A 50,925-nucleotide genomic window follows, 5' to 3' on the forward strand; every position below is an offset into this window, starting at 1 on the left:
ACTTCGCGGGTGGGGTCTGACGAGACCCGCGCGTAGATGACCGCTCGCATGCCGGTGATCGTACACGTGTTACGTACAGTCTCTGGGGACAGTGCTGTTTAGGGGGGTGTGTCTGCGGGGTGCTTCTTCGGCCCGCGCGTCACGCTAGTCCGCTGGTGGGAGCTGGTTTCAGCTAGCGCGTCGCTCGGCGTCGTCGGCGTCGTACAACTGGCTGATCTGGGCGAGGGTTGCGGCGGCCCAGGACCGTAGGCCCGGTGACCGGTCTGGGTTGTCGCGGATCTCGACGAGCCGTGCGGCGTAGTAGCTCATGTTGGGGTCGTCGTCGGCGACGGCTTGGTTCTCGCCGTTGAGTAGCCGGCCGATTGTGCCTTTGGGCCACTTCAGTGCGGCTTCGAGGCTTGTGAGGGTGCGTTCGCTGTATCCGCCTGGTTCGCCGCCTTCGATCTTTCTGATGGTGGCGTCGGTGGGTCCACCTGCGGCGTTGACTTCCTTCTGGGTGAGTCCGAGTTGGCGGCGGCGTCGGGCGACGTGTTCGCCGAGGCGTCGCCAGTCGGGCTGTTCTGTCACGTCGATCATCATGCCTGACAGCTTTTGACAGGTCCACTTGGACACCCAGCGTGATCGAACCGTCGCTCATGCATGGACGTGAGTATGTACCCATCGGTACCGGAAATCCAGACTCCTCCCGCAACAACTGACCAACAACCCAGCCCCACCTGTCTCTTGCTTTCTTGCGCAAGTTAGCGCAAGCTTGCGCTATGCCGACCCCGATCCCGCCGCAGGTCAGCCTCCGCGCCCTCCGCGAGGCCCTAGGCAAGACCCTGGAGCAGGTCGCCGCCGACATCCGCGAGCAGGGCGTCCCAATCTCGGTCGCCGGCCTCAACAACGCCGAACTCGGCCACCGCAACGCCTCCGACCGGGTCATGGACGCCTGGTGCCGTTCCCTCGGCATCAAACGCATGCACGTCCGCCAAGGCCCCGAGCTACGCGACTGGCTCACCATCGACACCCACGACGACCGGTCCGCGGCATGACTCCCCGCAAGTTCGTCACCGTGCCCGACGGCCGCCGCTGGCCCGGCCGGTGGCCCCAGTCCATGCCCGCCACCGGCGAAGGTCCGTTCATCGCCGCACTCGCCGCAACCCTCGGCGGAGCATGCGAAGTCGCCCTGCCCGTTGGCCGCGCCGACGTCGCCACCGGAGACACCGTGTTCGAGGTCGAACCAGTCAAGTCGTGGCGGAAGGGTGTCCGGCAAGTCCTCGCCTACGCCGGCCAGACCGGTCAACAGCCCGCAGTCGCCCTGTTCGGCCCGGCTGACTACGTGCCGATCTACCTGTTCCTCCGGGACCGGCTCCCGGCTGTCCGGCTGTGGGTGTGGCGGTGCCGCTGGAAGCCGGTCACAAGCCGAACCACAGCTAGCGGCGCCCACTACACCCGATACGACATCCCACCGGTGGTAGGTGAGGCCCACACCGAAGGCGAGGCTGCGCCCATCCCGGCTCGGCTCGCCCGCTATGAGGCGCTGGTGCCCGCCCACACCACGGATCCGGCCGAGCGGGCGAAGTGCCGTGACCGGCTGCTGCGCGCGGACATGGCCCGGCGGGGTAGCGAGTCGGCTGCGAAGCGTCGGAGCGCCGCCTGATGCACCCTCGCGCGATCACCACCCCCGCTGGCACCGCTGTGCCGCTGAAGTCAGGCGGCTGGGCCGTCGACAACAGCGCCGCGTTCCCGGCCTGGGTGCCTGACCGCGCTTCCGCTGCGGCATGCCTCGGTGTGCCGCCCCGATCGTCTGCCGGCGTAGGAACCGTACGCCCGGCGCCGGCAGACCCCAACGTCCCGGCCGCCGTGGACGTCCCGTCCCCAACAGGGCGCGTGATCCCGCAATCAGCGGCGGCCGGGGCACGGGGGAAGGCAGGTACCCCGATCCACACCCCCGGAAGCGGTGTGCCTGTCTTCCCCGCAGACCACCCGCCCGTGCATGCGGGTGAGGCCGCCGGCCGGCTTGCCGCCGCACCCCCGTTTGCGGCAGGCGAAGCCCTGACTGGTGCCGGCGCACCGGCCTGGGCAGCCGACAGCTTCCACACCCGGTAACGAGTGATGCCCGCCGGGGGTCGGATCCCGGCGGGCACCTGGCAACTCAAGGAGTCCCTTTGACTGACATCCAGACTATCCGACCGGCTGATGCGCCGCCCCGTGAGGGTGACCGGCCGACGCAGGCCGACCCGCCGGTTGAGCCGCCGCCGCCGACGTTCCCGAACGGGCCGCGCGGTCCCCGGTTCCTGCCGTGCTGGACCGACGACCAAGCGTGGACCGGCGAGTTGGTGGCCGAGATCGCGTTCTACGGGATGCGGCTTCCGGCCACCGAACCGGTTAAGGCGGTGCCCGCATGACCGACGCCGCGACTGCCCAGTATTGGGCACGGACCGTCGCCCCTGCTGCCCACGCGCAGGCGCACCCGAAGCCGGTGCAGGGCTGTCCTGGCTGCCCGCCCGTCCACGCGTGCGTGTGGTGCGGGCTTCCCCCGGCCGACTGCCCGGACCTGACCGGGCACCGAGACCTGTGGGCGGCCGGTGAGACGTCGTGGCGGCGCGACCCGGACCACGCCCACTTCTGGTCGGAGTCCGAATCCGAGCAGATGCCGGACCGGTTGGCGGTGGCTGCCTGATGTACACGCTCTACGACGAGTTCGCCGGGGTCGGTGGGTCTAGCCTCGGTGCGTCTCGCGTCCCCGGGGTTGAGGTCATCTTCGCCGCGAACCACTGGGACAAGGCGATCGAAACCCACCAGGCGAACTTTCCCGAGGCGGGTCACCACTGTGGTGACGTCATGTCTCTCGACATGGACAAGGCGCCGCGCGCCGACATTTTCTGGGCATCCCCGGCGTGCCCACCCTGGACAGACGCACGCGGCAAGAAACGCGACTTCGACCAGCAGACCATCCAACAGGGTGTCCTGTTCGGCGAAGACCCACTCGACCCGTCGATCAAACGGGCACGTGCCCTCATGGAAGAAGTCGTCCGCTACCTGCGGGCCAAAACCCGGCAGGGCAAGCCTGTCCTCGTCGGCGTGGTCGAGAACGTCATCCAGTGCCGGCTGTGGGCCGAGTGGGACCGCTGGATCTGGCAGATCGAAAGCGAGGGCTACACCACCCGGGTCATCGCGTTCAACTCGATGCACGCCCGTGCGCCCCGGTCTGCGCGTGCCCCGCAGTCCAGGGACCGCCTGTACGTCGCCTACTGGCACAACAGTCTCGGTCGCCGCCCGGATTTCGACAAGTGGCTGAGGCCGACCGCGTGGTGCCCGATCTGCGCCGAGCAGGTGCGGGCGATGCAGGTGTTCAAGAAGCCTGGTGTGGACATGGGCCGCTACCGGGCGCAGTACGTGTACCGGTGCCCTCGGGTGTCGTGCCGTCACCAGCCGGTTGAACCGGACGTTGTGCCGGCCCTGTCGGTGATCGATCCGGGTTTGCCCGGGGTGGCGATCAAAGACCGGCCGGATCCGCTGGCTGAGGCGACGGTGGACCGGATCAAGGCGGGGATGCGCCGCTACTGGCTGCCGATGCTCACCCCGGCGGGCGGAACGTGGCGGGACGATCCGGTGCCGCTGCATTTGCCGATGCCGGCCAGGACCACGCGGGAGTCGGATGGTGTGGCGGTTCCTCCGCTGCTGCCTGCCGGAACCCGTGCGGCGTCGCTGCCGGTCCAGGCGGCGGTTGCCGATCCGGCCGGGCTTCTTCCGTTCCTGACTCCGCTGCGGGGCGGAGGCGACAAGGGCCGTGCCCGAGCCGTGCAGGAGCCGCTGACCACGGTAACCGCATCCGGGAACCATCACGGGTTGGCGTTGCCGCCGCTGGTGATGCGGAACAACACCCCACGCGGGGATGCCGGCTATCTGTCGACGCCGGTGACGGAGCCGTTGAGGTCGGTGACCACGGCGGGGCATCAGTCGCTGATCTCGTGGAGTTCGTCGCTGCTGGTGCCGTACTACGGCAACACGGAGACGGCGATTCCGGCTGCCGGGCCGGTGGGTGCGTTGACGGCCCGAGCCCGATACGGGGTGGCGCACGCAGATCGGGCGATCGGTGTGGACGATCTGCGGCTGCTTGACGGCCTGGTGGATGACCTGATCGGCGATGTCCGGTTCCGGATGTTGACGACGCGGGAGATCGGCGACGCGATGGCGATCGACCGGTCGTACCGGGTCCTGGCGACGACGAAGAAGGACATCACCCGGCTGTATGGGAACGCTGTCACCCCGCCGGTGGCCGAGTTGATCGTGTCGGCGCTGGTTGAGGCGATTTCCGGTGAGCAGTTGGAGGTGGCCGCATGATCCGCCGCGACACGTCAGCCGATCAGGTGCCAGACACCGCCGCCTTCCACATGACCGACGGCAGCCGTCTGGAGATGTGGGACCGGGCCGGCGGCTGGATCCTCGGCACGCTCATCACCGTCGGCGGCGTGCTGATTCTCGCCGGTCTGGTCCGCCTGTACGGGGGTGCCCTGTGAAGTCGTCTCGGGAGTGGCCGTTCGGCCGGCGCGGCACCCTCCTCTACTGGGGTGCCGTTGTGGCTGCGGCCGGTGCGGTGGCTGTGGTGGTGTCCTGCGCGCAGGGCGGGTGGTCGTGGTGATCGCCGTGTTCGAGCAGCTTCTGCCAGCCTCGCGACGGCGGGTTGAGACTGCGCTGCAGATGCCCCGCCGCAGGACGGTGTGGCGGGTGCGTGTCCAGATACCGACCCACGTGTCGGTTGAGACGGTTCGGCGGCGGATGCCGACTTCGCTGGCGATGCGGGTGTCGCTGCTGGATGAGCCGCGCCCTGACGGTTGGACCGATGTGGTGTGCCTGCACTGGGACGCCGCCGAGTTGGTGTTCGCGTCGGTTCGCCGGGTGTGGCCTGGTAGCCGGGTTGTCCTGGTCTCCGAGGAGCAGCCATGCGACCAGTGATTGTGCCGTGTCAGCACTGTGGCCGGATTGTCACCCGCGCCTCTGACGGCTGGGTGCATGTCGATGGCCGCACCGACTGCCTGGACGAGTGGTACCTGGCCGCCATCGGCACGGCCGCTGAGCCTGCCAGTCCCGAATAGGGCCGCTCTGCGTTTTGCGGGGGTGGCGCCGGCGTCCTGGCGTCACCCCCAACTTTTCGAGAAGGGGGACATTCATGAGTAGGAATGTTGAGGGGCGTGTGTTGCGGCGCCGAGATTGGACGGCGCTCAACCGGCAGCGGCTGTCGCAGGCCCGGCACGTCAACCCGGCCGACGGCCGACAGCTGGTCGCCGAGGTCGAGGCGTGGCTGCAGGCCGGTGGTGTCCGGTGACCGGCGTCGTAGAGCCGCAGGACTGGGTCACCGGCGGCGTGGCCGTCACTGCGGCCGTGTTGCTGTTCGGACTGCCGGCCGCTGCCGCGCTGTGGCACATGCTGGGGGTCCGGCTCGGTCTGGTCGGTGACGACCCGGCGTACAGGCCGGTGATGGCCAGCTACCGGGAGACCCGCTCCGCCGGCACCGGCAAGCCGGAACAGAAGCCGGACTTGGATGCGGATACGGGTGTGATCGCCGTCGTACCAGCAGCCCCGGAGTCGCGGGTCGACTACACCACAGCCGACCTGGATGGCCGTCCGGTGGAGGAGCAGGTGCGGCTGGTCAACGCCGGGCTGCCGCACCCGGCCGGGCAGGACGGGGACTGGCTGTCCGGTGCCCGGTCGCGGCCAACGCCGGTGACTGTCGCTGTTGGTGCGGCACATGCAGCGCTGCGATGGCGCACCGAGCAGGTGGCGCAGTTGACGTCGGACGGTGCCGCGTTTCTGGCGCGGGCCGCGCACCGGCGGGCATCAGTCCCCGTCGCCGCCGCTGGTGACGGGGAGTCGGGTCGGCACCGGAAGGACGACGAGCAGTGAGCATGTCGTGGTGGGAACGGGTGCGGCTGTGGGCGACCAGGCAAGGCCGGCTGGTTGACCTGGTCACCAGTCTCCGCGCGAGGTTGGCAGACGCTGCCGGCCACGCCGAAACGTTGCGGGAGCAACTGGACCGGGAGATCAACGCCCGGCGGGTAGAGGCCGCGCAGTTGCGGACCGAGTTGGCTGCGGCCGACCGAGACGCGCAGCTGCGGGAGGCCGAGCATCTGCAGGTGTTGGCGGCGGAACGCGGGTTCGGCAACGGGATGGCTGGCCGGTTGAACGCGTTGGATCGGGCTGCCGATGGCATGCCGCCTGAGGTGGCGGCGGTGATCCGCCAGTACACGCGCCCGTACGCGGTCAACGGCCGGGCGGTGGGCGTGTGAACGTGACGGTTGGCGCGGCCTTGTGGTGGTTCGGGCTGGACGGCAGCGACGTGCTTGTGTTGCTGCTGGTCGTGGCCGGGCTGCTCGTCTTGGTGGCTGCCGTTGTTGAGGGGTTGGTGGCTCGGCGGTGGCCTGGGCTGGGTTTGGGTTGGACGGACCCGGACGAGGTGCCGCCCCACTGGCTCCATCCTGAGGTGCCTGACCCGGAGGTGGAGTCGACGGTCGAGTTGCCGCCGGCTGCGCTGCCACGCCCGACGGGCACCTTGTGTGGGCCGGTCGTGCCGGACCCGTCGGAGACGATCGTCATGCACGTCGGCGGTGATCGGCCGTGTTGACGTTGATGGCCGCGCACCCAGCAGAGGCCTACGTGGTCGGGTCAGCGCTGGTGTTCGTGTCGGCCGGGGTGTTGCTGCGTCGGCTGCGGGTGTGGCGGGGGCACCGCAGTGTGGTGCGTGCCCGGCGTGCGGTGCGGTTCGATGCCGGGCCAGCACCGGTCCAGCCTGCTCGGCCTGATTCGGTGTGGCAGCAGCCCTGGTACATCGACCCGGACGTGACCCGGCTCGTCCGACGCGGGGACATGCCGACTGCGGTCATCCCACGGCTGCGGGACGGCCGCCGTGGATGACCTTGCCGTGCCGGCCCGCTGCGCACACCGGCCCACCGTTGGCGGCCGGGTTGTTCCCCACGTGTCCGTCACCGTCGCCGACGGGCGTCCTGTGCTCGGCGTCGTCCACCGCCGGAAGGCTGTCGCCTGCATCGTCAACAGCCTGTGCCAGATCTGCGGGCAGAAGCTGGGCAGGCCGGTGGTGGTGTTGGCGACCGCCGCCCAGGTTGAGGAGCGGTACAGCCCGGAGGCCGCACTGCATCCGGAGTGCGCCGCCTACTCGGTGCGGGCATGTCCGGTGGTTGCCGGGGAGCGGACTGTGTTGCGTGGCCCGGACCGGCACATCGGGCAGGGCTGCGATGTCGCGGGCTGTGGCTGCTCCGGCTGGGTGGACGCCGACAGCGGCGAGGGGGTGCGGGGTCGTCCGGTGGGGCCGTGGTTCGCGGTGTGGCTGGACAACTACGAGATCGGCATGGACGAGTCCGGCTCGCCGCAGTGGTTGGCGTGGCGGCGGTTCGAGCCGCGTCGAGTGCGCCCGGTCGGCGGCGGCCATGACTGACCCGTACGGAGAACGGTGTGTGCCGGTTGTCGACGAGCACGGCCAGGTGGTGGCGTCCGCTCGTGTGTCCGGCGAGCTCAGCCCGGAGACGCAGGCGACGTTGCAGGAGCTGGTGGCGGCAGCCCAACGCCGTGCCGCCGAGTTGGATGCCGCTGATCCGGGGGCATTCGAGCGGGACGAGGCTGCGGTGGAGCGGATCCGGGCCAAGGCCCGGCGAGCACGTGGCGAGCTGTGACCGGGTGTCAGGGCCGAGGGTTGCGCTTGGTTGGCGGCTTCCCGGTGCGGCCGGCAGGGATGCCTTCTGCCCGCGCAAGCGAGCGGATGTGGGTGCTGGTGAAGGGCACGATCCGGTACACGTCGCCGGGGCGGTGGCCTTGTCGGAGTGCGTTGAGGGCGGCGGCGATGACCTGCTGGTGGGCGGCGTTGCGTGCCGCGTCGAGTTCGCGGAAGCGGGTGGAGGCTTCGGCGAGTTCGGTCAGCGGGTCGTCTCGCTCGGTCATGGCGAAGAGGGTACCGGAAGTTGGTTGCGGAAGTCCCTTCCGGGATCGTAAGCTTGTTCCGTAAGTCAAATTCGGAAGATCATTTCGTAAGGGTGTGTTGTGTCTATGAGCTACACTGCCCCTACCCCTGGCCGCTACATGCGGAAGTCCGACGGAGCCCCAGTCACTGTCGGCGGATCCACCGGCACCAGCGGCAGGGAGACCGTCGCCGTGAAGGGCGTCGCGCAGGGTTCCCGCACCAGCCACGTCAGGCTGGAGAACTTCTGGCGCAAGTACCAGCCGTGGCCGGGCAACGCCCGGCGGTACTTGGTCCGGTTCGACCGGATCGGCCGCAATCACCACGTGCCCGCGCTCCACTCCGGGCCGGTGGCCAACGCCGACGAGTTGGCCGAGGAGATCAGCAGTTACGCCGACCGGTACCTGCTGTCCGGCGGCGCGGACGTCGTGATGATCGACGACCTGCAGAACGGCTACATCTCCTGCGGCGGCCGTCCCGGTGGCAGCTTCACGATCTCGGAACTCGCCCCGGCAGGCGGTGAGCAGCGGTGAGCCCGGAGCAGGTCGACCAGATGACCGCCGAGCAGATGCGGACCGCGCTCCACCACGTGGTTCGGCTGTGCAACAGCTACGCGGCTGGGCCGCCGCCGATCTTCCAAGGCCCTGGCCTGTCGGAACACGGGGTCGGCTACAACGCTGGCATGCAGGTCATGGCGCAGGCGGTGCTGTCGTACCTGGCCGGTGAGCCGAAAGAAGACCCCGACTGCTGCACCGAATGCGTTGCCGATTCGCGGGGTGGGTCGCGGTGACCGACTTCGACCTGCAGGCTGCCCGCCGTAACACCCCGAACTGGCCGCCAATGGACGGCGACATCTGGACCGACCGCAACGGCCGCGACTGGCTGACCAACATCACCGTGCTCCACGACGACCGTGCCGTCGTCGGATTCCACAGCGGCAACACCCACAGCATCCCGCGCTACACGCTGGAGATGCACGGCCCGCTCACCCTGAAGTTCGCCGGCCACGAACGGCAACGCTTCGACCAGTTGCCCGCCGACGCCCGGGAACGCCGCGCCGCCTACTTCGCCTCCGTCTGCTGGTTCTGCGGGCCGGAAGGTGCCACCGGTGACCTGTGCGACGACTGCGACCGGGACGAGGACGAACCGGAGGTGTCGGAGCCGCCCGGCCCGTACCCGTTCGACACGTCGTGGGTCGCCCAAGCGGCTGCGGGCTTGGACCTCAACGACGGCGAGCGTCCTGTTCGGCGCGGCTACGGCGGCGAGAACGCGTGGTGGCTGCAGTGACCGCCCCGATCGTGTTGACCGTGAAGCGGTATCAGTGCCCGCACTGCCACCGCTACACCCGGTCCAGCAAGACGGCCACCGTTCGACACATCGGCCGCTGCTGGCACAACCCTGCCGTCCGGAGCTGCAAGACGTGCACCCACTTCCGGCCCGCCTCCGATGCGTGTGGCTGTGAGCCGGGCTGCAACTGGGGCAACGGCGGCGAGGGCCTACCCGAGTCCTGTGCTGCCGGCGTCGACCTGAACGCCGATGGGGCCAAGCCCGGCCCGGTCGTCGGCTGCCCCGAGTGGACGCCCACCCCCAAGACTGAACGGAGCTGACCCATGACCCGAGCACTCCCCCAGCGTTACCGGCAAGCCCGCAACATCGACGACGGATACGAGGTCCGTATCAACTGTCTCGCCCACGACGGGGCCGAGGAATGGGCCACTGTCGTCTCCGCCCTGGAGATCCTGTCGCCCGTCCATTTCGTGACGTTGACTCTGGCTCCGGTCGACAAGTCGATGGGCTGCTGGTCGGAGGACGTGCACAACGTCCATCCGTCGGAGCCGTTGTGGTCGCGGCGACCGGCGAAGGCCAGCCGATGACCGTCCCGCCCGGTCACGTGCTTGACCTGACGCGGCTGCGGTCCGGCTGGTGGCAGGTGTCGTGTTCGTGCGGCTCCTACCGGTCGAAGCCGAAAGGCTTCCCTGGCCTGGCCGAGTCCGCCGGGGTCGCGCACGTACGGGCGAAGACGGGTGGTGCCCTGTGACCGACATCGGCGACTACGACCACATCGTTCGGAACGCCCGCACCCGCGACAGCCGCATCCAGGTGTGCGGCGGCTGCCTGCGTGACCTGAACGAGTGCCGCTGCCACAGCAAGACCAGCAACGACGCCGGGAGGCAGACCAGATGAACACGCGCGACTGGTCGTGGACCCGATGACCGTCACCGCCGAGAAGCCCACCGGTCCGGCCAACGCCGAAACCGACCCGAACACCGGCTCCCGCTACTACATCCACCCCATCACCGGGGAACGGTTCATCTCCGTCACCACCGTCCTCGGCTACATCGCCAAGTTCGGGCTACCCGACTGGGCCGGACGGCTCGCTGCCCAGGCCGCCGTCGATCGGCTCCCGTGGTTGAACCGCTGCTCCCGTAACCAGCCGTGCAACGCCACCCGCACCGACAACGCATGCGGGCAGTGCCCCGAATGCGCCGTCTATTGGCTGGCGAACCAGCACAACCAGGTCCGTGACGACGCCGGTGACCGTGGCCGCCGTATCCACGACGCCGCCGAGCAGATCGAACTGTTCGGCGAAGGCTTTCACGTCGATGACGACATCGCTCCCTACGTCGCCCGGTACCGGCGGTGGCGTGGCCTGTACCGGCCGCAGTTTGAGGCAGCCGAGATGACGGTGATCTCCCGAAAGTGGGGGTACGCCGGCACGCTCGACGGCATCCTGCGGTTCCCCGACGATTCGCCGTTGCCGCCGAAGTTGAAGCACCTCGCCGGGCTGGCAGTGGTGGACGACATCAAGTCCGGCAAGCACCTCGCCCACCCGGAGGGCTGGCAGGTCAACGCCTACGCGGGCGCCGACGCGGTGTTGCTGCCGGACGGGTCGGAGTTGCCGATGCCGCCGGTGCAGGCGGGTCTGATCCTGCACGTCCGGCCGGACAAGGTGCAGATGCGTGAGGTGCATCTGACTCCGGAGAACCACGCCAAGTTCGTCCACATGCTTCGTGTCGTTGAGGGCCTGACCTCCCCCCTCGGGACTGTCCTGTCCCGTCCCGTGAACCTCCCGAAGGAATCCTGATGCCGATCATTCAGCTCCAACAGCAGCAGACCGAGGTGGGCCGTATCCGGCTCGGTGTCCTCGTCCAGACGGCGAGCGGCAAGACCCGGCCCGGCAAGTTGGACCGGCTCCGGTTCACGTCCCCCCGGAAGGCACTGATCGAACGGATCGCCGACCTGTACGGCGGCGCCGTTGAGCCGTGGCAGCCGCCGAAGGGTGCCAGCCAGTGGCAGGTCATCACCAACACCAGCGAGGTGCCGGTGGTGGTTCCGCCGCAGGATCCGTCCGACAACCAGTGGTACGAGATGTGGTCGAAGGGCGGCTGTCTGCGGCGCTGCGACGGCCAGCAGGAGAAGATCACGAAGTCGGCGTGTCTGTGTGATCCGGAGGCGCGTGACTGCAAGATGCACACCCGGCTGCGGGTGATGCTGGAAGACGTTCCCGGCTTGGGCGCGTGGCGGGTCGACACCGGCTCCTACTACGCGGCCGTCGAGCTGCCCGGTGTCGCCCAGTTGTTGGCGATGGCACAGGGCGCGATCCCGGCCCGGCTCGTGCTGGACCAGCGGACGGTGACCCGGCAGGTCAACGGCGAGGCGAAGACGTTCAACTTCGCGGTGCCGACGCTGCATGTGGATGCGTTGACGCCGAAGCAGCTGATGTCCGGCCGGGTACAGGAGCTGATCGCGGCCCGGAACAACGCGGCGGTGGCTGGTGAGGTCCGTACGGCGATCGCCGCGACGGTGGACTACGGGTCACTGATCGACGCGGCGAAGACCCTGGACGCCCTGTACGGGCTTGCCGAGCAGGTGAAGGGTTCGCACGGCGGGGAGATCCCGGCGGATCTGCGGGTGCTGTTCGAGCAGAAGGCGGCGGCGATTCGGGCGGCCCAGCCTGCCGCCCCGGCGTCTGGCCCGGCAGCGCCGGTGGACGCGGTGGTGGTCGACGAGCTGGACAGCCTGTGGGGACAGATCCTGGCCGAGTCGCCGTGGGACGACAAGGCCGAGTTGGAGCGCAATTTCTGCCAACTGGTGGGCCGGTCGTCGGATGAGGCGTCGGCGGATGACATGCGCCGTTTTCTGGCCGCGATGGAGAAGGCAAAGAAGGCGCCGGTGCAGTCGTGACCGCGCCGTGGGAAGAGGTGTCTTTCGAACCGTGGACGCCCGTTGACGCCGAGAACGCGCTCCGCTGGGTGCTGCGCGCCATGCACGATGCTGCGCGGAAACTGGCCGAACTTCGTGACGCCGAGGTGGCCGCGAAGCACAGCTATGAGGGTGCCCGCCGGCTGGCGTTCTTCGACCAGGACTGCCCGAAGCCGGAGCGCGGCGGGTACACGGTCGCAGACAGGGAAGCGTGGATCGAACGGGCGACCGCTGTCGCGCGGCAGGAGTACGAGATCGCCACGGCCGCGAAGGAAGCAGCTCAGGATCATCTGCGGACGTTGAACTCGCAGTCGGTGGTGCTGTCGGCGTTGGCGAAGAACGTGCAGCAGACGTACGCGGTGGTAGGTGTGCGGTGAGCCTGTCACGTAGGACTCCGCTGGCTGCGATGTCGCCGAAGCGCCGTGCCCGCCTGGCTGCTGACGGCACCGTGCCGTGGTCGACGTTTGCCCCCGGATCGACGCTGGCCCGGAAGACGAAACCTCGGTCGAAGCCGTCGCGTCGGCCGGCTGACAGCAGCCCGGACGAGGCCACCGTACGGCTGGTGTGGGACCGAGACCAAGGCTGCTGTGTGCGCTGCGGATCTGCGCTGAGGCCGGCTGGTCGCGGGCTCGGCTGGTCGGTGCAGCATCGGGTGCTGCGGTCACATGGGGTCAACAACTCCCCCACCAACCTGATCCTGATGTGCGGGTCTGGTAGTTCGGGCTGCCACGGGCTGGTCCACTCCCGGCCGCGTATCTACCGGGATGCGGGCGGCTGGATTCTCCGCTCTACCGACAGCCCGGCCGGCATGCCGGTGTTGTACGCCGGCCGTGGCTGGGTGCTGTTGGACGAGTCGGGCGGCTACCAGCCGGCAGGGGTGGCGGCGTGAGTTCCCCCAATGCTGCAGACCCACCACGGTTGCCGACCACTCCATGCATACCGCCTCCGTCGAACTCATGGAACAACGGAAATGGATATTTTCGAATGAAAATAGATGGCAAGCGTGTGTATGTTCACCGCCAGGCTTACGTGGACGCCTACGGCCCAATAGCCCCTGGTCTGACACTTGACCACCTGTGCCGAAAGACGTGGTGCCGAAACCCGGACCACATGGAACCCGTTTCTGCCGTCCTAAATATCATGCGCAGCTTCGGACCGCCTGCGCTCAACGCCCGGAAAGACGTGTGTCCGAAGTGTGGTGGGCACTACGCGATCAGCTCGACGGGTCGCCGCCGATGCAAGCCGTGCAGGTTCAAGCAGCGCAAAGCCGTCGGCGAGACGCCAGGAACCGGCAGGCGCGCCGAGCACAACCGCGAAAAGACGCATTGCCCGTCGAATCACGCGTACGACGAAGCTAATACGAGGATTGTCCACAGGGGAGGCCGGATCGAAAGGCACTGCAGAGCATGCGATCGGGCGAGGGCAAAGGCCCGATACCTAGCGAGACGATCATGATTCGTCCCTGGCGAGTCATTATCACGGGTTCTCGGGAGTGGACCGACGCCGGTCTACTCCGGGACGTCCTCGACGGCTACGCCAGCAGCGCCGTCGGCCAGGGCGCGACCGGGCTGATGGTGATGCACGGCGGCTGCTACCCCGCCCGCGATCCGGAGACCGGTCGTATTCCGGCTAGGTCGGCGGACTGGTTGGCGCACCGGTGGGTGCACGACCTGCCGCATCCGCTGCCGGTCACCGAGAAGGTGTATCCGGCGGACTGGTCGGCGCCGTGCTGTCCGGAGTGTCAGCCGGGGCACCGACGGACCCGCCGTAACGGCAGCGACTACTGCCCGGCCGCCGGCAACTACCGCAACGGGGTGATCGTCGCCGACAACCCCGACCGTGGCGTTGGCTTCCAACTCGACGGTTCACCGGGCACCGCCGACTGCATTCGCCGTATGGAAGCGGCCGGGATCCCGGTGCAGCGCATCGTCCGCAACTCGGCAGGTGCCCGGTGAAACCGAAACGCAGCCGGGCCTGTGACGGCAAGGCCAAGCATCCGTCGAAGGACGACGCCTACGCCCACCGGCGGTCGCTGATCGCAGGTGGTGCATACGCGCCGATGCTGCGCGTCTACCGGTGCCGGTTTTCGCCGCCCGGCGCACCGCACTGGCATGTCGGCCACCCGACCGGCTCCCAGCAATCCAAATAGCACTCCCCCAACCCAACGCCCCAGGAGGCAACCCAATGACCAACGACGCAACCGACCCGGTCCACACCTGGTTCGGCCACACCTACTCCAACTACCTAGTGCTGCCCCGCACCCTCATGCAGTCCATGCCCGCCGACTGGCAGAAGCGGATGGTCGCCTGCCTCACCGAGATGGACGACGCGTTCGACCACATCGAGAAGGCCGAAGCCTACGTGGTGACGGCCGCCGTCGAGTCCACCTACTCCGACCTGTCGCAGGACGACATGGAGCTGCTGGGGGTCACGGTCGGCGACGGCGACGGCAACGAGGTGTACTACGACCGAGACGGGACCGAGCACGGCCCGCACGATCGGGTGCTGGCACCTCGTCGGGGCGGTGACCCGGTGCCGGGCTACAACCGGGGACGCACGTTCATCCAGCCGCGGCTGTCGGGCGGTGCCCGATGAGCGACCGGTACGCCTACTCCACCACCGACCCGGCCGCGCTCGCCGCCTGGCGGGACACGATGGCCGCCGAACACGCCCACCACCAGACGATGAAGGCCGCGATCGACGCAATGCCCGGCGTCAAAGGTGCCATCGTCCGCCAGGGCATCTTCCACGCCCGCGAACGGATCATCGCCCTGATCCCCGACGGCAGCGGCCAGGTGCCCGACGGGTGGCGGCTCCTGCGTGGCAACGGGGTGAGACTGGAGCCCCGCCGGGGAAAGCCGGGCGACAACGCCCGAGCCTGGTTGGAGGCGCATCAGCCGCCGGACGTCCGCGCCGTGCTGACCGGTCACGGTCTGCCCCGTTTCTCGACCCGCCCAGCCGGCGGCGGCCGGGTGTTGAACTCCGAGCCGATGATCTTCGAGTGGGACGGGACGCTGTGGGCCTGCTACAAGGGCAAGCCCGGAGACTTGCTCGACTCGTCGGCGACGTGCACATGGACGCCACGGCTCCTGTCCGAGTTCCACGCCGCGCTGGAGGCTGTTGAGGCGGCCGAGCAGCAGGCGAAGGCAGCAGCCTGATGGCCGAGATCAGCTACGAAAACAACACCGTCGTCAAGGTCACCATCGAGGGCCGCATCACCGCGAGCGACGAGCACGACATCACGATTACGACCGACGTCATGGGCGCGATCAGCATCGACCTGTTCGACCCAGCCGTCACGGTCGTCGTGGTCGCCCCGCCGGAGTGGCCGCCGATCGCGGGTGACGTGTGGGTAGACCCGAAGGGCAACCCGTACCTGTACGACCACGATCGCGACGAGCTACGGGACAGCGACGGCTTCACCGAGTCGCCCGCGTACGTGCTCAAGGCGGTCGGACAGTTGCGGCTGGTCCACCGCAAGCCCGCCGAGGGCGGTGACCGCTGATGTGGACGTGGATCTGGCTGCGTGTCGCCATCGCCGCCGTTCTCACCCCGGCCGTCAAGGGGATCGCCTCTCTCCTCGACGTCGCGATGCCGTGGTGGCTGGCGGCCGTGATCGCCTTGGTGTTGGTGTTCATCGGTCATCTGGTCATCGTCGTCGTTGATGGGGGGGCCGACTGATGGCCGCCTACCCCGACCTGTACGTGCAGGTCCACGCAGCCATCGACCGGGCCGAACGTGCCGTACCCGGCACCGTGCCGTACCCGTTCATCGCCGCCACCCGCGCCACCGCCACGAGGCACCGGCCCGTCCCCTACCACGACGGTGAACACCCCGACCTGGTCGAACAGTGCGGCTGGGAAAACGGCGACGACGTGTTCGTGCCGCACGCCAAAGACTCAGACGGCACCATCCACGCCACCCACCGCTGCGTTGAGGAATCCGACGACGACGGAACCACGTTTGGGCGCACCTGGGTCCCCTGGCCGTGCCCGTCATTCGCAGACATCGCCCGCAGCTTCGACCTCACCCCGACCGCCGAGGAGGCCAGCCGGTGAACGTCGCAGACATGCCGGTCCTGTCGATCCGCCGCCCATGGGCCGGACTCATCACCGCCGGCTTCAAAACGGTCGAGAACAGGTCGCGGAATACCCGCTACCGCGGCTGGTTCCTGATCCACGCCTCACAAACGTGGGAGTCGGACGGGCAGATCCGTGCCGAGGCCCTGCCCACGTACTCGTGCGACCCGGTCAACAACCCGACCGGAATCATCGGCGGCGCCCGGCTCGTAGACAGTTGCCCGGCGCAGTTCGAGAACAACGTCGCGGACTGCGGCTGCGGCCCGTGGGCTGTGCCCGGTCAATACCACTGGCGGGTGGCCGACGCCTGGCAGTTGCCGGCTGCGGTGCCGTGTCGTGGCCGGTTGGGCTGGTGGCGGCTGTCCCCCGATGGCGGGATCGCTGTCCAGGTGCAGGCGCAGGTTGACGCCCGCACCGTGCTCGCCGCGTCACTCGGAGGCAACCAGTGACCGCCGTCATCGACCTTCGCACCTGGACTGTCCTCATCCCAGCCCCCACCCAACTCTGGTCGTCCAACGACTCCCACAAGAAGGGCCACCGCGCCACCTCCGCCATGCGCAAGCAGTGGCGTGAGGCCGCGTACCAGCACGCCCAGATCCACCGGCTCCCCAAAGGGCTCGACCGCATCCGGCTCGGGTTCGTCTTCCACTTCCCCGACAACATCCGCCGCGACGCCCTCAACTACGCGGACACGGTCAAGCCGATCATCGACGGCTGGGGTCCGCCGTTCTTTCAGGCGCCGACGAAGAAGGACCCGAAGGGTAAGAGCGCCCCCGGCTGGGCGTTGATCCCGGACGACAGCCCCCAGTATTTGGAGTCCACGTCGCTGGCGATCGGCCCGCTGTGGCGTCACGTTCTCGCCGAGTTGGAGCCGCGTTGGGCGCAGCGTCTGCAGTCTCCGTACGGCGGGGTCACCGCCACCATCTTCGATCTGTCGGAGGTGGCCCGTGGATGACCTGTGCGAGCTGACGGAGCTGTCGAAGTCGGGCTGCGCGCACTGCCGCAACCTGCCAGACCCGTTCGCAGACACCACCCCTACCCGGCGCAGCACCGGCGACGGCGAAGGCCCCGGCCCGGCAATCCACGCCCGGTGGGCCGGCAAATGCGCCTGCGGCGAGACCTTCGCGGCCGGCGACTCCATTCGGGCCGACGGTGACGGCGGATGGCTCGCCGACTGCTGCGCCCACCTCACCAACCCAGACCACTGAAGGAGAACGACTCGTGCGCTCCTACGAAGAAGCCCTCGCCGCATCCCACAACAAGTCCGCGTTCTCCAACGGCAGCGAAGGCTACGCATGGATGGCCAACTGGTGCGACCAGTGCATCCACGACCGGTCCGTCCGGGTAGACGGCGTCGCCCCGGACCCGCGTAACGGCGGACTCGTCGGCTGCGCCCTGGTCGGCGTGTCGCTGATGAACCGCACCCCAGTCGAGTGGATCGACAAGCGAGACAACGGGCACCGGCTCGGCGACACCTACCACTGCACCGAGTTCCGCGACGAAACCGATGGGGACGGCGACCCCCCGCCGACTGGACCGGACCCGGTGTTGCCGGGGCAGGTGGACATGTTCGAAGTGTTCGCCGATCAGATCGCTGACCAGGCAGCAACGGTCGAGACGGTGCCGACATGACGTTCGTACTGCTCGTCGCAGGCATGGTCCTGACAACCATCGCTGTCCTGCTGATCGCGGCAGCGTTCAAGCAGGCCGGCCGCCCAGCGGAAAGCCGCCTGTGGCTGGCCGCCGCCTTCACGGTGCTCGCCGCCGGAGGACTGTACGCAGCCGTCGGCCTGCCGGCGCTGGGGCTGATCACCGGGCTGACCGCGCTGCCGCTGGCCGCCATGTGGCACAGCTACGGGCAGCGAACCGACTCACGACAGGAGGACATTCGATGACCGATGTAACCCTGCCCCGCCGGATCCAGCGGCGCCGAACCAAAGGCTGGCGCAAAAACGATCCGGAGTTGCTGCGGGCTGCGTTGGTGGATGAGCTCGCCGGCCGGGATCTGGTCTGCTACTGCCCGCTCACCGCTGTATGTCACGCAGACGTGCTGATCGAGTTCGCGGCGGAGGTGCAGCGGTGAGCCGGGGTATGCGGTACGCGTCACCACGCTGGTCCACCATCACCTCCGACGACTGGCGCGACAACGCCGCCTGCCGGGACACCGATCCAGAGGCATTCTTCCCGATCTCCAAAGACGACGCCGAGGCGACAAAGACCCTCTGCCGCCGCTGCGACGTCCAGCAGGAATGCCTGCGGTGGGCGCTCGAATCCGGAGAGGACTTCGGTATCTGGGGCGGCATGACCGCCGAGGAACGCCGCGAATACAAGCGCATCTACGGAACCAAGGTGATCCCCGCGTGAACGCCCAACTAGCCGTGACCCTCATCGCCTGGACCCACTTCGACGCTGACACTGCCTCACAGGTCATGGAAGGGTTCCACACGGACGCATCCGGCGGTCAGGCCCTCGCTGAAGCTGCCGGACGCACCTGCTACAGCAGCTTCCGCAAACCCAACCCGGCGACCGCCACCAACGCCGGCTACCTGCGACACATCCTGGACAGCGGGCACCTGTCGGTGCTAGAGCACGGCAGTGTCACCTTCTACCTGACCGGGATCTCCCGGTCGCTGACCCATGAGCTGATCCGGCACCGGCACTTCTCCTACTCCCAGCTGTCCCAGCGGTACGTGCCGGAGCGCGACGCGGCCATGGTCGAGCCGGCGGTGATCGCCGAGGATCCCGAGCTGCACCGGCAGTTCGTCGCCGCCGCCGAGGCGAGCGTGCGGGCCTACACCGAGCTGCTGGAGGGTCTGGAGAAGCGGTTCGTCGACGAACCCAACCCGACGCTGCGCCGCAAGCAGGCCCGGCAGGCGGCTCGGGCGGTGCTGCCGAACGCCACCGAAACCCGGATCGTGGTCACCGGCAACTACCGGGCCTGGCGGCACTTCATCGGGATGCGGGCCACCGAGCACGCCGACGTGGAGATCCGCGACCTGGCGGTGGAGTGCCTGCGGCAGCTGCAGCGGGTCGCGCCGAGCGTCTTCGCCGACTTCGAGATCCGCCGGTTGCCGGACGGCAGTGAGGTCGCCGCGAGCCCGTTGGGCGGTGAGGACTGATGCTGCTATCTGACAAGGGCATCGCCGCCGCGATCAAGCAGGGCCACCTCACGGTAGATCCGCTCGGGCCGGGCGCGGTCCAGCCTGCATCCGTGGACGTCCGGCTCGGCCCGAAGCTCCGGGTGTTCAACAACCACCTGTACACCCACATCGACCCCGTGACCCGGCAGGACGACCTGACGTCGCAGGTCGAGGTGCCCGACGGAGACCCGTTCGTTCTGCACCCCGGCGAGTTCGTGCTGGCCTCAACCTGGGAGACCGTCACCTTGGATGACACGGTGGCGGCCCGGTTGGAGGGCAAGTCCAGCCTCGGCCGGCTCGGGCTGCTCACCCACTCGACGGCCGGCTTCATCGACCCCGGCTTCTCCGGTCAGGTCACGCTCGAACTGTCCAACACGGCAACGCTGCCGATCCTGCTGCGGCCGGGTATGTGGATCGGTCAGCTGTGCATGTTCCGTCTCGACTCCCCCGCTGAGCTGCCGTACGGGCCTGCTCGCGGCTCGCACTACCACCGCCAGTCCGGGCCGACCGCGTCGCGGGCGTGGCAGTCCTGGACCAATCCTGAGGAGACCCCCCGATGACCATCCGTATCGACAACCCCCGGGCGTTCGCTGACGCCGTCACCGCCGTCGCGAAGGCGCTGCCGTCCCGGCCGTCGGTGCCGGTGCTGTCCGGCGCCCGGCTCACCCTCCTACCTGACGGCTCGTTGAAGGTCGCGGGCTTCGACTACGAGGTGTCGACCGTCGTCATCTGCCCGGACGTCACCAGCAACGGCGGCGACGGGCTCGACGTCCTCGTATCCGGGCGTCTGCTGGCGGAGATCGCCAAAGCCCTGCCGAACAAGCCGGTAGAGCTCACGCCCGCCGGCACCAAACTGGAGCTCGTCTGCGGGTCCGGCCGGTACACGCTGCCGACGATGCCGGTCGAGGACTACCCGACCCTGCCCGACATGCCCGCCCACGCGGGCAGCATCGACGCGTCGGTGTTCGCTGCCGCGGTCGCGCAGGTGGCGGTCGCGGCCGGGCGGGACGAGTCGTTGCCGATGATGACCGGGGTCCGGGTCGAGTTGGCCGGCGGCCGGATGGCGCTGTTGGCGACTGACCGGTACCGGCTCGCCGTCCGGGAGATCGACTGGCAGCCCACCCAGGCGGACGTCAACCTGTCCGCTTTGGTGCCAGCTTCCACGATGGCCGACGTCGCCAAGGCGCTCGGTGCGGCCGGCGGTACGGTGATGCTTGGCCTCGGCGACACCGACCGCGAAGGGGTGGCCGGGTTCGCCGGGGCCACCCGCGCCACCACCACACGGCTACTCGACGGCGCCAACTACCCGCCCGTCCGCTCCCTGTTCCCCGACAAGGTCAACGCCACCGTGGTCGTGGACACTGCCCGGCTGGTCGAGGTCGTCAAACGCGTCGCCCTGGTCGCCGAACGCACCACCCCGGTGCTGCTCACCTTCAACCCCGACGGGGTGCTGACGGTCGAGGCCGGCAGCAGCGAAGAAGCCCGCGCCTCCGAGGCGATGGAGGCCGCGTTCACGGGTGAGCCGCTGACCATCGGCTTCAACCCGCAGTACCTCATCGACGGCCTCCACGCGGTCGACGCCAAGCAGGCCCACTTCTCATTCGTCGACGCGTTCAAACCGGCGGTGCTCGCCCCGCTCGACGACAGCGGCGAACCGGACACCGGCTATCGCTACCTGATCATGCCCATCCGGGTCACCCGATAGCACCCCAACCTGAGGAGAAGACCATGGCAGGAGAACCACTCATCACGATCATCGGCAACGCCACCGGCGACGCTGAGCTCAGATTCACCCCGGCCGGAGTTGCGCTCGCTACGTTCACCGTGGCTTCCACCCCGCGAGTCAAGAAGGGCGACTCCTGGGCGGACGGTGAAACCACGTTCTTCCGGTGCAGCGTGTGGCGCGACGCTGCCGAGAACGTCGCGGAGACTGTAACGAAGGGGATGCGGCTGGTTGTGCACGGCCGGTTCAAGACCCGCCAGTACGAGAAGGACGGACAGACCCGCACGTCCGTGGAAATCGACGTCGATGAGGTCGCCCCATCGCTCCGCTACGCAACGGCACGGGTCAACAAGATGCAGCGCTCCGGCTCCGGCGGCGGGAGCCAGGGTAGTGGTGGCGGGTTCGACGACCCATGGTCCACCGCCACCCCGGCACCGGCTGGCCAGCCCGGTGGCGGCTTCGACGAAACCCCGCCGTTCTGATGCGCCGCCGAGCGTTGTTCGCCGTGGCCGCCACCATGGTTGCCGGGCCGCTGACCGCGGCCTGCAACCCGGAGCCGGCACCGCAGCCTGCCGAGGATGTGCCGGACTGCGACTTCGGCGACCTGCTGGAAGGCGACCCCGACTGCTACGGCAAACCGTCCACCAGTCGTAAGCCGACGCCGACGGCCCAGCCGAGGAAGACGACGGCCGGCGGGGCGAAGCCGGTCGGCAAGCCCACGCCTAGGCCGAAGAAGACCAGGCGTTAGCCCTGCGGCTCTGCTGTTTGTGGCGCGGCCCGCGTGTGTGGTGGGCCGCGCCACCCCCGTTCCCACCCATCCATCGACAGAACGGAATCCACCTGATGCTCACTGTTGACGTTCTCCTGCCGTGCGGTACCGACTCCGCTCGCAGGCGGCACATCGCGCACGGTGCCCGGTGCCGAACATGCTGGCCCGACACCGGCCTACCGCCGCTGCCGGAGGCGTGTCACTCAGATAGCGACATTGAGACGCTGCCGGCCAACTGGCTGGACCAGCTCATCGCAGAGCAGTTCGGCCCCGGTGAGGTGCCGGCATGAGCGGCTACCACCTCACCGTCATCCGCACCTTCGCCAACTCCGACTACGTGTGGACCCACACCGGGTACTCCGAATACCTGTCCGCAGCTGAGGCGCAGCGGAACCGCGAGCAGCGGCTGCGGGATGCTGGCCGGTCGTTCACGTCGGGTCCGGGATGGCTGGAACACGACGAGGATCGCGGCCATCCTGAACTGTTCGGCCGGATGCGGCTCGAATGGCGGCCAGCCGACAGCAGGCGGGACCGCTGATGCTGCGCAAAGGCCGCCGGATCGTCAACCCGCTTCCAGCACGCCGCCGACGGCTGACAGCAGACAGCCCCGCCCGCGTCCGCGAACGCGCCCAGCAACTCGCCGCCCAGGCGTCTGCCCCAGGAGCCGACCGGGCGGCGATCCTCGCCGCGCTCAAACCCGTCCGCACCTGTGTCCGAAAAGGAGCATCGCGGTGACCATCTCCGGTGAAACCCCACGAACCCGGCTTGCTGCCCGCCGCAGGCTCCGCGCAGAGGGGCACCCAGCCGACGCAGACACAGTTGATCAGCTTGCCGTCGAACTGGCGGCTGCAGTTGAGGCGGGGGCGGACCGGGCCGACGTACTCACGGTCCTCAAACGTGCACACCAGCTTGACGGGGAGACCCGGCGGTGACCGCCGACGAGACCCTGCTCGTCGCTAGCCTGCAAAGCAGCGTGCCCTGGCTGATCCGTGACCTCGCCCGGCTGCCCAACCGTGTCCGGCAGCGCCGCATCGACCTGTGGGCCGCCGACGGCGTCGAGCAGATCGCCTACCGAGGCGACATTCTGCAGTTTCGGGGCGGGCGGCCGGGTGAGACCGCGCAGGTGTGGACGGCGTTGGCCCGCGCGTTGGCGGCTGCAGCGTTTCAGCCCGGCGGTATCACCTTCCTGGGCCAGCATTGGTGTTCCGACCACAGCGTCTGTGACCGGGCGATGGAGGCCCTGGCGGCCGAGGCCGCGTTGGATGCGATCGGCCCCGTCCACGGGCCGGACCAGCCGCACACCTTCCACGGCCGCACCATCGCAACCGTCACAGTTGCGGGCGGTGTGCTGTGACCGGCGTTGACCTGGAACTGGCCCACGGCTACACCCTCGCCCAGGTGCAGCACCTGGCGAAAGCAGCCGTCAACCTCTCCGGCACCTACGCCTCCGACTACCTTGACCGGCTCCACGCAGCCCACAGCTCCATCATTGAGGCCCTCTACACCGCCGAGCACTGGCCAGCCCGCTACGACCTCATCCGCGCGGGAGCTACCGCTGTCGCCCGCCTCGTCGAAGCCGACCTCCGCAGTCGCGGATACCGGCGCGGCAGCGGATACAACGGGGCCGCCAGCGCACCAGGGTTCGCTCTCTACTGGTGGGACCTGTCCGCACCCGCACCCTCACCCGAAGACGCCGTCGTCGAGCGCACCGCCATCCGGCAGATCATCGGTCTGCTCACCCCCAAGCAGCTCGCCGCCGTCACCGCCTTGGCCGCCACCGGCAACCACGATGCCGCAGCGAAAGCGCTTGGCCGCGCCCCGATCACCGGGCGGGGATTTGTGTCGTGCCCTGGTTGGCCGCATCCGGGTTCGTTGCCGTCGCGGGTGTCGACAGCGATGGACAGGCTGGCCCGGTGGTCGCCGGAGTGGTTTGACGCGCGGACGTCGTTTTGGGATGCGCTCGCGGGCCGGCACCTGCACGACGGGCATGGGGTGGACGAGCTGAACCCGACCACTGGGCAGGTGACCGGGTAATGGGCTCAGCTTTCCTCGGGGTCGTCAGGCTCGTCTGGTGGGGTCCAGTCCTCCCACGGATCTCCCATCGCCTCGCACGCCTGGCTGTACCAGACAGCCGGGACCAGCATCGCCGCCGGAGCGCTGCGGCGCAGGACGACGGTGTGTTCACCGTCTCGTTCTGCGGCGTCGATCCGGCCGCTGAAGTTCTGGCGCACCTGCTGCGCGCTCATGATCCGCCGTCTGGCCATGGCGGCAGTGTACGTCCCGTTGTAAGCCCTGGCAGACCTACGGGGTGCTACAAGCATGGGGCAAGTCTCCTGTCAGCTTGGCTTGACATGTACAGCGTACGTTCTAGTGTAAGCTATGGCTTGCGGCCAACGTGACTACCTCCGTGCCGGCCGCGCAAAGACGCAGATCGGAACAACCGGCCGGACGCCCCCGGCGAAGCACCTCACCAGGACAGGAAGGAGCCGCTGATGGCCCGCAGCTACGCCAACACGTCCACATCGATCTGGCGGCCCGGTAGCACCTTCACCAGCCTCACCCCTAACGCCCAGTGGGTGTACTTCATGCTCAGCACCCAGCCGGACATCAGCGCCGCCGGAGCCTTGTCCCTCAACGTCAAAAGGTGGATGGGCCGCGCCCGACAGTGCACCCGCGAGCAGATCGTGAACGGCATCGTCGAGTTGGAAGTGGCAGGCATCGTCGCGTACGACACCGACACCGAGGAGCTACTTGTTTGCCCCTTCGTAGACGACGACCAGGGATACAACAACCGCAAGCGGCGTCCGGTGATTCAGCGCGCTGCCGGCGAGATCGAGTCAGCGAAGTTGCGGAAAGCGCTGGCCGAGGAATTTGCCCGGTTGGGCCTTCCCGTGGAGTGGCTGGGGTTCCCGACGGCCGAACAGTGTTCCCGGACGGACGCCGACGACGGCCGCAGGCAGGCCCACGTGGGCGGGGCCGCACGTCGGGACAACGCGGCCCCATCGCTGCCGCAGGATTCGACGTTTCCGCAGGTCGATAGCCTATCCGATAGCCTATCCCATAGGGCATCCGATGGACTATCCGATGGGCCATCGCTGTTTGACGGGGTTGCGGTATTACCACAACCCGCAACCCACAACCCGCAACCCGCTCCGCCTACGGCGGGGGCGGACCAGCCGCCCACTGCGAAGAAGCCACGACGCGCAACGACACGGACGAAACCCGACCCAGCGACGACCGAGAGTGCACAAACCGTCGTCGCTGCCTACGTGGACGGCGCAAAGGAACGTCAGCGGATCGTCACCCCCGACCTGGTCAAACAGGTAGGTGCCGCAGCGAAACGCATCCTCACCAGCGGCAGCGTTCCGCACGCCAAACTCGTTGACGCCGCCCGCGAAATGGGCCGCAACGGCTGGAAAGACCTGAACATGCAGCTGCTTCGCGGCGGAGACCCGCACCTCAACGCAAGCGGAGAACACCGAAACGGCCAGTTCAACCGCCACCAGCCGTACCTCGACCCCGAAGACTTGTCCCTCTACGACAGGCCACTGTGATGAACCTTCACCAGACCGCCCGCAGCATCCTCGCCCGCCGAGGACTGGCCGTCGATGACCTGCCCGCCCCCCAGCCGTTCAACCCCGGCCAGTTCCTCGCCGAACGCGCCCAGGAGGCCCTGAGCATGGTCATCCCGCCCAGGTTCGCCGACGCTGAACCCGACCACCCCCAAGTCCGGGAATGGGTCCGCCTGTTCACCGCCGCACCGGCCGCCGCGCCGTCGCTGCTTCTCCTCGGCCCGGTCGGTACCGGCAAAACCCACCAGGCGTACGGGGCACTCAAACAGGCTGTCCTTGCCGCCTGCGCCCAGTCGACACGGATCACCTGGGCTGTTACCAGCCACCCCGACTTCAACGCCGACATGCGGCCAGCCGCCAACGACACCCACCTGTCGCTGTTCGCCCACTACACCAGCGTTGACCTGCTCATGTTCGACGACCTTGGGGCAGGCAAAGCTACCGACTGGACCGCCGACACCCTGTATCGGCTGGTCGACCACCGGTGGGCCAACCAGAAACCAATGATCGTCACAACGAATCTTGCTCCGCCGCTGCTGCGGTCCACCGTCGGCGACCGGGTGGTGTCACGGCTCGCGGACGGCACCCGCGTGGACTTGCAGGGCCACGACCGGCGGAGGGACGGCAGCCGATGACCGCCACCATCAACGAACCCGCCGCGCAGGTGTCCGACGACAGCACCCCGCTGTGGGACCTTGGGGCGGAACGCCACGTCCTCGGGGCGATGATGCTCGACCGGTCGGTCATCGCCGAAGTGCAGGAACGGGTCAGCGACGCGAAGGTGTTCTACCGGCCGGCGCACGCCCGGATCTTCGACACGATCGTCGCGTTGCACGATGCCGGGCGGCCTACCGACCCGGTTGCGGTTGCCGCCGAGCTCGCCGAATCCGACGCGGGCAGCACTCTGCGCCGGGTCGGTGGCGTCCCGTACCTGCACACGCTGCAGTCGGAAGTGCCGGTCGCAGCGCAGGGCACCTACTACGCGGCGATCGTTGCCGACCGGGCTGTGCTGCGGAACCTGTACGAGGCTGCCGGGAAGATCCGGGAGACGATCATCGCCGGTGGTGGTGGTTCCAGCGCCGAGATGGTGGAACGCGCCCGGACGATGATCGCCGATCTTGCTGGCCGTGTTGCTGCCGCCGACGGGCCGGTGCGGTGGCGGGACCTGATCAGACCTGGGCTGGATCGGGCAGAAGAGATCGAGAAGCAGCCCGCCGACGCCTCATCCGGGATCCCAACCGGCTTCCCGGATCTTGACAAGGTCATGCATGGGTTGCAGACCGGCCGCGTGTACGTCATCGCAGGCGAGTCAGGGTCCGGGAAGTCGACTCTGGCCCAGGATTTCATTCGGTCGGCTGCGTTCCAGCATCAGCAGGGCTGCCTCGTGTTCAACATGGAGATGTCCGCGAACGAACTGTTCAACCGCACGGTGTGCGCCCACGCATCCGTCGACCACAGCCGGCTGACGTCGGGCACCATGACCGAGAACGACTGGTTCGCGATCGCCCGTGTCTGCGGTGAAACCGAAGACGCCCCGCTGTGGATCGACGACACCCCGAACCTGTCGGTCGCCGACATCCGGGTACGGGCACATAAACGGAAGCAGCAGGACGACATCAAGGTCGTTGTCGTCGACCTGATCGGTCTGGTGCGGCCTGGCCCGGAACCGCTTCGTGAACAGCAAGTCGCGGCGATCTCCCGCAGCCTGAAGGTGATGGCGAAGGAACTCGACGTCGCCGTCGTGATCGTTGCCCAGATCAACCGTGGACCGCAGCAACGCTCCGACAAGCGCCCGAACATCCACGACCTGCGCGAGTCGGCCCAGATTGGCCACGACGCAGACGCGGTGATCTTCGTCTTCCGGCCGGAGAAGCACGACCAGACGCAGCGCCGAGGCGAAGCCGACCTGATCATCGGCAAAAACCGGTTCGGCCCAGCCGACATAGATGTCGTGGTCTGCGCCCAACTGCACCTGTCCCGCTTCGTTTCCATGGCCATCCCCGCCTGAAAGGACCCCATCCGATGAGACTTACCCCCACCGCAACCAGCATCCCCGGCCGCATCGACTGGAAGTGCGACACCTGTTCCACCCTCACTACCACCGGCGCCCTGCACATCGACCTGCGGGAGGTCCAGGCCGCCCAGCGGCGCATCAAGGCGTGGGAGAACCGCGAGCGGGATGTAGATGCTCGCGCGGTCGACATCCGTGAGCTGCTGCTGATGCCTTCTGTGGCCCGGTGGAGGGTGGAGTGCAGCACCTGCGTCCACCGGTGTGTCGGCTGCTACAGCATCGACTTGCGGCGGTGCCAGTCGGCGTTCGCGCTGATTCGCTGGACGGCGCACCTGCACGACAAGCGGTGGCTGCCTGCGACGGACTGGATCCGGTTCATTCATCGGGTGGCTCGGGAGTCTGGTTCGCCGTCTGAGACGACGGGGGTGTGGTGACCGTGCTGGCTTGTCGTAGGTGGCATGCGACCGCGTTCTTCATCTGCCACGGCTGGACAGTCGAGCTCTCCCCGGACGGCACTCGCACAGCCACCCGCGCCGACGGCCTGACGCTGCCGATCGGCCGCCCCTGCCGGCACCCGGCCGACGAATGCCCACCCCACCACACGACCACCCGACAGGAGGTGCCGGCGTGAGCGTCCAAGCCAACAGCTACCGCAACGTCGCCGACGTCCTCGACCAGCTGCCCCGGCTGGTCGCCGACACCCGACGCATCTACAACCTGTCGGAGCGGCAGGCCGCCGCCCAGATCGGAATCTCGCAGCCGCAGCTGCACGCGTTCGAAACCCAGTCTCGGGACTGGCGGGGGTCGACAGTGCGTGCGGTGTTGGCGTGGCTGGACGACATATATCCGTCTGATGTTCGGGTCCAGCCGCCGGCGGTGGCCGCGTGACGGGGCGGGTTTTGTCGCTGGACGACGCCCGACGCCGGCAGCCGACTGGCCCTGCGCGTCCGGTCAAGCCGCTGCTGCAGTGCGCGTACGGCTGCGCCGGCCCGGCCCGCCTGTACCCGTGCGGTCCCCGCTGCGAACAGCACACACCGGCACGTGAGGCGGGACGGCCCGAACCCGACCAACTCGCTATGCCTGCGCCAGGCCCGGCCAGCCCGGAACCCGCGAAGGAGAAAGCAGCGTGACCGACGCCCCTGTCGCCTTGGACCTGCTGCGCCGGCAGATCGCCGGACTGCTGTCCCAAATCGACTGGCGCGACTACCCATCCCCGGATGGAGGTACCCCGGCATGACCGGCCCGACGTACAGCGCCCTGCACGCCTACAACCGAACCGTCGCCGGGCTACTCGCCGACCCCGAAGTAACCGGCGACCTACTCCTCATCGGCATGTGGCTCGCACGAGCCACAATCCTGCGGCAGCCCGAACCCGGCAACGACGGCTGGACCCTTGACGGCATCGCCCGCGACCTGTTCCCGCTCTTCACCACCGCCCGCCACATCGGCATGGGAATGGACACGCCGCCGGTAACCGGACCCGACCACCGGCGCGTACGCCGCGCGCTCCAAGCCGATATCCGCCGCTACGACATCGGCGCCGACCACCCCGGTAGGAAAGGACTCTGGTCAACCTGTCTGGCCGCCAGCCCACGCAAACCGCACTGCGGAAAAACCGCCGCCATCGCATCAGTCCTCACCAACCCGGCGACCGGCCGGCGACGCCCACACGCGGCATGTCCCCGCCACCACGACTGGTACAAGCAGGAGCTCGCAGCCAACCGGGAAGCCTGTGCAGCTGCTGACGTCCCCCGTCCGCCCGCAAACGTCGGCGGACGGCTTGTCCGGCACATCACCGAACTGGACTGGCCCACCGTATGGCAGACCCTCGACCCGCAGTGGACGCCACCGCCGGAGGTCGACACCTGGCGTCGGCCGACGTTGACGCTGACCATCACCCCACCGCAGGTACTTGCCGACCACCCGGTCCCAGCCGGCCGGGCGCGGCCCCGTTTCACCGTCATCCCCGGCTTCGCCGAGCAAACCCCAGCCCTGACCTGAAGGACCCGATTGTGAACCTTGACCTGTTCAACACCGCCAACACCATCGCCCCGGAACCTGACCGCGACGGCACCCCCACCCAGTGGGCTGTCCACCACGCCGCCCGAGCGCTGGCCGCCTTCGCCACGTTCCGCCGGGAAACCGAGGATCTGCCGCCTAACCCGCAGCCCGGTTCCCGCCCGGACATCGGCCTGCTGATGCTGACCGCAACCTCCGGTCTGGCCGCCGCTGTCGCTCTCACCAACAGCTCTGCCTCCGCGCCGGCCCTGATCTGGGACCTCACCCCCGAAGCCGGCGCCCTCAACGGCGAAGGCGAGGAGTGGCTGACGGATCTGCTCGCCTGCCACGGCATCAACCCGGCCGCCGTCTACCCGTACCTCAACCCAGCCGACTTCCCCGGCACGACCGCAACCCCGACCACCGACGAGGAGAGAAACCGATGACCACCCTGAACACCGGCAACAGCATCGCCGACCGCCTCGCCCCCTACCCGCGCGACGAGGACAACGCCCGCGACCGGATCGCCCGGCACTACACGGTCAACGCGTACGTCAGCTACATCCAGGCAATGGAAGTAGCCGACAACACGATGAACGGCTCCGGAACCATGCGCGAACTCGTCAAAGCGTCCAGGGCCTACTTCGACGCTTTCTCTCTGGCCTACGCATTCCGGGCTACCGCCAGCATGGACGAGGTAGCGGAGTATCTGGTGTGGGCACAAGAAGAGGACAGCGAGCTGATCCACGACGTTCTGGTCAGGTGGCTGAAGGCCGACGGCATCGACCCGGAAACGGTGATCAAGGCCGTCCGCGCCGAGTCCGGTAACCCGGCCGCCGCCACGGCGGGAGCCGACCGGTGACCGACCAGCCCATCCACGAAATCACCATCCGCCGAATGCACCGCCCCACCCCAGGTGTGTTCACCCCCGGCGACATCATCGCCCAGGTCCTCACCACCCGCCCGCTGGACGAGGCGCACACCGAACTCCGGCACGCCCTGGCCGACCGAGAGGACAACGCCATGACCGACCAGAACCGCCCCGACCCCGATGGCGCCGGCGCCAAGCTCTACCAGGTCGAGACCGAACGCGACAACGCCCGCTACCAGTTGGATTTGGCCCGCGCTGAACTTGCCCAGTGGGAGGCGAACTACGGGGCGAACGCACTCCCGAATGCCAGCCGGATTCTCGCCGAGCGGGCCAAACTCGCCGTCGCGCTGCGCGAAGTGCTGACTGCGTTCCCGAAACAGCTGCCCGGCGGGAACGTCCGATCCCACATGGTCGCGTCGTCGCACATCGCCCGCTGGCGGGAAGTGCTCGACTCCACGGAGGCCGCCCAGTGAACACCGACGACATCCGGCCGGCCTACGCCGATCCCGACTACCGCGAATGCCACGACCCCGCTGAGCAGGAGCCGGCCGCCGCGCACTGGGACCTTGCGTTCGGCTGCGCCCTGTCCGTCGGACCGCTCGACGACGGCGGACCGCTCCGGGTGACGATCTCCATGTCCGACCGGGAGGCCGCCGCCGGACTGTGTGTCCGAAAGGTAACCGCCGAGCAGGTGCGCGCCTTCGCTGCGATGCTGCTACGGGTCGCCGACGAGGAGGGCAACCAGTGACGGCCGCCGAGCACGTCAACCAGCACGGCGTGCGGGTGACCGCCATCCAGCTCACCCGCGCCACTCTGCCCGACGTGTTCGAGTGGGCACCCGGCAAAGCCTTCTGGGACCCCAACCCGAACGGCGAAGGTCTCCACATCAGCGGCTACACCGTCTTCACCCCGGACGGACGGCACAAGGCCGAGTTCGACGACTGGATCGTCCGCGACCAAGCCGACCGGTTCCACGTCTACACGCCGGCCGAGTTCGCCGACTACCGGCCGACCCGCAGCGCACATCGGGCAGGACGGCAGGGGTAGACGTGGCGACCTGCGACGTGTGCACCCTGCCGCAATCCCGCTACCAAGGCGACGGCATCGGCAGCTGCGACTGCCCCCGCTGCGACCAGTGCGGGCAGTCGGTGCACTCCCAGTTCTGCGACTGCGACACCGACCACGACGAGTTCTGCGACTGCTGGACCTGCCAGGACGAGCCGTGAACCGGTTCGCCCGCCCACCACGAACGGAGACCACCCATGCCTGACACCACAACCATCAGCCTCATCGACATAGCAGCTCAGGCCCGCGCCCTGTACGGCCCGGAGAAGGCCAAGGCCATCAACCCGGACCTACCCGCCGAGGACTGGCGGTTCGAGGTACGCCTGCCGTCCGGCGCCGAGGTCACATTCAACGCAGACGCGACCGCCCAGCACGTCGCTGCCTATCTACAGCGGGAAGGCGTTCTCGCCGGGGAGGCGACGCGATGACCCGGCCTACCACGACGCTGCCTGCCGGCATCGTCCAGCAGCCCACCGAATGCTGGGAGCTGCTGTACCTCGACCGGAACGGCATGCCGTGGGACGACGGGGAACACTCCCCCCACTTCGCCACCGAAGCCGACGCCAACCAGTTCATCGAAGCCAACGACGCACTCCACGACGTCGTCACCGCCTGCCCCCGCGACGAAGGCTGCTGGACCGCGATCGCCGCCTGCGGACGGCAGATCGACGGCGGCCGGATCGAATGGCCGACCGCAGCGGTCGCCCTGTCGGAGGTGCTGGACTGCGGCTGGCGGGTCATCGGCGGCACCCTGCACTGCGACGACTGCCCCACCTGCAACCTTGCCGACCTCCGAGCAGAGGAGACCACCCGATGACCGAGCCGACCGACGCCCAGGACGACACCATCACCATCACCTTCACGGTCGCCAACGGCAACTCGGGCCGGGCCTGGGCGATCTGCCGTCGCGACTACCCGCGCGAGCAGTGGAACGCCATGACCCCCGAACAACGACACCGGGACGCCGTCGCCGCATTCGACGTCAACGGCGTCCTCCTGTACGGCTGGGACGAGGACTGACTATGACCGATTTGAGCGAAGGCATCGTCACCCGCCTCCTGGTGGAAGTCACCTGGGCCGGCAACTACTACCGGCCGAACGAGCGGGCCGAACTGGTCGAAGACTGGATCGCCCACGCGCTCGAAGACCGGCCCGGCACCTCCACGACCCGAATCACGGACCTCGACCTGCGGCAGCCCGCAGACTCGTTCGACCAAACCCCGGAGCAAACCCTTGCGGCCAGCCGCGCCCACGCAGCGGCCGTCCGAAGGCTGCTGGACGCAGCCGTCGACGCGGCGCTACCGCTCGCTGGCGGCAACGTCCGGCTGGCGCTCACCAACCTCCGGCGGGCGCTCGACCACATCCCGTCCAGCGGCACCACCACGGAGGAGACCCCACGGTGACCGACACAATCCAGCCAACCCTCGACGCCACCAACCCGGCCGTCACCGCCGCGATCCAAGCCGAAACCATCGCTGACCTTCAACGGCAACTGGCCGACGCCCAGAAGATCATCGACGCAGCAACCCTCGGCGAAGGCTACAAAGCGTGCATCGAACGCGACTGCGACCACTTCATCACCGACGAAGCCTGGAATCGCGGCGAGTACTGCCCCGAGGTGAAAACCCGGCCGGTCACCGCAGCCGAACTCCTTGAGGCACGGGAAGCCCTAGCGGAAACCAAGGCCGAACTTGCGGCACGCGAAGCCGACTGGGCCGCACCCTCCGAAGCAGGCAACGCCCGCAGGCAACTCCTCGCCGGCCTGTCAGCCGAACTCGTGGACGTCGACCACGCGGCCGGGCTCCTCGCCCTCGTGAAGGCAGCCCTCGACCGCATCCGTAAGGGCCGCGAGGACCTGGAGGGATTCAACGCCGACTGGAAGACCATCCGGGCGCACCTGACCCATCAACGTGACAAAGCCATCGCCGAACGAGACGAACGGCTAACGCTGGAAGAGTCCAGCCGCCTCGCCCAACTGGTCGACGAGGCCCGCGCAGACCGCGACCGGGCCCAGGAAGCGGCCACCATCTTGGCCACAGCGCTTAACAATCTGTGCGCTCGCGTTACCCGTGACCTCGACCCCGACAGCGACGCCATCTACGGCATGGCACCAACCGCCCAACACCGGCACCTGGCCGACCTCGCCGCGTACGCCTCAACGCAGAGCGAAGCCCTAGACAAGCCGGAAGTCAAAGCGCTCACCTTCCCGTCAGGAGGAAGCGATGCCTGACCTCAACCCCAAAACGGTGCTTGACCTGCCCCTACCCCACAACGAACCCGGTGCCGCAACGATCCGCGATTACCTGATCGAACTCCTCGCCACCCTCTGGCACGAAGGTGAAGGGTTCAGCGGCAAGAGGCCGTTCGGAGACTCCGGATGGCAGTACGACCTGTACCCGCCGCTGATCAAAGCCGGGCTGGTCAACGGCGCGCTCGACGAGGACGGCTACATCGAGCAGATCGACAAAGCCGTCGCTCACCGGCTGATCGCAGACGCCATACGCTCGTTGGCAGGAGGCGGCCCTCAGTGACCCCCGCAGAGCAGTGTGCCGCAGCCGAATCGCTCATCCGCGAGATGGCCGCCGACGTCGAAACCATGTCCATCCGCGAACACCTCGCCGAACAAGACCAGCCCTACGACAAGCAGGACGTGGCCGCGATCCGCCGGCTGATCGACGGTGCCCTCGTCGTAGTGGCCTGGCCGGGCGAACCTCACCAGGTCGACATCCGCGCCGACGGCTGGACCCTGCAGCACCCGCTGTACTGCCGGGCAGCCGGAACCCTGTTCACCTGCCCCACCAACCAAGCCGCGACCGCGCTCACCATTGCGCCGGCCGCACCGGGCAGGTACCGCTGCTACGCCGACGAGACCGGCCGGCTGGTGCTGGTCGGCGGCCCGATCGGAGACACCAATGTCTGACGACCTGCAAGATCCGGCGGAATGGATCGCCGAAGGCTGGTGCAAGTCGAAGATCCACGACGCCGCCGTCCAGACCGTCAACGAGATCGCCCAGGCGTTCAACACCACCGCCGGCAAGCCTGAGGACGCCTACGCCCTTTTCCGGATGGTGACCGACGTCCTCCACTCCAACCGGTCCCTCCTCGCCCAGGTCACCGCCGCCCACGAGGACCTTGCTGCCTGCCTGCACGACCACGGCGTCGAAGTCACCCACCTCCCTGGACTCGGGCAGGTCGTTGACCGGGCCGTCAACCGCATCAAGACCGACGCACAGATCGTCCGGCAACTCGACCACGACCGAAACAAGGCCACCCGGCAACGCGACAAAGCGCGCGACGACGCCAGCGATCTCCGAGACGAAGCCGAACGAGCCAACACCCTCACCGCCCGGCTTGTCGAGCGCACCACCGAGCGAGACAGATGGAAGCAGCGGGCGGCCCGGCTCGCCGAAACCCTCGAAGAAGTCCTCAACGGATTCGGCCGCGTCAACGGCGCGGACAGCACCGGATGCATGCGCGGCTCAGTCCCACAAGCCACCGTCGACCGCTGGCGGAAGGTACTCGCCGCCCACGGTAACCCGGCAACCCCGGCCCGCTGCCACTCCTGCGACCACCTGTGGGACCACCACCGCGCCGCAGGCTGCTGGTACACCGTCACGGCTGGCAGCCCCGGCCAGAACCTGACCTGCCCCTGCGCTGCCGTCAACCCGGCGAACAGTGAAACGGCAGTCCCCGCCGTGTCACACAACCGGCCGGACAGTGCCACCGCCCTAGCCGCCAACGCCCACCGCCACCTCAACCCCGACCGGAGCCTCGATGGAGACTGAAGCCGAACGCCTGCAGCACGCCGAAGACGACGCTCGCTTCGACCGCGGCGAACGCCGACACGCGGCCGTCATGCGCATTCTCATGCCGTTCGTCTACGTCGTCGGCGGCATGTACCTGGCAGTCCTGCTGTTCGGGGCAGGCTGCCGGTGACTCAGGACCGCCGACCGTACTGCCCCCGCTGCGTCAACCGCATCGACCGCATGCAGCACAGCCACGGCCTGTACGCCGTCTACCCCTGCCAGCATTGGCTGCCGCCGGCCGAAGCCGAACACATCCGTGACCGGCAGCACGCCACCCACGGCACGGCATAGCCCGATGGACGACGCGCTGCTGCCCCACCCCGACGCGCCGAGGCGCTGCCGGTGCGGACGCCCGGTGCTGAAAGGCCGCCTGACCGCCGGCTGGGGCAGCAGCTGCGCACGCAAACACGGCCACACCCCACCGGCACAACCCCGCCGGCCGGCACCGCCCAGACCACACCCGGTACCCGCAGCAAACCCCAACCAGCCCAGCCTGCTCGACGACATCCCCGAAAGGCCGCGCACTCCTGCGGCCCAACCCGGCACGCTGGCTCCGCTAAGCGCCGCCCAACCCGAGAACCGCCGCCGCTACGCCGATACCGTAGCCCGAATCGCAGGCAGGAGACGACCATGACCCTGAGATGGCCGACCGGCCCGTCCGGCGAAACACTGCCCCGGCACCGGCGCGGTCGCCGTATTCGGCACCCAACACGGCCTCCGATTCGCGGTCGTCTTCACCCCAGATGAGGCGGCCGTACTCGGAGCGAGACTCGCCGAACAAGCCCAGCACGCGAAGGAGAAGGCACGCAATGAGCCTGCTTGACCGAATCGACGCCGCCATCGACGGGCTTTGCGGCAACTGCCAGCAGCCCATCCCGGACAGCAGCCCGTCCGCCTACTTCTGCGGACCGGACTGCCAACACGCCTGGGACAGCCAACAGGCCACCAACGTCGCCGAGGTAGCGAACCAGCCGGACAGCGCCTACCCCCCGCTGGGGCCGATGCGGTGGAGGCCGGATCTGGTCACCGCCGAAGACGACGACAGCGGACTCGAACTCGTCGCCACCAACTACGGACCCACCATCAGCGGCTCTGGCGACACCTACTACACCGGCCGCCACAACGCCCGCCTGTACCGGCGTGCCGGGTGTGACGGGTGGCATCTGCGGCTCGACGACGGCTACCGGTGGGTTGGCTGCGACGTACCCAACAACCACGAGCAGGCATTCACTGAAGCATGGTCGAAGCTGGAACGTGAACTGGGCAACCCGCAGCACACGGAGTCGGTAGACGGCGGTAACCCGCCCAGCCTGGGTATAGTCCGGGCCGTTCTAGTCGGCTCCTTCGGAGGCACTGCGGTCGAGATTGTCCCGTACCAGGGTCGAATGGGCACGTTGGGCGGATACCACAACCCGCACCGCGCAGGACTCCATGCGTCGATGTACTGGCTGGACGAGCCTCCCCGGACGCCGGAGGATCGCGCTGCCATCCGCTCGTTTCTGCAACTGATCGCAGCTGAAACCGGCCTGGTCATACCCGGAACAGGGCAGCCACCCGCCGACAGCGATGACGATCACGAGGAGGCGGCCGAAGACCCGCAGCAGCGGGCGCTGCGGCTCCGCCGGGAACGCAACACCGGCCCCCCGTCGGCACCGCTCGACCCCCGCCGCCGGCACCGCCGGTAAACGGCTGGTGCCGTCCGACCTCCCCGACCGGACGGCACCAGCACCCACACACCCGCCAGCCACGACAGGTGATCACCAACCGCGCACGACACTACCCCCATCCTGCGCAAACCCGGAGATCAACCTGATGGCCGACACCTGCACTCTCTGCCCCGTCTACCGGCCCGACGCCCGCCCCCGACACCCCGAAACACTCGGCTCCCAAACCTGCAACGGCCACCGCACCCGGTTCGTCGCTGAACTCGGCGACTACCCGCGCCTCCACCGGGCGGCGGCGAACCCCGACCACGGCAGCCCAGACAACCGCCGCTACCCCGAACGCGACCGCAAAGGCGACCCAACCGGACGGACACTCCCGGCTGACCCGATCGCTGTCCTCGGCGGAGCCGGACCCGTACCCGGCCAATCCGCGCAACCGCGGGTGTCCGGCAGCCACGACCAGCGGCTACCAATCAACATCGACCAAACGGACCTCACCTCGCCCGCACGCCCACTCGGCCCGATCCGCGACAACATCAACGACCAGACCGGGCTGATCTCCGTAGCCACCCTCCTCGACGGGTGGGCGCGCAGCTGGCGGGCCGAACTGTTCCCCCACACCCACCTACCAGACCCGACAGTCCGCGCACTCGTCCGCTGGATGCTCCACCCGATCCGCATCGACGCCGTCCTGGACAGGTACAGCGCCCTGCCCGATTGCGCCGCCGAACTGCACGACATGTGGCTGACCTTGCGCCACTTCGCCGGGGAAACACCAGCAGCACCCCGCATCCGGTGGGGTGTGCGCTGCCAGGGATGCCGGGCCGTGAACCAGCTGTTCGAGCCGACCCCACCAGGACCGGGTGAACCCCGGCCGGTCGGCGACGACTACATCGAGTGCGGCACCTGCGGGCGGCTGTACACCGACGCCGAATACCGGCAGGCCGTCACCGAAACCCTGCCCGCAGAACAGCAAATCGCCCCGCCCGCAGCACGGCAGCTGCAGGCGGGGCGATGAGAAGCACACGAGAAACGGAAGGCGAGACAGCAGGTAGCCGACGGTTACACAGCGGTGCCGTCGATGACACGGTCCTTCACACCGGACTGCAACGCGGACCGCTGCACACCGGTGCCCTTCAACAGGCCGAAGTAGGCGGCAACGGCGATACCCCAGTTCACGGCGACCGCGTAGCCGACCTCGGCGAAGTTGAACGCCACCGAAGCGTCGACTGCGACCAGCCACGCCTCCGCGACCGCCTTCACCGCAGCCAGGCCGAGAAGGACCATGCCCTTCGTCGTGGTGGACCACGACTGGCGCATCAGCAGCGCCGCCGCGAGCGGAAGCAGCACGGTGAGGATGAGAGACAGGACACCGGGCAGGTTGGGCGCGAACAGATAGGTCGGCAACTCAGGCAGGATGATCGAATCCATCAGAACCCTCCTTGGGGTGGTTGGCAAACAGTCGGAATCAGGCGAACGCATCGGTCGGCACCCGCCGAGATGCCGGACTGAATCAGTCAGCGCTGGGATCAGCCCGGCAGAGGGCAGCCGTACAGGTCCCGCAACTCGGCGATCGTGTCTGCCATCTCCTGCCGCACCGGCTCAGACGGCGGATCTGCCCGGAACCGGTCATCCAACACGATGATCAGCCGGCACAGCCGCTGCTCCGACTGGTGCACCGCGTCCCGGGCTACCTGCTCGGCAAGCTGCGCACGCTGCTCCGCGCGTGCCGAAACGACAACGAAAGCCGTCGCCGTCGCGATCAGCGACACCGCGACGGCGACCGCCGCGTACACCAGTTTCGGCGGGAGTTTGACCCGCACATCCCCGTGTTGTCTGGTCAACGGTCAGCCTCGCCCGACGCAGGTGGCGATCCAGTAGACGGCCCCGACGGTGAAGGCGGCTCCGGAGACTGCGACGGCGGCCCGGTTGTAGGAACGCCGCGCAGCATCGACCACAGGCCGCCGACCGCCGGGCCGCCCAACAACAGAACGTAGACGCCCAGCAGAAGCTCCGACACCTGGCCGGTCCACTGCTGGTAGGCGATCCCCCCGGCGCCGATCGCCAGCATCACCGAATCCCTGACGACCGGCGGCAGCTGCCGCGGCTGCTGGGGTGGTTGGACGAGTGCCACGCACCGGCTCAGCTCTCCGCCGGGATGCGGGACACCAGCGCCGACGCGAGTTCGCCGACACGATCACCGAACACGGCGGCCAACGCGTCGGCGGCGTCGTCAATGTCCCTGCCGGACAGGCCGGCGAGGACTCCGGCGATGATGGCGTGCTCGTCGACCCAGCCCCGGCCAGCCATCGCCTTCAGCTCAGCGAGGATGACAGCCTGGCCTTCCAGGATCCTCCGGGCGGCGTCGGCCGCATCGCGGCTGTGGCTGTACAACGTCTTTCCGCTGTCTGCCGGCCACCGGAAGTCGTTGACCGCGTGAGCGATTTCTCTCAGGTCCATTCTGGGCTCCTTCTGTGGCGGGGTCAGTGCGGTGTTGATTGCCTGAAAGAGGCGGTCCCACGGGAAGTTCGGTCCCGGATCTGTATGGGTGGTGCCGCCCCACGACCGGCGCATGTCGTCATGCCCGTAGAGCGCTTTGACTTTGGGATTTGACCGCATCTCGGTAACGGTCGCGCGGCGCACCCTGAATGAGCCGTCAGGCCAGTGATGGCGAATCACGGCAGCCAGGGCGACGCCGAGTTTGTCCCACGCCACCGACCGCAGCCACCGGTCCCGCGACCAGCCGTTCGCGCCGGTGATCTCCACGCTGATGGCGTTGTCATTGCCCTGCCAGCTGCCGGCGTGCCCGGCACGGGCGTCGGTGTCCAACGACTGGGTGACCGAGTCATGGTCGGCATAAAGATGTGAAGAGGTGCCGTCGGTACGCCGGGTGGCGTACGACGCCTCCTCCGTGTCGGAGGCATCATTGCTGGTGTTGTGGATAGCGATGCCGTACTTCCGGCCGTCGCCGTCCTCGTAGTTGTTCCGTCCCTGCACGTACGGGACACCTGGAATACGCACAGGCACTCCTCAAAAGGTTATTGCGGCGCGACGGTGCGCGCCTGTTCAACCGGGGGCGGGCTGTTAGACCGGCCAGGATGTGAGGTTCCCCGTCACGGTGAATCCGGTGCTGATTCCTGGATGATTGCGAAGCACAACCGCACCGTCGGTCTGCACGGCGAGCCGCGCGATGATGGCGCCGTTGGCGTACGCGACCAAGTAGGTGTACTCCGACGGTCTGTACCCCGACGGGATCACACCCATCTGGGACTCTGCGCTCGTGCCGAGGTTCCCGCCCGTGCGCTCCAACTCGATCTTGCAGTAGACGATGCCGGACACCCGGCGCATCCGTAGCCAGCCGTAGCCGGCGGTGCTCCACCCCGACGAGACGTTGCCGTCGACCCAGCCGGTGTCCTCCCGGACGACCCGCCACTCCGAGCCGGACGACACCAGCAGCCGGCCAGTGTCCATCTCCCCGATCAGCCGGTACTGCTCATGCGGGGGCCGGGTCTGGCTGGTGCAGCGAATCTGCCCGTCGTTGCCGATCTGCCACGCCCGGGTCACCACCTGCCCGGCGGCGATCGCCGACGCGCCCGGATCGACCGTCACCTCCGCCAGTGGGAACTCCCACACACCGATCGACCCGGTGTTCATGGTCCGCGCCGGTGCTCCGGCACCCGGTGTGCCCTGCACGACCGCCTCACGGACCGTCCACGTCGACCTGTCCAGGCGCAGCACAACCAGGTCGACGCGGGTCACGCCCGAGTTGTTGGCGGCGAGCGTCAACGTCGTGGTCGTCGGTCCCGAGTCGTACAGGAAGCCCCGGATCAGCGCACGCCGGTTCGACAGCACGTACACGCGTCGTGTCCCGGTGCCGTCCGCCCACACCATTGGCGGATCAGCCGGGTCGGCGATCAGGCCGTCCGCCGCCTGAGGTCCGGCCAGCCGCTCGTATTCGAGATCGGACAACGCGCCGGAATTGTAGGCGGGGTCGGGATACGAAAGAGACGCCACGCGATCCCCCTAAAGGCTATGCCGGGACAGCGGCGGGAATAACGGTGCGTTCGAGCCGCCCCACCCGCCGGTCGATTTGACGGAGCCGCCGCGCCCACATCGGGTTGGACAGCGCCTCCTGCGTGCCGACCATCACGCTGACGAGTTCACCCGCTGTGGCCCATGCCTGCAGATTCACCAGCCGCACCAGCTCACTGATTTCGTAGCCGGGCCAAATCTGCACCGAAACCCGGTCACCGAGCCCGAAATGCTGCCCGTACCGCTGATCCGGCGAGTCGTACGCCGACGTCTGCAACCGGGCCGTTTCGGCGCCCTCGGCGATCGCGTCGTCGCCGGCCGCTTCCAGTTCGGCCTGCGGGCTTCCGCCGGGCCGCCACACCATCACCTCGCGGCGCCCCCACGTCGACTCCGCCGTGGCGTCGGTGCGGCCGATGACGTACCGGTCGTCGTCCTCACCCTGCCCGCCGACCACCGCGCTGGTCGCCGTCGGCGCGACCCGCTCATACGCCAGGTAGCGCAGGTTGTTCAACCCGAAGCCGAACCGGACACTGGTCGACAGATCCGCCGGTTGGTAGACGCCGAACTTGATGTCCTTGCCGTCCTGCCAGGTGCGGAACCCCAGCCCGCCGCCGTCACGGGCCGCCTGCCGCAGCACGTCACCGATCGGCTCCAGACGGGTCTTGATATCCACGCTCGACCCGACACCGGCGAGGTCAGCCAGCCCGAGCCGGGGAATCCGGCGGGCCGCCATCGCCGACGGCCCGCAGTTCGCGTCGACCAGACTGCGGATGCCGACCTCGGCGTTGCCGCTGTGCGTCCAGTGGTCGACCATCTGGTTCTCGGGGGTGACCGTCGGGTCCGGGTAGGTGATGTAGCCGGCGATCAACGCCAGATCGTCGGCGAACGTCACCGTGTACTTGCCGTCGCCGGAGTTTTCGCCGTCGTCGGACCGCTCATACAGTGCGCGTTCGATTGGGCCGGCCATGAAAATCTGGCCGTCGCGGATCACCACCACCCGGTGCGCCGGTTCGATCTGGTCACGAATCCACTGGTGGCCGGCGACAACGAACTGCCCGGACGACGGCTCGTTGAACCGCAGCGTGCAGTTGACCGTCTCCCAGCCGTCGATCGGGTCACCGATCCGGTTCAGGTCGGCGTCGGTCACCAGGATCTGAATCGCCATCAGGCCGCCTCGTATCGCGGGTAGAACGCCATTTCCACCATCGAGCCGGTGGTCGCCCCGCCGACCAGGAACTCGACCGAGTTGACGCCCGGCGCCAGCGGCCACAGCTGGCTGTCCGGCCAGTCCAGCGAGTCGACAAGGTTGGCGCCTGCCGGGCCACGAACAGTCGGCGGGAACGTCGTCACCGTCACCGTCTCGCCCGCGCCCAAGCTGTACGACAGGGCGAACTGCTGCCCCAGCGTGTGGTTGACCGCCGTCAATGACGTCGCCGGGCCGGTCAGCGTCCACGTCGGCCAGGCGGTGACCTCGCCCGGATTGACGACGTCGGTGGTGCCGAGCACCCGCGAGCTGGACACCCGCGGGTAGTCGCCGAGGAACGACGCGCCAGGCGCGTGCGACCGCTCCACCGTCATCGCCGTGGTGTCGCGCCAGTAGCCGTCCGGGCAGTACCAGGTGACCACAGGGTTCGCCGACAGCCACGCTTCCCCCGCCGACCCCTGCAGACCGTCCTCGTAGAACACGTCGATCTGCCGGGCCGACCCGTCCGGCCGCTCCACCCGCAGCGCCCCGGCGGTCATCCGGTGGGTGGTCATCGTGATCGCGGCGATCAACGCCCGCCAACGCGTGACGAACTGTTCGTGGGTGTCGCCGTAGATGTGCAGCGGCCAGTTGATGCGCCGCGCCGACGAACGGATGTGCCGCACCTGGTCGCCGCCGGTGGCGCGCGGGTCCGACACGATGGAGATCGGCGCCGCACCCCACCCGGCCGGGCCGGGTGGGGTGAGCCATCCGTGCAGGGTGTGCGGGCCGGTCAGCGGCCATTCCACGCCGTCGGGGTCGACGTAGACGGCCCGCATCGTGCCCGGGTTCTCCGGCGTGTAGACGACCACCGCCACCCCCCTCGGATCGGATGAACAAGGGGATGGCGGCGGTCGTCAGGCGGGTCGGTCGATCCGGGCGAGGGCGTCCTGCCGGTCCTGCCACGCCTGCAGCCGGTCCATGTCCAACGCGGCCTCACGGAAGTGCCAGTGATGCTCGACCCGGTAGCCGCCGCGGGTCTGCCGGATCAGCGTCGACATCTGGTCCCACTGGCCCGGCGAGAACACCGGCTCCGGCCTGCCCGTCGCGTTGACCACCGTGGACACACCGGGCGGTAGCCAGCCGCCCGAGTCGTACGCCCAGTGGATGTGGTCGTAGTGCTGGGAACGGACCGGCTCCGAGTAGATGTGCGGCTGGCCGTTCCAAATCTGCCGCGACCCCGCCGGGGAGAAGATCAACTCCCGGGAGTTGCGGTAGTTGGCGCGAATCCAGTTGAACACCGACATGTCCGGCGGCACGTCGACCGCCCGCCCCTGCTGGCCGTTCGCGGCGATTCGCGCGTGGTAGGACAGGCTGCCCGACGCCGTCCGCGACCCCGGCCGGAAACCGGAATACAACGGCAGCCCCGGGAACACCGCCCGCAGGATCCGCATCATGTTCGCCGAGCCGATACCACCGGCCGACGAACCAGCCGTCGCCGCCGCGACGGCAGCGACCTCATCCATCGTCGGAATCCGGGTCCGGCTGGCGGTGACCGGGAACGGCCACTCGACGAGACCGCCGTACGCGTACCCGCCCGCATGGTCGTGGCTGCGGCCAGCGAACGCGTCCCGGGGGATCATCCGGCGGCGCAGTGCCTCCATGAACGCGGTGCCGTAGTAGCGGACCGTCGCCGCCGGCTGCACCCACTCGCCGTTCGACAACCACGCCGGGATCGAGTCCGACGTGCCCGTACCCGGACCGCGCACAGGGCCGCCTTCGGCGAGACCACCAGCACCGGTGAGACTGTCCGCCCGCTGCCGCGCCTTGCGCCACTCCTTCGTCGCCTGGTCCACCGGGATGCCCTGCGACAGGGCGTACTGGGCGATCTGCAGCTCCTCCAGCTGCTTCTTCGCCGCGGCGACACCCTTCGTCGTCACCTCCGTGGTCACTTTCGCCGGAATCTGCCCGTAGACCGCGATCAGGTTGCGGACATCACCCTCCAGCAGGCCCGCCTTCGTGGCCTCCTCAACGAGGACTTCGATGTTGTCGGCGTGCTTTTTCGACGCCTCCGACACCGCGACCCCGGAGGCGACGTCCGCGAAATACATCTCCCGCAGCGCCGCCAGCCGGTCCTGGATCAGGTCCCGGTTAGCCCGCCCCAGCTCGGTGCTCACGCTGAGCGCCTGCGCGTTGCCGACGATCGCGTCCCGGTTGTCGGCCAACTCCTCACTCATCCGGGCAACAGACGCCTCGTAGGCTTCCTCCGCCTCCGACGCGGCGATCGCCGCCCCATGCAGGTTGTCGTGGGCACGGCGCAGCAGGTCGGACTGTCGCACCGCCGCCGACGCCGTTTCCGCGACGAACGACAGGGCCTCCGACAACTGCAACTGTGTCGACTCCAACGGCTTGGCGCTGGCAGCAGCAGATCGTTGTTCCCGGTCCAAGGCACGGGTCGCCGCCGCAGCCTTGTCGGCAGCGTCGAACTGGCCTTCCAACCCGTCGATCAGGGTTTCGATCTCGCCGCGCTGCTCCCGTAGCCCTTTCAGATCATCGTCGTCGAACAGCCGCGCCCCACGCTCACCGATGATGTCAGCGAGCGCACGCCGCGCCGGATCGTACTCGCGAGACTCAATCTCGGCGTCGATCAGCGCCAACTTCTCCCGGAGCACGTCCACAACCTCGGACTGCGCCGCCCGTTCACCAGCCGCCGCCTTTGCTACCGCTTCGAGGCTCACCCCGTACGCGGACGCGTTGGCCGCCAGGTCCCGCAGCAGGTCGTTCTGCAGCACCGCAGCCTGAACTGACTCGTTGGACAGGTCACCGGACTCCCGGTAGGCGGTCCCCAGCTCTGACAGCGACGTCTGCAGGTCATCGACCCTGGCCCGCTGTTCCTCCCACTGCGACGTCAGGTAGCTGGCCGCGACAACCGCTGCGCCGATCGCGATCGTCCACGGCCCACCCAAAAACGTCACCAGACCGGACATGCCGAGCCGGGCTGTGCGGGCAGCCGCGTTCAGACCGCCCAACGCGGTGGCCGCCGCGCGTGACCGGCCCTCCGAACGGCTCAGCGACTCGTTGTAGGCGTCCTGAACCGTCAAGCCAGCAGAGAACGCGGTATGACCCGCCCGCGCCGCCCGAGCAACCAGCATCTGGTTGATCGCAGCCAGCCGACCGGCAACAGCCAACGCCGTCAACCCGGCCGACCACGCCCCGATGACAATGACGATCGCCTGCAGAACCGGCATCGGGATCGCGTTCAACAGCTCGAAGAACAACGTGAACGCGGCCGCCACGACAGTGCCGACCGGTGCCGCAGCCTGCACGAACCGCCACATGAACGTGGTCAGCTCGCCGACCAGGCCCAGCACCCGCGGGATCGACTCCCGCACATAGTCGAGGAAGTCGGCGAACCGTGCCGAGTGCTCCAACTGTTCGCCCCACTCGGCGAAGCTGGCCGTCAACCCTTCGATGCCGGCGCCGACGTCCTCGGTGAACGGAGTGAACGCCAGGTACAAGGCGACCAGACCGGTCGACAGGTTCCGGCCGATCCGCCACAGCCGCTCCATCGTCGGCACTGTCGTCGCGTCGGTGTAGGTCCAGAACCGCCGCCACGTCCGATCCGCCGTCAGGAACCGTGACGTCTCGTCGAACAAACCACCGACGCTGTTGGCGACCCGACCGACGTAGTCCCGGAACCGCGGCAGGAACGGCAGCAGGTTCTCGATCGCCGACTGCACCCCAGGCAGCATGTTCTCCTGCGCGGCGTCACGCAGCGACAACACCTCGTCCTTGAGCCCGAACAGGAACTCGGCGAACTCGCGGCCAGCCGGCGACAGATCCTCCATCGCATCGTTCAGATTGTCGAGCGCTTCACCGCCGGCCACACTGGCGGTGACCGCCGCCTGCCCGGCCTGCCGGTGCGCCCGCTCCAACGCCTCCTGCGCGTTGACCAGCGCGAACGACGCCTGCCGCTGCTGAGACTGCTGCGCCACGGCCGCGTCCGCGAGCCGCCGCTGACTGTCCTCCACCCGCCGGTTGGCGTCGGCGACCCGGTCCTGCGCCGCCCGCACCCGATCCGAGTTGTCGACCCCGTTCCGGGCGTACTCCTCCTGCTGCTCCTGCAGCTCCTTCTGCTCGTCACCGAGATCCTTGATCCGCAACGTGATCTCGTCGTAGGTAACTTTCGCCTGGTCGCGTTGGATCTGCGTGGCCCGAGGATTGGCCAGCAGCCGGTCCAATTCCTCTTTCGCTTCGGCCTGGTCGACGAGCGCCTGCCGCTGCTCGATCTCCAACCGTTCAAGGTCCCGGCCGATGTTCTGGTTGGCCTTGTGCTCGTCCTCGATCGCCTTGGTCAGCGCCTCGGTGGCCTCACGGCGGGCCTCCTGCGCCCGGCCGACCGCCCGTTCGGCGTCCTCCACCGCCCGCGCGGACCGGCGGGCGGCTTCCGCGTTCGACGCCCGCACGTTCGCCAACGACCGCTCGGCGGACGCGATCGCGTCCGCCGCTGATGCCGCGGCGAACCCGGACCGGGCCAGCGACGCCTGCGACTTGTCCAGGTCATCGTTGTACGCCTCCAGTTGCTGCACCGCTTCGCCAATGCCGGAGAAGCCGAGCAGCATGACCCCGATACCGGACGTCGCCGACACAGCGGCGGCGCCGATGAACCCGATCGCCGACGACGCAGCGGCGGCGGCCGGTACCAGCACGGTGCCCAGCGACAGCGACGTGAAGATCAGTCGCTCCAGATGCGACAGTGACACCTCGGCGGCCTGGCCGACGTTGTTGAGCACCCTGTCGGCGTCGGATTCGACCTGCAGCCGTACCTGCCGGGAGTCGATCTGCTCCGCCATCCGCTCGATAGCGGCCAGTTCGGCGGCGGCGGCGATGGCGTCGGCCTGCACTTGCACGTTCGGTGTCAGCCGCGCCAGCTGCTCAAGTTGCTCCCGCAGCGCGGTGACCTGCGCGATCGCGTCATCAACATCGACATCGATACCGATGCGCTGGTCGTGCAGGGTGCGCATCGCGTCCGGCAGTTGGCCGCGCAGCAGTGACTGAAGGTCACGGACCCGCTGCTCGTCGGCATCTTGCGCCGGCCGCATGCCGAGTTCGGTCGCCAGCAACGCCTGCCGCAACGCGTCGGCGACCCGCTCACGGATCTGCCCGGCCCACGTCTGACCGAACAGTTTCTCCGCGTCACGGGCTGCCTGTTCGGCTTCGCGGCGGGCCTCGTCCTGCTGCCGCTTCAGCTCCCGCTCGCGGTCCTTGGCCTGCGCCTTGGCTTCACGGGCGGCTTCCCGGTCCGCCCGCTCCTGGTCCCGCCGCGCCTTCTCCTCCTGACGCTTGCGGTCCCGTTCCTGCTCCCGCGCCAGCCGGGCAGCTTCGCGGGCAGCCTGCTCGGCCCCGCGCTTGCGTTCCCGTTCCTGGATCTGCGCCAGCCGGGCCGCCTCTTTCGCGGCCTGCTCGGCCGCCCTGCGTGCCTCTTCCTGCTGCCGCTTCCGTTCCTGGTCGGCGGCCTTCTCCGCCTGCGTCGTCAGCCGGTCGAACACACCGTCGACGACCTGCAACGACTGGTCCGCGTCGATCCGCAGTTCCAGGTTGTCGGCGTTGGTCGACAGGTCCCGCAGCCGCTCACGGATGCGGTCCAGCCGGTCCAGCGCCTCGGGTGCGTCAACATCCACGCCGATGATCAGTTGGCTGAGGTCGGCCAGGTACCGGCGCAGTTTCACCAACTCGGCTTGGGCCGGGTCGGTGTCGGCGTCGATCTCGACCTCGGGCAACGGGTCCGCCGCCTGCAGCACCCCGCTGCGGAAGATCCGGGCGAACGAACGCCCGGACTGCCGGCCGGCGACCTCGGTCGCGACCCGCACATCCTCCACCCACTGGTCCAGCTCACGCCGGCCCCGGGCGATGTCCATCCGCAACTCGACCGTCGTCGCCTGACCCTCCAAGCGACGCAGCTCGTCGTTCATCTGCCGCACCGCGGCGATAGCGGTCCGGCCGTCGATGTCGACGCCGATCGTCTGCTCCGACAGAGACACCGCCTGGCGGCGCACCCGGTCCAGGGCCTTCTCCACGTCGGTGGAGTCGCCGGTGATCGTCAGCTTCGGCAGGGCCGACTCGACCGCGCGGAGCCTGCCACGCAGCCCCGCGTTGAAGGCGTCGGTGAAGTCCTCCGCCGCCTTGCGGCCGGCGCCAGCCATACCCGACGCCGCCCGGCGGCTGGCGCCGGCCACGTCCGAGCTGACACCGTCACGGATCGCCTTGCCGAAGCTCTTCGGCAGCGTCTTCTGGATCTGCTTGTCGATGCCGTCGGCGATCTTCTGGGCGCCGGCCTGCAGATCCTTCTCGATGCCCCGGAACGACGGGACGATCCGGACGAACGCAACACCGACGTCGTACGCCATGACACCCTCCCGTTGTTCGGGGATGTCACCGGCCGGGCAGCACCCGGGCCACGACCATCCGGTGCTTGCGTTCCCGTGCCCGTTGCCTGGCCCGCTCGATCGCCGTCTGCGGACGCGGTGACCCGCGCAGCCGTTTCGGTTTTCCACCGGCGACGGCGATGACGACCTGCGTCAACTCGCCGACCCGGTCAACCAGGTCGGTGAGTCGTTCCACCTGCACCGAGTAGTCGGACATGCGGACCGTCGGCCGCCGGTCGGTGTCGGCGCCGGAGCCGATGACCGCGTCGGCCCACTCGTCGTCGTTCGACAGTGCCTCCACGAAGTGGGAGTTGCGGGGTAGTCCGTCGATGAGGTTGAGCAGCCGACGCCACCGGCGGGACCGCCACTCGGTGGCCAGGTCCAGCCGGTACCGGGCGGCGAGGTCACGTTCGATGGCCCGCCCGTACCGGCCGATCAGTCGGGCGAGCCGGACGCATTTCCCGGTTCGGGCAGACCGTAGTGCTGGTTGTACGCGGTCATGAGCGCGTTGAGCTTCCAGATCGGCATCTCGGTGTCGAAGAACGCGTCGCGGTCGTCTGCGGGCAGCACCTGGTGCAGGAAGAACACCGGGTCACGCAGGGCGCGTAGCAGCTTCTGCCAGTCGACGGCCTGCGGGTCGGACATCATCCATCGCCGGCCGGCGTGCGTGAACGCGAACGGCCCCTGGGCGCCCTCGCGTTCGAGGGTGTCGAGGTCGAGAGCGACGCCGGAGTCCGGTTCGGGCTGCTTCGGCCCGGTCGCGGCGGCGGCGACGGTGGCGGCGAGGATCGGCGGCACGTACTGCTGCTCGGCCGGTTGCTCGGTCTCGGATTCCGTGAGGGGGGTCGTGTCCACGGCGGTCCGGCCGGTGTCGTCGCCGTCGCGGGGCGGCATCCACTGCTGGTTGGTGTCCTCGCTCACGAGTCGCCCGCCTTCGTCGGCGCGGCCTTGGCCGCCTGGGTCGGCTTGGCCGCCGGCTGCCGGTCGGCCGCGGCCGACGCAGCGGCGGTGACGGTGGGCTGAACTTCACGCCAGCCGTCGAACTTGAGCTTGACCACGTCGGCGGCGGTGTACGCCCGCCGCTGCCGGGTGCGTCCATCGGCGTCGGCGCGCTCGAACACGCCGATCGGCGGCGACGCCGCAGGTTCGATCCTTGCCATGACAACAACTCCTTGCGAGAAAGAGGAGAGGAAGAGAAAGAGGTCGGGGTGACCCGCGCCCCACCACAGCCACAGGCCACCCCGACGTGTTACGGCGTGGCCTGGGTGATTCCCATGTCGTCGAGGATCGCTTCCCATCCGGCTCCGCCGAAAAACCACTTGTGGCTGTATCCAAGAACCGAGTCATTGAAGCCAGTGAATGTAAGGGGATACCCGATCGGGTCGTCGGTTTGCCCATACTGCTGCTCACCGAAGTCGGTGATCCGTGCGTTCGGCATAAACCGCGCCAGATAGATTTCACCGTCCGACGACTCGTCGACGAACAACCCCAGCACCCGGTAGTAGCGCGGGTTCGGCAGGTTCGGCTTGGCGATCTGCACCTCACCGGTCGTCGCGTCCGCCTCCAAGCTGGACACGTCCAGACCGGTGTACAGGCCGATCGTCAGCAGCTTGGTCTCCTGCGCGGTGACCTGCATGGTGATGGTGTCCTGGGTGACGTCCTCACGGGTCGGCTCGGTCGAACCGAACGACTGCACCTGGCTCGACTCGGTTTCCCGGCCGTAGGTGGAACCGTCCGTCGAGGTCCATCCGAGGTCTTCGTAGCCGGTCGGCAACGCCGCCAGTTCCGACGTCACCCCCGACGTCAGATCGGTGATCGCGTCAGCGGAAAACGGGGCGATGAACACCGACCCGTCACGTGCCTTACGGATCAGCTGGTTCTGCTTGTCTCGCACCGCAGAGTAAAGAGGCATGGTGAATTCGCCTTCCGAAGTCGAGGCGTGGCAGCCCCGACAGGTCGGGGCGAATGGAAAAGGATTGGGTGGGGTTATCCCGCCGCCGTGTACCGGCGCGAGACGATTAGATAAATGGCGCTCATTCGGCGCACCGTCGGCGACCACACCGCCTCATGCGGCCCGGACTCGCACGACACCCGGTCGAGCACCGCCGGCCCGGACCGGATCGGCGGACCGGTCAACAGCTGCCGGACCCGCTCGGTCAGTGGCTCAACCTGCGCGTACGTGGCTCCGAGCACGTCGATCTGCACGCGGGCGTAGTCGTTGACGTCGGTCGACGAGCCGCCCGGAATCCGGGCGACGCGGATGAACGGCAGCCGCTGCTCCAGGTCCGGTGGCGTCTCGACCCCGACCCGGTCGGCGGCGGCCAGGTCGGCGAGGACGGCGACGAGGACGGCCTGCACGTCGGGGAACCGCCGCCACGGGCCGGTCACCGCTTACCCCAGCGGCGCAACGTGCGGGCGTGCATCACCCCGACG

At 68.5% G+C, this 50,925-nt stretch carries 85 protein-coding genes (1 of these 85 only partly in view); 69 read left to right on the forward strand and 16 right to left on the reverse strand.

Features of this window, described 5'->3' with window-relative positions:
* Positions 1-168: 168 nt before the first annotated feature.
* Positions 169-567: a helix-turn-helix domain-containing protein gene (locus ACXAHD_RS00670; RefSeq protein WP_475047582.1), complete on the reverse strand. Its 399-nt coding sequence runs from the start codon at positions 565-567 to the stop codon at positions 169-171.
* Positions 568-758: 191 nt separating this feature from the next.
* On the opposite strand from ACXAHD_RS00670, the gene ACXAHD_RS00675 reads away from it, so the two are divergent.
* The 14 genes from ACXAHD_RS00675 to ACXAHD_RS00740 all read left to right on the forward strand — a co-directional run bounded on the left by ACXAHD_RS00675 (position 759) and on the right by ACXAHD_RS00740 (position 7,670).
* Positions 759-1,034: a helix-turn-helix domain-containing protein gene (locus ACXAHD_RS00675; RefSeq protein ID WP_475047585.1), complete on the forward strand. Its 276-nt coding sequence runs from the start codon at positions 759-761 to the stop codon at positions 1,032-1,034.
* Positions 1,031-1,642: a hypothetical protein gene (locus ACXAHD_RS00680; RefSeq protein ID WP_475047588.1), complete on the forward strand. Its 612-nt coding sequence runs from the start codon at positions 1,031-1,033 to the stop codon at positions 1,640-1,642. The genes ACXAHD_RS00675 and ACXAHD_RS00680 overlap by 4 nt, the downstream gene beginning before the upstream one ends.
* Before the next feature lie 508 nt (positions 1,643-2,150).
* Complete coding sequence (locus tag ACXAHD_RS00685) at positions 2,151-2,390, forward strand: hypothetical protein (RefSeq protein ID WP_475047591.1); 240 nt, start codon at positions 2,151-2,153, stop codon at positions 2,388-2,390.
* Positions 2,387-2,665: a hypothetical protein gene (locus tag ACXAHD_RS00690; protein WP_475047594.1), complete on the forward strand. Its 279-nt coding sequence runs from the start codon at positions 2,387-2,389 to the stop codon at positions 2,663-2,665. Before ACXAHD_RS00685 ends, ACXAHD_RS00690 begins: the two co-directional genes overlap by 4 nt.
* Positions 2,665-4,329 (forward strand): DNA cytosine methyltransferase, encoded by a 1,665-nt coding sequence (locus ACXAHD_RS00695; RefSeq protein WP_475047597.1) that lies wholly within the window; start codon positions 2,665-2,667, stop codon positions 4,327-4,329. Before ACXAHD_RS00690 ends, ACXAHD_RS00695 begins: the two co-directional genes overlap by 1 nt.
* Positions 4,326-4,505, forward strand: a complete 180-nt coding sequence (locus tag ACXAHD_RS00700) for a hypothetical protein (protein WP_475047599.1) — start codon at positions 4,326-4,328, stop codon at positions 4,503-4,505. The genes ACXAHD_RS00695 and ACXAHD_RS00700 overlap by 4 nt, the downstream gene beginning before the upstream one ends.
* A 259-nt stretch (positions 4,506-4,764) precedes the next feature.
* Entirely contained in the window at positions 4,765-4,941 is a 177-nt protein-coding gene (locus ACXAHD_RS00705) for a hypothetical protein (protein ID WP_475047601.1), read from the forward strand.
* Between the two features lie 241 nt (positions 4,942-5,182).
* On the forward strand, positions 5,183-5,311 hold the full coding sequence (locus ACXAHD_RS00710) for a hypothetical protein (RefSeq protein WP_475047604.1): 129 nt from the start codon (positions 5,183-5,185) through the stop codon (positions 5,309-5,311).
* A complete protein-coding gene (locus ACXAHD_RS00715) occupies positions 5,308-5,889 on the forward strand; it encodes a hypothetical protein (protein ID WP_475047607.1) in 582 nt (193 codons plus the stop codon). Before ACXAHD_RS00710 ends, ACXAHD_RS00715 begins: the two co-directional genes overlap by 4 nt.
* The gene (locus ACXAHD_RS00720) at positions 5,886-6,272 is read left to right on the forward strand and encodes a hypothetical protein (protein ID WP_475047609.1); all 387 of its coding nucleotides are present in this window, start codon (positions 5,886-5,888) and stop codon (positions 6,270-6,272) included. The genes ACXAHD_RS00715 and ACXAHD_RS00720 overlap by 4 nt, the downstream gene beginning before the upstream one ends.
* Positions 6,269-6,607, forward strand: coding sequence for a hypothetical protein (locus ACXAHD_RS00725; RefSeq protein ID WP_475047612.1), 339 nt, complete (start codon positions 6,269-6,271; stop codon positions 6,605-6,607). The genes ACXAHD_RS00720 and ACXAHD_RS00725 overlap by 4 nt, the downstream gene beginning before the upstream one ends.
* Positions 6,601-6,897 carry a hypothetical protein gene (locus ACXAHD_RS00730; protein ID WP_475047614.1) on the forward strand — a complete coding sequence of 99 codons (297 nt, stop codon included), beginning with the start codon at positions 6,601-6,603 and terminating at the stop codon, positions 6,895-6,897. The genes ACXAHD_RS00725 and ACXAHD_RS00730 overlap by 7 nt, the downstream gene beginning before the upstream one ends.
* A complete protein-coding gene (locus ACXAHD_RS00735) occupies positions 6,890-7,435 on the forward strand; it encodes a hypothetical protein (protein WP_475047616.1) in 546 nt (181 codons plus the stop codon). Before ACXAHD_RS00730 ends, ACXAHD_RS00735 begins: the two co-directional genes overlap by 8 nt.
* A gap of 19 nt (positions 7,436-7,454) precedes the next feature.
* A complete protein-coding gene (locus tag ACXAHD_RS00740; RefSeq protein ID WP_475047618.1) occupies positions 7,455-7,670 on the forward strand; it encodes a hypothetical protein in 216 nt (71 codons plus the stop codon).
* Between the two features lie 7 nt (positions 7,671-7,677).
* On the opposite strand, the gene ACXAHD_RS00745 is transcribed toward ACXAHD_RS00740, so the two are convergent.
* Complete coding sequence (locus ACXAHD_RS00745) at positions 7,678-7,935, reverse strand: hypothetical protein (RefSeq protein WP_475047620.1); 258 nt, start codon at positions 7,933-7,935, stop codon at positions 7,678-7,680.
* 138 nt (positions 7,936-8,073) lie between these two features.
* On the opposite strand from ACXAHD_RS00745, the gene ACXAHD_RS00750 reads away from it, so the two are divergent.
* The 32 genes from ACXAHD_RS00750 (at position 8,074) to ACXAHD_RS00905 (ending at position 23,899) form a co-directional block, all read left to right on the forward strand.
* The gene (locus tag ACXAHD_RS00750) at positions 8,074-8,484 is read left to right on the forward strand and encodes a hypothetical protein (protein WP_475047622.1); all 411 of its coding nucleotides are present in this window, start codon (positions 8,074-8,076) and stop codon (positions 8,482-8,484) included.
* Positions 8,481-8,741 (forward strand): hypothetical protein, encoded by a 261-nt coding sequence (locus ACXAHD_RS00755; protein WP_475047625.1) that lies wholly within the window; start codon positions 8,481-8,483, stop codon positions 8,739-8,741. Before ACXAHD_RS00750 ends, ACXAHD_RS00755 begins: the two co-directional genes overlap by 4 nt.
* A complete protein-coding gene (locus ACXAHD_RS00760) occupies positions 8,738-9,238 on the forward strand; it encodes a hypothetical protein (RefSeq protein WP_475047627.1) in 501 nt (166 codons plus the stop codon). The genes ACXAHD_RS00755 and ACXAHD_RS00760 overlap by 4 nt, the downstream gene beginning before the upstream one ends.
* 323 nt (positions 9,239-9,561) lie before the next feature.
* A complete protein-coding gene (locus tag ACXAHD_RS00765) occupies positions 9,562-9,825 on the forward strand; it encodes a hypothetical protein (RefSeq protein WP_475047630.1) in 264 nt (87 codons plus the stop codon).
* Complete coding sequence (locus ACXAHD_RS00770; RefSeq protein WP_475047632.1) at positions 9,822-9,989, forward strand: hypothetical protein; 168 nt, start codon at positions 9,822-9,824, stop codon at positions 9,987-9,989. Before ACXAHD_RS00765 ends, ACXAHD_RS00770 begins: the two co-directional genes overlap by 4 nt.
* Entirely contained in the window at positions 9,986-10,135 is a 150-nt protein-coding gene (locus ACXAHD_RS00775; RefSeq protein WP_475047635.1) for a hypothetical protein, read from the forward strand. Before ACXAHD_RS00770 ends, ACXAHD_RS00775 begins: the two co-directional genes overlap by 4 nt.
* Before the next feature lie 25 nt (positions 10,136-10,160).
* Positions 10,161-11,036: a hypothetical protein gene (locus ACXAHD_RS00780; RefSeq protein ID WP_475047637.1), complete on the forward strand. Its 876-nt coding sequence runs from the start codon at positions 10,161-10,163 to the stop codon at positions 11,034-11,036.
* Complete coding sequence (locus tag ACXAHD_RS00785) at positions 11,036-12,136, forward strand: recombination directionality factor (RefSeq protein WP_475047639.1); 1,101 nt, start codon at positions 11,036-11,038, stop codon at positions 12,134-12,136. Before ACXAHD_RS00780 ends, ACXAHD_RS00785 begins: the two co-directional genes overlap by 1 nt.
* Positions 12,133-12,531: a hypothetical protein gene (locus tag ACXAHD_RS00790; RefSeq protein WP_475047641.1), complete on the forward strand. Its 399-nt coding sequence runs from the start codon at positions 12,133-12,135 to the stop codon at positions 12,529-12,531. The genes ACXAHD_RS00785 and ACXAHD_RS00790 overlap by 4 nt, the downstream gene beginning before the upstream one ends.
* A 275-nt stretch (positions 12,532-12,806) precedes the next feature.
* On the forward strand, positions 12,807-13,043 hold the full coding sequence (locus ACXAHD_RS00795; protein WP_475047644.1) for a hypothetical protein: 237 nt from the start codon (positions 12,807-12,809) through the stop codon (positions 13,041-13,043).
* Between the two features lie 95 nt (positions 13,044-13,138).
* Positions 13,139-13,609 carry an HNH endonuclease gene (locus ACXAHD_RS00800; RefSeq protein WP_475047646.1) on the forward strand — a complete coding sequence of 157 codons (471 nt, stop codon included), beginning with the start codon at positions 13,139-13,141 and terminating at the stop codon, positions 13,607-13,609.
* The gene (locus ACXAHD_RS00805; protein ID WP_475047648.1) at positions 13,606-14,109 is read left to right on the forward strand and encodes a hypothetical protein; all 504 of its coding nucleotides are present in this window, start codon (positions 13,606-13,608) and stop codon (positions 14,107-14,109) included. The genes ACXAHD_RS00800 and ACXAHD_RS00805 overlap by 4 nt, the downstream gene beginning before the upstream one ends.
* A gap of 229 nt (positions 14,110-14,338) precedes the next feature.
* A complete protein-coding gene (locus tag ACXAHD_RS00810) occupies positions 14,339-14,749 on the forward strand; it encodes a hypothetical protein (protein WP_475047650.1) in 411 nt (136 codons plus the stop codon).
* Complete coding sequence (locus ACXAHD_RS00815) at positions 14,746-15,312, forward strand: hypothetical protein (RefSeq protein WP_475047653.1); 567 nt, start codon at positions 14,746-14,748, stop codon at positions 15,310-15,312. The genes ACXAHD_RS00810 and ACXAHD_RS00815 overlap by 4 nt, the downstream gene beginning before the upstream one ends.
* The gene (locus ACXAHD_RS00820) at positions 15,312-15,659 is read left to right on the forward strand and encodes a hypothetical protein (protein WP_475047655.1); all 348 of its coding nucleotides are present in this window, start codon (positions 15,312-15,314) and stop codon (positions 15,657-15,659) included. The genes ACXAHD_RS00815 and ACXAHD_RS00820 overlap by 1 nt, the downstream gene beginning before the upstream one ends.
* A complete protein-coding gene (locus ACXAHD_RS00825) occupies positions 15,659-15,835 on the forward strand; it encodes a hypothetical protein (RefSeq protein ID WP_475047657.1) in 177 nt (58 codons plus the stop codon). The genes ACXAHD_RS00820 and ACXAHD_RS00825 overlap by 1 nt, the downstream gene beginning before the upstream one ends.
* The gene (locus ACXAHD_RS00830; RefSeq protein ID WP_475047659.1) at positions 15,835-16,212 is read left to right on the forward strand and encodes a hypothetical protein; all 378 of its coding nucleotides are present in this window, start codon (positions 15,835-15,837) and stop codon (positions 16,210-16,212) included. Before ACXAHD_RS00825 ends, ACXAHD_RS00830 begins: the two co-directional genes overlap by 1 nt.
* Complete coding sequence (locus ACXAHD_RS00835; RefSeq protein ID WP_475047662.1) at positions 16,209-16,682, forward strand: ASCH domain-containing protein; 474 nt, start codon at positions 16,209-16,211, stop codon at positions 16,680-16,682. Before ACXAHD_RS00830 ends, ACXAHD_RS00835 begins: the two co-directional genes overlap by 4 nt.
* The gene (locus ACXAHD_RS00840; RefSeq protein WP_475047664.1) at positions 16,679-17,188 is read left to right on the forward strand and encodes a hypothetical protein; all 510 of its coding nucleotides are present in this window, start codon (positions 16,679-16,681) and stop codon (positions 17,186-17,188) included. Before ACXAHD_RS00835 ends, ACXAHD_RS00840 begins: the two co-directional genes overlap by 4 nt.
* Positions 17,181-17,441, forward strand: coding sequence for a hypothetical protein (locus ACXAHD_RS00845; protein ID WP_475047667.1), 261 nt, complete (start codon positions 17,181-17,183; stop codon positions 17,439-17,441). The genes ACXAHD_RS00840 and ACXAHD_RS00845 overlap by 8 nt, the downstream gene beginning before the upstream one ends.
* A 13-nt stretch (positions 17,442-17,454) precedes the next feature.
* On the forward strand, positions 17,455-17,865 hold the full coding sequence (locus ACXAHD_RS00850; protein ID WP_475047669.1) for a hypothetical protein: 411 nt from the start codon (positions 17,455-17,457) through the stop codon (positions 17,863-17,865).
* Positions 17,862-18,128, forward strand: coding sequence for a hypothetical protein (locus ACXAHD_RS00855; RefSeq protein ID WP_475047672.1), 267 nt, complete (start codon positions 17,862-17,864; stop codon positions 18,126-18,128). Before ACXAHD_RS00850 ends, ACXAHD_RS00855 begins: the two co-directional genes overlap by 4 nt.
* Complete coding sequence (locus ACXAHD_RS00860) at positions 18,125-18,316, forward strand: DUF4326 domain-containing protein (protein WP_475047674.1); 192 nt, start codon at positions 18,125-18,127, stop codon at positions 18,314-18,316. Before ACXAHD_RS00855 ends, ACXAHD_RS00860 begins: the two co-directional genes overlap by 4 nt.
* 8 nt (positions 18,317-18,324) lie before the next feature.
* Positions 18,325-18,597: a WhiB family transcriptional regulator gene (locus ACXAHD_RS00865; protein WP_475048164.1), complete on the forward strand. Its 273-nt coding sequence runs from the start codon at positions 18,325-18,327 to the stop codon at positions 18,595-18,597.
* Complete coding sequence (thyX, locus tag ACXAHD_RS00870) at positions 18,594-19,352, forward strand: FAD-dependent thymidylate synthase (RefSeq protein WP_475047676.1); 759 nt, start codon at positions 18,594-18,596, stop codon at positions 19,350-19,352. The genes ACXAHD_RS00865 and thyX overlap by 4 nt, the downstream gene beginning before the upstream one ends.
* Positions 19,352-19,933, forward strand: coding sequence for a dCTP deaminase (gene dcd / locus ACXAHD_RS00875; protein WP_475047678.1), 582 nt, complete (start codon positions 19,352-19,354; stop codon positions 19,931-19,933). Before thyX ends, dcd begins: the two co-directional genes overlap by 1 nt.
* Complete coding sequence (dnaN, locus tag ACXAHD_RS00880; RefSeq protein ID WP_475047681.1) at positions 19,930-21,078, forward strand: DNA polymerase III subunit beta; 1,149 nt, start codon at positions 19,930-19,932, stop codon at positions 21,076-21,078. Before dcd ends, dnaN begins: the two co-directional genes overlap by 4 nt.
* Positions 21,079-21,101: 23 nt before the next feature.
* Entirely contained in the window at positions 21,102-21,578 is a 477-nt protein-coding gene (gene ssb / locus ACXAHD_RS00885; protein ID WP_475047683.1) for a single-stranded DNA-binding protein, read from the forward strand.
* A 23-nt stretch (positions 21,579-21,601) separates the two neighbouring features.
* Positions 21,602-21,844: a hypothetical protein gene (locus ACXAHD_RS00890; RefSeq protein WP_475047685.1), complete on the forward strand. Its 243-nt coding sequence runs from the start codon at positions 21,602-21,604 to the stop codon at positions 21,842-21,844.
* Between the two features lie 307 nt (positions 21,845-22,151).
* Positions 22,152-22,403, forward strand: coding sequence for a hypothetical protein (locus ACXAHD_RS00895; protein WP_475047688.1), 252 nt, complete (start codon positions 22,152-22,154; stop codon positions 22,401-22,403).
* A gap of 390 nt (positions 22,404-22,793) precedes the next feature.
* Positions 22,794-23,219, forward strand: a complete 426-nt coding sequence (locus ACXAHD_RS00900) for a hypothetical protein (RefSeq protein WP_475047691.1) — start codon at positions 22,794-22,796, stop codon at positions 23,217-23,219.
* Complete coding sequence (locus tag ACXAHD_RS00905; RefSeq protein ID WP_475047693.1) at positions 23,216-23,899, forward strand: hypothetical protein; 684 nt, start codon at positions 23,216-23,218, stop codon at positions 23,897-23,899. Before ACXAHD_RS00900 ends, ACXAHD_RS00905 begins: the two co-directional genes overlap by 4 nt.
* Positions 23,900-23,904: 5 nt before the next feature.
* Here ACXAHD_RS00905 and ACXAHD_RS00910 read toward each other — a convergent pair whose 3' ends face one another.
* On the reverse strand, positions 23,905-24,129 hold the full coding sequence (locus ACXAHD_RS00910; protein ID WP_475047695.1) for a hypothetical protein: 225 nt from the start codon (positions 24,127-24,129) through the stop codon (positions 23,905-23,907).
* Between the two features lie 228 nt (positions 24,130-24,357).
* Between ACXAHD_RS00910 and ACXAHD_RS00915 the strand changes: the two genes are divergently transcribed.
* From ACXAHD_RS00915 to ACXAHD_RS01025, 23 genes are all read left to right on the forward strand, one after another.
* On the forward strand, positions 24,358-25,419 hold the full coding sequence (locus ACXAHD_RS00915; protein WP_475047698.1) for a hypothetical protein: 1,062 nt from the start codon (positions 24,358-24,360) through the stop codon (positions 25,417-25,419).
* Positions 25,419-26,072 carry an ATP-binding protein gene (locus ACXAHD_RS00920; protein ID WP_475047701.1) on the forward strand — a complete coding sequence of 218 codons (654 nt, stop codon included), beginning with the start codon at positions 25,419-25,421 and terminating at the stop codon, positions 26,070-26,072. The genes ACXAHD_RS00915 and ACXAHD_RS00920 overlap by 1 nt, the downstream gene beginning before the upstream one ends.
* Positions 26,069-27,445 (forward strand): replicative DNA helicase, encoded by a 1,377-nt coding sequence (locus ACXAHD_RS00925; RefSeq protein ID WP_475047704.1) that lies wholly within the window; start codon positions 26,069-26,071, stop codon positions 27,443-27,445. The genes ACXAHD_RS00920 and ACXAHD_RS00925 overlap by 4 nt, the downstream gene beginning before the upstream one ends.
* Positions 27,446-27,459: 14 nt before the next feature.
* The gene (locus tag ACXAHD_RS00930) at positions 27,460-27,882 is read left to right on the forward strand and encodes a hypothetical protein (protein WP_475047706.1); all 423 of its coding nucleotides are present in this window, start codon (positions 27,460-27,462) and stop codon (positions 27,880-27,882) included.
* Positions 27,883-28,075: 193 nt separating this feature from the next.
* A complete protein-coding gene (locus tag ACXAHD_RS00935; RefSeq protein WP_475047709.1) occupies positions 28,076-28,336 on the forward strand; it encodes a hypothetical protein in 261 nt (86 codons plus the stop codon).
* Between the two features lie 345 nt (positions 28,337-28,681).
* Entirely contained in the window at positions 28,682-29,449 is a 768-nt protein-coding gene (locus tag ACXAHD_RS00940; protein WP_475047711.1) for a hypothetical protein, read from the forward strand.
* An 11-nt stretch (positions 29,450-29,460) separates the two neighbouring features.
* Positions 29,461-29,892 (forward strand): hypothetical protein, encoded by a 432-nt coding sequence (locus ACXAHD_RS00945; protein WP_475047713.1) that lies wholly within the window; start codon positions 29,461-29,463, stop codon positions 29,890-29,892.
* Complete coding sequence (locus ACXAHD_RS00950) at positions 29,889-30,308, forward strand: hypothetical protein (protein WP_475047716.1); 420 nt, start codon at positions 29,889-29,891, stop codon at positions 30,306-30,308. Before ACXAHD_RS00945 ends, ACXAHD_RS00950 begins: the two co-directional genes overlap by 4 nt.
* A complete protein-coding gene (locus ACXAHD_RS00955) occupies positions 30,305-30,790 on the forward strand; it encodes a hypothetical protein (protein ID WP_475047719.1) in 486 nt (161 codons plus the stop codon). Before ACXAHD_RS00950 ends, ACXAHD_RS00955 begins: the two co-directional genes overlap by 4 nt.
* Positions 30,787-31,065: a hypothetical protein gene (locus tag ACXAHD_RS00960; RefSeq protein ID WP_475047722.1), complete on the forward strand. Its 279-nt coding sequence runs from the start codon at positions 30,787-30,789 to the stop codon at positions 31,063-31,065. Before ACXAHD_RS00955 ends, ACXAHD_RS00960 begins: the two co-directional genes overlap by 4 nt.
* On the forward strand, positions 31,062-31,364 hold the full coding sequence (locus ACXAHD_RS00965) for a hypothetical protein (RefSeq protein ID WP_475047725.1): 303 nt from the start codon (positions 31,062-31,064) through the stop codon (positions 31,362-31,364). Before ACXAHD_RS00960 ends, ACXAHD_RS00965 begins: the two co-directional genes overlap by 4 nt.
* A 2-nt stretch (positions 31,365-31,366) precedes the next feature.
* Positions 31,367-31,543 (forward strand): hypothetical protein, encoded by a 177-nt coding sequence (locus ACXAHD_RS00970; protein ID WP_475047727.1) that lies wholly within the window; start codon positions 31,367-31,369, stop codon positions 31,541-31,543.
* Positions 31,544-31,579: 36 nt separating this feature from the next.
* The gene (locus ACXAHD_RS00975) at positions 31,580-31,810 is read left to right on the forward strand and encodes a hypothetical protein (protein WP_475047729.1); all 231 of its coding nucleotides are present in this window, start codon (positions 31,580-31,582) and stop codon (positions 31,808-31,810) included.
* Positions 31,807-32,199, forward strand: a complete 393-nt coding sequence (locus ACXAHD_RS00980) for a hypothetical protein (RefSeq protein ID WP_475047731.1) — start codon at positions 31,807-31,809, stop codon at positions 32,197-32,199. The genes ACXAHD_RS00975 and ACXAHD_RS00980 overlap by 4 nt, the downstream gene beginning before the upstream one ends.
* Positions 32,196-32,402 (forward strand): hypothetical protein, encoded by a 207-nt coding sequence (locus ACXAHD_RS00985; protein WP_475047734.1) that lies wholly within the window; start codon positions 32,196-32,198, stop codon positions 32,400-32,402. The genes ACXAHD_RS00980 and ACXAHD_RS00985 overlap by 4 nt, the downstream gene beginning before the upstream one ends.
* Before the next feature lie 2 nt (positions 32,403-32,404).
* The gene (locus ACXAHD_RS00990) at positions 32,405-32,785 is read left to right on the forward strand and encodes a hypothetical protein (RefSeq protein ID WP_475047736.1); all 381 of its coding nucleotides are present in this window, start codon (positions 32,405-32,407) and stop codon (positions 32,783-32,785) included.
* Positions 32,782-33,612, forward strand: a complete 831-nt coding sequence (locus ACXAHD_RS00995; RefSeq protein ID WP_475047739.1) for a hypothetical protein — start codon at positions 32,782-32,784, stop codon at positions 33,610-33,612. Before ACXAHD_RS00990 ends, ACXAHD_RS00995 begins: the two co-directional genes overlap by 4 nt.
* Positions 33,605-33,913: a hypothetical protein gene (locus ACXAHD_RS01000; protein WP_475047742.1), complete on the forward strand. Its 309-nt coding sequence runs from the start codon at positions 33,605-33,607 to the stop codon at positions 33,911-33,913. Before ACXAHD_RS00995 ends, ACXAHD_RS01000 begins: the two co-directional genes overlap by 8 nt.
* Positions 33,910-34,302: a DUF6085 family protein gene (locus ACXAHD_RS01005; RefSeq protein ID WP_475047745.1), complete on the forward strand. Its 393-nt coding sequence runs from the start codon at positions 33,910-33,912 to the stop codon at positions 34,300-34,302. The genes ACXAHD_RS01000 and ACXAHD_RS01005 overlap by 4 nt, the downstream gene beginning before the upstream one ends.
* The gene (locus ACXAHD_RS01010; protein ID WP_475047748.1) at positions 34,295-35,167 is read left to right on the forward strand and encodes a hypothetical protein; all 873 of its coding nucleotides are present in this window, start codon (positions 34,295-34,297) and stop codon (positions 35,165-35,167) included. The genes ACXAHD_RS01005 and ACXAHD_RS01010 overlap by 8 nt, the downstream gene beginning before the upstream one ends.
* Positions 35,157-35,318 (forward strand): hypothetical protein, encoded by a 162-nt coding sequence (locus ACXAHD_RS01015; protein WP_475047751.1) that lies wholly within the window; start codon positions 35,157-35,159, stop codon positions 35,316-35,318. Before ACXAHD_RS01010 ends, ACXAHD_RS01015 begins: the two co-directional genes overlap by 11 nt.
* Positions 35,319-35,997: 679 nt before the next feature.
* Complete coding sequence (locus ACXAHD_RS01020) at positions 35,998-36,873, forward strand: hypothetical protein (RefSeq protein WP_475047754.1); 876 nt, start codon at positions 35,998-36,000, stop codon at positions 36,871-36,873.
* Positions 36,874-37,000: 127 nt separating this feature from the next.
* Positions 37,001-37,870, forward strand: a complete 870-nt coding sequence (locus tag ACXAHD_RS01025) for a hypothetical protein (RefSeq protein ID WP_475047756.1) — start codon at positions 37,001-37,003, stop codon at positions 37,868-37,870.
* Positions 37,871-37,914: 44 nt separating this feature from the next.
* Here the strand turns inward: ACXAHD_RS01025 and ACXAHD_RS01030 are convergent, their stop codons facing one another.
* The 13 genes from ACXAHD_RS01030 to ACXAHD_RS01090 all read right to left on the reverse strand — a co-directional run.
* Positions 37,915-38,283: a hypothetical protein gene (locus tag ACXAHD_RS01030; protein ID WP_475047759.1), complete on the reverse strand. Its 369-nt coding sequence runs from the start codon at positions 38,281-38,283 to the stop codon at positions 37,915-37,917.
* Between the two features lie 98 nt (positions 38,284-38,381).
* Positions 38,382-38,675, reverse strand: a complete 294-nt coding sequence (locus tag ACXAHD_RS01035; protein WP_475047761.1) for a hypothetical protein — start codon at positions 38,673-38,675, stop codon at positions 38,382-38,384.
* Positions 38,676-38,994: 319 nt separating this feature from the next.
* Complete coding sequence (locus ACXAHD_RS01040) at positions 38,995-39,873, reverse strand: N-acetylmuramoyl-L-alanine amidase (protein WP_475047764.1); 879 nt, start codon at positions 39,871-39,873, stop codon at positions 38,995-38,997.
* A 63-nt stretch (positions 39,874-39,936) separates the two neighbouring features.
* Positions 39,937-40,821, reverse strand: coding sequence for a hypothetical protein (locus tag ACXAHD_RS01045; RefSeq protein ID WP_475047766.1), 885 nt, complete (start codon positions 40,819-40,821; stop codon positions 39,937-39,939).
* A gap of 61 nt (positions 40,822-40,882) precedes the next feature.
* Entirely contained in the window at positions 40,883-42,049 is a 1,167-nt protein-coding gene (locus ACXAHD_RS01050; protein WP_475047769.1) for a Gp37-like protein, read from the reverse strand.
* Positions 42,049-42,939, reverse strand: coding sequence for a phage distal tail protein (locus ACXAHD_RS01055; RefSeq protein WP_475047772.1), 891 nt, complete (start codon positions 42,937-42,939; stop codon positions 42,049-42,051). Before ACXAHD_RS01055 ends, ACXAHD_RS01050 begins: the two co-directional genes overlap by 1 nt.
* 45 nt (positions 42,940-42,984) lie before the next feature.
* Positions 42,985-48,474: a coiled-coil domain-containing protein gene (locus ACXAHD_RS01060; RefSeq protein WP_475047775.1), complete on the reverse strand. Its 5,490-nt coding sequence runs from the start codon at positions 48,472-48,474 to the stop codon at positions 42,985-42,987.
* 25 nt (positions 48,475-48,499) lie between these two features.
* Positions 48,500-48,793, reverse strand: coding sequence for a hypothetical protein (locus ACXAHD_RS01065; RefSeq protein WP_475047778.1), 294 nt, complete (start codon positions 48,791-48,793; stop codon positions 48,500-48,502).
* Positions 48,794-48,927: 134 nt separating this feature from the next.
* Positions 48,928-49,413, reverse strand: coding sequence for a hypothetical protein (locus tag ACXAHD_RS01070; RefSeq protein WP_475047781.1), 486 nt, complete (start codon positions 49,411-49,413; stop codon positions 48,928-48,930).
* On the reverse strand, positions 49,410-49,652 hold the full coding sequence (locus ACXAHD_RS01075) for a hypothetical protein (protein WP_475047784.1): 243 nt from the start codon (positions 49,650-49,652) through the stop codon (positions 49,410-49,412). The genes ACXAHD_RS01070 and ACXAHD_RS01075 overlap by 4 nt, the downstream gene beginning before the upstream one ends.
* A gap of 89 nt (positions 49,653-49,741) precedes the next feature.
* Positions 49,742-50,551 carry a phage tail tube protein gene (locus ACXAHD_RS01080; protein ID WP_475047787.1) on the reverse strand — a complete coding sequence of 270 codons (810 nt, stop codon included), beginning with the start codon at positions 50,549-50,551 and terminating at the stop codon, positions 49,742-49,744.
* Positions 50,479-50,880, reverse strand: a complete 402-nt coding sequence (locus ACXAHD_RS01085; RefSeq protein ID WP_475047790.1) for a hypothetical protein — start codon at positions 50,878-50,880, stop codon at positions 50,479-50,481. Before ACXAHD_RS01085 ends, ACXAHD_RS01080 begins: the two co-directional genes overlap by 73 nt.
* A protein-coding gene (locus tag ACXAHD_RS01090) for a hypothetical protein (protein WP_475047792.1) crosses the window boundary here: on the reverse strand, positions 50,877-50,925 show its end. 323 nt of this gene lie beyond the right edge of the window; 49 of the gene's 372 nt are visible here — the last part of the coding sequence; the start codon falls outside the window, past its right edge; it ends in the stop codon at positions 50,877-50,879. Before ACXAHD_RS01090 ends, ACXAHD_RS01085 begins: the two co-directional genes overlap by 4 nt.

The sequence above is a fragment of the Micromonospora sp. ABR4_055 genome, assembly GCF_056160425.1.

What these genes read in the sequence shown, in the direction of transcription:
- ACXAHD_RS00865 (WP_475048164.1), top strand. Translation starts at nt 18,325, where the DNA reads ATGCGGTACGCGTCACCACGCTGGTCCACCATCACCTCCGACGACTGG.
- ACXAHD_RS00805 (WP_475047648.1), top strand. Translation starts at nt 13,606, where the DNA reads ATGATTCGTCCCTGGCGAGTCATTATCACGGGTTCTCGGGAGTGGACC.
- ACXAHD_RS00985 (WP_475047734.1), top strand. Translation starts at nt 32,196, where the DNA reads ATGACCGAGCCGACCGACGCCCAGGACGACACCATCACCATCACCTTC.
- dnaN (WP_475047681.1), top strand. Translation starts at nt 19,930, where the DNA reads ATGACCATCCGTATCGACAACCCCCGGGCGTTCGCTGACGCCGTCACC.
- ACXAHD_RS01075 (WP_475047784.1), bottom strand. Translation starts at nt 49,652, where the DNA reads ATGGCAAGGATCGAACCTGCGGCGTCGCCGCCGATCGGCGTGTTCGAG.
- ACXAHD_RS01015 (WP_475047751.1), top strand. Translation starts at nt 35,157, where the DNA reads ATGGAGACTGAAGCCGAACGCCTGCAGCACGCCGAAGACGACGCTCGC.
- ACXAHD_RS01010 (WP_475047748.1), top strand. Translation starts at nt 34,295, where the DNA reads ATGTCTGACGACCTGCAAGATCCGGCGGAATGGATCGCCGAAGGCTGG.
- ACXAHD_RS00940 (WP_475047711.1), top strand. Translation starts at nt 28,682, where the DNA reads ATGACCGGCCCGACGTACAGCGCCCTGCACGCCTACAACCGAACCGTC.
- dcd (WP_475047678.1), top strand. Translation starts at nt 19,352, where the DNA reads ATGCTGCTATCTGACAAGGGCATCGCCGCCGCGATCAAGCAGGGCCAC.
- ACXAHD_RS00915 (WP_475047698.1), top strand. Translation starts at nt 24,358, where the DNA reads ATGGCCCGCAGCTACGCCAACACGTCCACATCGATCTGGCGGCCCGGT.
- ACXAHD_RS00895 (WP_475047688.1), top strand. Translation starts at nt 22,152, where the DNA reads ATGAGCGGCTACCACCTCACCGTCATCCGCACCTTCGCCAACTCCGAC.
- ACXAHD_RS00930 (WP_475047706.1), top strand. Translation starts at nt 27,460, where the DNA reads ATGAGACTTACCCCCACCGCAACCAGCATCCCCGGCCGCATCGACTGG.
- ACXAHD_RS00700 (WP_475047599.1), top strand. Translation starts at nt 4,326, where the DNA reads ATGATCCGCCGCGACACGTCAGCCGATCAGGTGCCAGACACCGCCGCC.
- ACXAHD_RS00750 (WP_475047622.1), top strand. Translation starts at nt 8,074, where the DNA reads ATGCGGAAGTCCGACGGAGCCCCAGTCACTGTCGGCGGATCCACCGGC.
- ssb (WP_475047683.1), top strand. Translation starts at nt 21,102, where the DNA reads ATGGCAGGAGAACCACTCATCACGATCATCGGCAACGCCACCGGCGAC.
- ACXAHD_RS00785 (WP_475047639.1), top strand. Translation starts at nt 11,036, where the DNA reads ATGCCGATCATTCAGCTCCAACAGCAGCAGACCGAGGTGGGCCGTATC.
- ACXAHD_RS00780 (WP_475047637.1), top strand. Translation starts at nt 10,161, where the DNA reads ATGACCGTCACCGCCGAGAAGCCCACCGGTCCGGCCAACGCCGAAACC.
- ACXAHD_RS01060 (WP_475047775.1), bottom strand. Translation starts at nt 48,474, where the DNA reads ATGGCGTACGACGTCGGTGTTGCGTTCGTCCGGATCGTCCCGTCGTTC.
- ACXAHD_RS00950 (WP_475047716.1), top strand. Translation starts at nt 29,889, where the DNA reads ATGACCACCCTGAACACCGGCAACAGCATCGCCGACCGCCTCGCCCCC.
- ACXAHD_RS00675 (WP_475047585.1), top strand. Translation starts at nt 759, where the DNA reads ATGCCGACCCCGATCCCGCCGCAGGTCAGCCTCCGCGCCCTCCGCGAG.
- ACXAHD_RS00800 (WP_475047646.1), top strand. Translation starts at nt 13,139, where the DNA reads ATGAAAATAGATGGCAAGCGTGTGTATGTTCACCGCCAGGCTTACGTG.
- ACXAHD_RS00680 (WP_475047588.1), top strand. Translation starts at nt 1,031, where the DNA reads ATGACTCCCCGCAAGTTCGTCACCGTGCCCGACGGCCGCCGCTGGCCC.
- ACXAHD_RS00765 (WP_475047630.1), top strand. Translation starts at nt 9,562, where the DNA reads ATGACCCGAGCACTCCCCCAGCGTTACCGGCAAGCCCGCAACATCGAC.
- ACXAHD_RS01030 (WP_475047759.1), bottom strand. Translation starts at nt 38,283, where the DNA reads ATGGATTCGATCATCCTGCCTGAGTTGCCGACCTATCTGTTCGCGCCC.
- ACXAHD_RS00855 (WP_475047672.1), top strand. Translation starts at nt 17,862, where the DNA reads ATGACGTTCGTACTGCTCGTCGCAGGCATGGTCCTGACAACCATCGCT.
- ACXAHD_RS01050 (WP_475047769.1), bottom strand. Translation starts at nt 42,049, where the DNA reads ATGGCGATTCAGATCCTGGTGACCGACGCCGACCTGAACCGGATCGGT.
- ACXAHD_RS00770 (WP_475047632.1), top strand. Translation starts at nt 9,822, where the DNA reads ATGACCGTCCCGCCCGGTCACGTGCTTGACCTGACGCGGCTGCGGTCC.
- ACXAHD_RS00990 (WP_475047736.1), top strand. Translation starts at nt 32,405, where the DNA reads ATGACCGATTTGAGCGAAGGCATCGTCACCCGCCTCCTGGTGGAAGTC.
- ACXAHD_RS00925 (WP_475047704.1), top strand. Translation starts at nt 26,069, where the DNA reads ATGACCGCCACCATCAACGAACCCGCCGCGCAGGTGTCCGACGACAGC.
- ACXAHD_RS00860 (WP_475047674.1), top strand. Translation starts at nt 18,125, where the DNA reads ATGACCGATGTAACCCTGCCCCGCCGGATCCAGCGGCGCCGAACCAAA.
- ACXAHD_RS00820 (WP_475047655.1), top strand. Translation starts at nt 15,312, where the DNA reads ATGGCCGAGATCAGCTACGAAAACAACACCGTCGTCAAGGTCACCATC.
- ACXAHD_RS00705 (WP_475047601.1), top strand. Translation starts at nt 4,765, where the DNA reads ATGCCGACTTCGCTGGCGATGCGGGTGTCGCTGCTGGATGAGCCGCGC.
- ACXAHD_RS00815 (WP_475047653.1), top strand. Translation starts at nt 14,746, where the DNA reads ATGAGCGACCGGTACGCCTACTCCACCACCGACCCGGCCGCGCTCGCC.
- ACXAHD_RS01025 (WP_475047756.1), top strand. Translation starts at nt 37,001, where the DNA reads ATGGCCGACACCTGCACTCTCTGCCCCGTCTACCGGCCCGACGCCCGC.
- ACXAHD_RS00830 (WP_475047659.1), top strand. Translation starts at nt 15,835, where the DNA reads ATGGCCGCCTACCCCGACCTGTACGTGCAGGTCCACGCAGCCATCGAC.
- ACXAHD_RS00980 (WP_475047731.1), top strand. Translation starts at nt 31,807, where the DNA reads ATGACCCGGCCTACCACGACGCTGCCTGCCGGCATCGTCCAGCAGCCC.
- ACXAHD_RS00695 (WP_475047597.1), top strand. Translation starts at nt 2,665, where the DNA reads ATGTACACGCTCTACGACGAGTTCGCCGGGGTCGGTGGGTCTAGCCTC.
- ACXAHD_RS00910 (WP_475047695.1), bottom strand. Translation starts at nt 24,129, where the DNA reads ATGGCCAGACGGCGGATCATGAGCGCGCAGCAGGTGCGCCAGAACTTC.
- ACXAHD_RS00810 (WP_475047650.1), top strand. Translation starts at nt 14,339, where the DNA reads ATGACCAACGACGCAACCGACCCGGTCCACACCTGGTTCGGCCACACC.
- ACXAHD_RS00690 (WP_475047594.1), top strand. Translation starts at nt 2,387, where the DNA reads ATGACCGACGCCGCGACTGCCCAGTATTGGGCACGGACCGTCGCCCCT.
- ACXAHD_RS01000 (WP_475047742.1), top strand. Translation starts at nt 33,605, where the DNA reads ATGCCTGACCTCAACCCCAAAACGGTGCTTGACCTGCCCCTACCCCAC.
- ACXAHD_RS00825 (WP_475047657.1), top strand. Translation starts at nt 15,659, where the DNA reads ATGTGGACGTGGATCTGGCTGCGTGTCGCCATCGCCGCCGTTCTCACC.
- ACXAHD_RS00920 (WP_475047701.1), top strand. Translation starts at nt 25,419, where the DNA reads ATGAACCTTCACCAGACCGCCCGCAGCATCCTCGCCCGCCGAGGACTG.
- ACXAHD_RS00745 (WP_475047620.1), bottom strand. Translation starts at nt 7,935, where the DNA reads ATGACCGAGCGAGACGACCCGCTGACCGAACTCGCCGAAGCCTCCACC.
- ACXAHD_RS00975 (WP_475047729.1), top strand. Translation starts at nt 31,580, where the DNA reads ATGCCTGACACCACAACCATCAGCCTCATCGACATAGCAGCTCAGGCC.
- ACXAHD_RS01020 (WP_475047754.1), top strand. Translation starts at nt 35,998, where the DNA reads ATGAGCCTGCTTGACCGAATCGACGCCGCCATCGACGGGCTTTGCGGC.